This is a genomic window from Chitinophaga sp. 01L420 (assembly GCF_056399985.1).
Genome location: NZ_JBFTSK010000051.1, coordinates 1 through 57,671 on the forward strand (window position 1 = coordinate 1; position 57,671 = coordinate 57,671).

Sequence of the window (57,671 nt, forward strand, 5' to 3'; positions counted from 1 at the left end):
CTGGTATCTCATATAATTTTTCAAAAAAAATATATTCAGAAATGTATTTTTACTTTTTCGCAACCGAATAATAACAATGCAGCGTATTCACTATCTTATTACCACCACGTTATCTCTTGCTTTATTTGCCTGTGGACAAGGGGATCAGCAAAAGAAGGGAAACAAACACGAAACGGATTCTCTGGCAATGCGGGAGCAGTTTGCCACATCACCGGTACTTGATGGAAAAACAGCCATCAGTCATATGCAGCTTGATAAAGGACTGGAAGTACAGCTGGTAGCAGCCGAACCTATGGTGGTAGCACCTGTGGCGATGACCTTTGATGAACGCGGCAGAATGTGGGTGGTGGAAATGACCGGCTTCATGCCCGATACCGTTGGTACCGGAGAAGATAAACCCGATGGCAAAATTGTCATTCTGGAAGATACCACCGGCGACGGGGTGATGGACAAAAGAACCGTATTCCTGGATTCCCTGGTATTGCCCAGGGCAGTATGTTTAGTAGAGAACGGCGTATTGGTGGCCACCCCACCACAACTCTGGTTCATCGAAAACAATAAAGATAAACCCGGTAAAAGAACCCTGGTCGATGATCAATATGCAGCCGGCGGCAACGTAGAGCACCAGCCCAATGGACTGCTCCGCGCGATGGACAACTGGATCTATAATGCAAAATCGGATAGGCGTTACCGTAAGGTGGGCAATAAATGGTTGAAAGAAACCACGCATTTCCGAGGTCAATGGGGTATTACCCAGGACAACCAGGGACGTCTTTATTATAATAACAACTCAGAGAACGTGCTGGGCGACTATTTCCCGCCAGGCTTAGGTGGCACCAATCCGGCACAACAAAATGCTGCCGGCTTCGATCAGAAAATAGTGCCGGACAACCGTACTTATCCTATTCATCCAACGCCGGGCGTAAACAGAGGATACCAGAAAGGTACGCTGGACGACAGTCTGCGCCTGGTGAGCATGACCGCCGCCTGTGCCCCAATGATCTATCGCGCAGACTTGCTGCCAGCGGAGTATCGTGGCAACGCCTTTGTGGCGGAGCCTTCCGCTAATCTGATCAAAAGAAATATTTTATCAGATAGCAGTTATGTGGTGAAAGGTGTACAAGCCTATCAGCACAAAGAGTTCCTCGCCAGTACCGATGAGCGTTTCCGGCCGGTAGACTTGAAAACAGGACCTGATGGCGCTATCTATATTGCGGATATGTACCGGGGCATTCTGCAACATAAAACATACATCACAGAGTACTTAAAAAACGAGGTGAAAATGCGGAGCCTGACGCAGCCGCTGAATGGTGGGCGTATTTACCGTATTGTGCCTGCAGGTACGCATGAGCCAATGCCTCCTAAAATGTATGGAGCGCAGGGGTTAGTCAGCCAGTTACAGTCACCCAATGGCATGCTACGGGATAAAGCGCAGCAACTTATCATTGACCAGCAGTTGGTCGCAGCGGCGCCTGATTTACGGAACCTGCTGAAAGATCCGTTGAGCCAGATACATGCGCTGTGGACCCTGGAAGGGTTACATCAGCTGACAGCCGATGATCTCGGTGGTATATGGAAGGAGAACAATGCAGCACTGAAAATGCAGGCATTGGCCGCATTGCCAGCCGTATTAAGCGGCAGCAATGTAAAAGTGATGGTGGCGGCACTGGATAGCTTGTCTGATAATCCTTACCTGGCGCCGGCAGTAGCCTACCTGTTGCCAACAGTTGCGAAGTTTGATAAAGTGAATTCCGGCAAGCTGGAAGATAAAATGATAAAAGCGTATGCCCCTAACCGTTATATTGCAGCCGCCCTGGTGAATAATGCAGTGAACAGAGAAGCGGCATTACTGAAGCAGGTGACTGCCTGGAATCCTGATACCACCTTGGTATTGCGGCGGCAGCTGGAGGCCGTGTTGAAAAACATGGATAGCAAAGCCAATGCTAAAAAGATGGAGGAATTGAGAAAATCGTTACCCCGTGGCTATAAAATATTCAACACAGTTTGCCAGACCTGTCATGGTAAAAGCGGGGAGGGGATTGCTGCTATGGCGCCACCTCTCAATGAAAGCAACTGGGTAAATGGCAACAAGAAAGCATTTATTTCTATTGTACTATACGGCCTGACGGGGCCGGTAGAAGTACATGGAAAAATGTATAAAGCGCCTGAAATAAATGGTGACATGCCGGGAATTGGTGGCAGCGATGAAATCAGCGATGCGGACATTGCACAGTTACTGACTTTCCTGCGCAGTGCCTGGAAAAACAAAGCAGACAAAGTAACGGCTGCTGATATACAGCAGGTGCGTAAGTTGAATGGGGGTCGTCAGAAGCCTTTCACGGCTGGTGAATTAGCGAATTGATAGTTTGTTGTAAATAAAAGCCTTATATTTGCCGGATTACAATTAATTATTAATTGAATCCGGCAACTACCATATTACTCTTTCAAAACACACCCCGTGCGATCAAACGTACCTGCGGGTTCCTGTTGCCGTTCTTATCCTGTCCTAAAGACTTCAACACTTAATCCCGGGCAACTTTTAGTTTATAAAGCGTTGTACCCGGGGGGATGACTACCTATGTAGTTTTATTCCGCTAGCATTTTTCCAAAACAATCTTATAAAATCAGTTTTATGAATCATCGGATAGCACGATGGGCAGTTTACTTTTTATGCCTGTTGCTGGATGTGAGTGTCGCTGCGAGCCTTTATCGTGGATATTTAACCGGATGGTTCCTGTTGCCGGTGGCAGTAGGTATCAGCCTGTTGACTATATATGACCGGCTGCAGGGAAAACATGCTTTGTTGCGCAACTACCCGTTACTGGGCCGTTTGCGTTACCTGCTGGAGCAGATCAGGCCGGAAATGCGTCAGTACTTTTTTGAATCGGATACAGACGGAAGGCCGTTCAGTCGTCGTCAGCGTGCGGTGGTGTATCAGCGTGCCAAAGATGTAAAACAAACTGTTGCCTTCGGTGCACTGGATGACATGTATGAGCCGGGCTATGAATGGGCTGCCCATACAGCGTTTCCAACGAAAGTAAAACCGGAAGATTTAAGGGTGAACATCGGCAATGCACAATGTGACCAGCCATATAACGCCAGTTTACTGAATGTAAGTGCCATGAGTTATGGTGCATTAAGTAAAACGGCCATTGCTTCCCTGAACGGCGGAGCGCAACTGGGAGGCTTTGCCCATAACACCGGAGAGGGAGGAATTAGTCCTTACCACCTGCAACATGGTGGCCACCTGATCTGGCAGATTGGTACCGGCTATTTTGGTTGTCGTGATGAAAAAGGCAATTTCTCTCCGGAGATATTTGCGATTGCAGCAGCGGAACCTGCGGTGAAAATGATTGAGCTGAAACTGAGCCAGGGCGCCAAACCCGGCAAAGGTGGGGTGTTGCCTGCCGCTAAAAATACACCTGAAATTGCAGCCATCCGTAAAGTAAAAGCAGGCATCAGTGTATTGTCTCCCGCCGCGCATACTGCCTTCTCCAATGAATATGAGATGCTGGCTTTTATACAGCAGTTACGTAAACTTTCAGAAGGCAAGCCGGTAGGGTTTAAGCTGTGTGTGGGCCGTGCTGATGAGTTTGAGCGTATTTGCACCGCTATGGTGAATACCGGTATTTACCCTGACTTTATTACGGTAGATGGTGCAGAAGGTGGTACCGGTGCGGCTCCGCTGGAGTTTACCGACTCTATCGGGATGCCGTTGTATGATGCGCTGGCACTGGTGATCAACCTGCTGCGTCACTATAACCTGAAGCAACATATACGTATTATGGCCAGTGGTAAAATTATTACCGGCTTCGACATCATGAAAGTACTGGCAATGGGTGCAGACGCTTGTTACAGTGYCCGCGGCATGATGCTGGCTTTAGGTTGTATCCAAGCATTGCAATGTGATAGTGGCAGTTGCCCGGTAGGGGTGGCTACGCAGGATCCTACGCTTTATCAGGGAGTGAATGTAGCCGACAAACGGGTACGTGTGGCCAATTATCACCGTAATACCATTGCGGCACTGGCAGAGCTGATGGGCGCGTGTGGCTTTGCTTCGGCAGAGAAGGTGAGTCCTGCGGCCTTATACAGGAGAGTAACTAGAACGGATATACGATCTTATGAAGAAATATATGCACCGAAACAGCTTTTAGCACTTAGTCATCAGTTGTTAGCAGCTAAAAGCTAAAAGCTATTTATAATTGATTTAAAACCCGGTTATCATGAAAAAGAAACAGATTATTGTGTCCCTACATGATTACGAAATCCTTAAAACCCTCTGCTACGAGGCACCTGCCACGGATAAGCTGAAAGAAGAGCTGGAGCGGGCTGTGGTTAAAAAAGGGAAGGTCCCTGATCATGTAGTACAGGTAAATTCAACGCTGCAGTTCAGAGATGAACGTAGTGGGACCGTACGGAGCGTACAGCTGGTATTGCCGGCGATGAGCAACTTACAGGAAGGTAAATTATCGATCCTGTCGCCCATAGGCACGGCTTTACTGGGCTACAGCACTGGTGATGTGATTGAATGGGAAGTACCGGCAGGAAAAACACAGTTGCATATACTCGAAGTCGTGAATGCAGCAGTATAAAGAGGCTATTAGTGTTAGCGATCAAGTATGTATCATAGCGCAAAAAAAGCCCCGGCATCTGCCAGGGCYTCTCTTTTCCAGGATCAATCCTGATAAATATTATTGGTATGCTATCTTATCTCCGTATGCAATGTGATATTTATCGCAGAAACCTCCATTTACTTCCAGCACATATTTCGCTTTCTTGTAAGACGGCAAGCTTTCTTCTGATAAAGGAGTGGCATATTTCTGAACGGATACAATCTCCATGTTATCTGCTATATAAATAATATCCAGGGAGATGTAGGTGTTTTTCATCCAGAAGGCACGTTCTTCCATATCCGGAAAAATAAAGAGCATGCCTTGATCATCTGTCATCGTTTTACGGTACATCAGTCCATCGGCGCGCTGTTCATCGGTTTGCGCCAGCTGTATATCAATTTTACGCAGGGTATCTGCACCGGATTTTGACAGAAAAGCCAGGGTAGCCTGCTTTTTAAAAGCGCTGCCATTGGAGGTTTCCGTAACTGCTGCTGTTGTTGGTGCCGCCGTAGTGGTATCAACTCCATTGTTGTTACTGTTGCCTGTATTCTGGTGACAGCCGGCGATGTATAAACTGGCGATTAATATACACTTCAGATGTAATTGCATAAGACAGAAGTACTATTTGGTCAGTAGTTCTTCATCAGAAAAAACTACTTCAGTATAATCTTTTATTTCGTTGTAAACGGTGTCTCTTTCTACTGGTCTTCTGCCGGCTTTCTTAATCAGCATGGCCAGCTGGGCAGTGTTCATAGACGGATTTTGTTCTTCTGATCCGGCCATAGAGTATATTTTGGTGGTATCATCTATGGTGCCATCGAGGTCATTCACACCGAAGGAAAGTGTCAGTTGTGCGGTATTTCTTCCAAGCATGGGCCAGTAGGCTTTCAGGTGAGGGAAGTTATCCATGTATAAACGGGCAATCGCGTATAGTCTGAGATCTTCCACGATAGAGCTTTCTGCAATATGGGACATATCATTGCCTTTATTGCGGAATTTCAGTGGAATGAACGTGTTAAAACCACCGGTTTCGTCCTGCAGGGAGCGTAAGCGTTCCATGTGATCGATGCGATCTGCAAAAGATTCTACATGGCCGTACAGCATGGTAGCGTTGGTGTGCATACCACGGAGGTGGGCTGCTTTGTGAATGGCGAGCCATCCATCAGCATCTACTTTATCATGGCATATTTTAGCACGTACTTCCGGTGCGAAGATTTCTGCACCGCCGCCAGGCATAGATTGCAGGCCGGCTTCATTGAGAATGCGCATACCTTCATCTACACTTACTTTGGCTTTGCGGAACATATAGTCCAGTTCCACGGCAGTAAAGCCTTTGATGTGCAGGTCCGGACGATGGGCTTTGATTTGTTTAATCAGTTCCACGAAAAAGTCCAACTGCATTTTAGGATGTACGCCGCCAACGATATGCACTTCCGTAACGGGTTGGTTATCGTATTTTTTAACGATGTCCATCATCTGATCTATACTCAGTTCCCATCCGTCTTCCCTGTTTTTATACAAGCGGGAATAGGAGCAGAAGTGACAGGTAAATATGCAGACGTTGGTAGGTTCTATATGAAAATTGCGGTTGAAGTAAGTCTTGTCACCGTGCATGCGCTCTCGTACATGATTGGCTAAAGCACCCAGAAGGCCGATATCGCCTTTCTCAAATAAGATCAGCCCTTCATCGGGCGTAATTCTTTCCTGTTGAAGGATCTTTTCTGCAATGCGCTTCAATTCTGCGTCCAGGTTGGCTTGCTGAAGAAGCGTTTGAACAGCCGGATTATCTTTTCTCGTCGTCATCTTACTTTCATTAATTTGATGGTGTTGGCCCTGTTCCTGTAAATTAATTTTACAAAATAAACACCATTTGGCTCATTTACCAAATTAAAGGTCAGTCGGTTGCCAGCGCTGATATCTGCTGCAGGTTTACTCATCATAAACTGCCCTGCCGCGTTGTAAATGGATACCTGTACCAGGTCTTCCGGTACCTGGTAAAACGTTACCCAAAAGATACCGGTGGTGGGGTTAGGATTGACTAAAACGCCCTTTTCCCGGAGTAATGGGTTGACATCTTTCGTTACAATATTTATATTATCAATATAGATATTATTCTCTGAATTTGAAATGTTTCTGAATGCTACTTGAAACTTTCCTTTATGTGAAATGGCGGTCAAATCCACTGAATCCCGGCGCCATTCGCTGGCAAGCGGAACGAACTCTGTTTGTATGGGTTTGGCGCGTGTAATCAGGTTAGCTCCCCATTTGGAGTACAACATCGTACCGGTTTGGCGACAGTCGGAAGTAACGATTACCTGCAAGGTATCCCAGGAGATGCCGGGCGTAGCCGGGTCGGAAAACACGGCGGCGGCCACATCAAAAAACAGGAATACGGAATCGTGTCCCTGGGGATCGATCACCGGTGTAATGAGGTCATCTGTCTGGTCGTTGGTATTATAGCCGAGGTTGCGGATGAGGGCGGAGGCCTGGCTGCCTTTGCCTACATCACGGGAGCGCTCCCAGGTAAAGCTGTGGTCAGGATTATAGAGGTCCCAGCCCGGAGGAGGGAAGCTATCATCTTCAAAGCCCTGCGTAAAAGGCAGTGTTACTTCTGCATCATAACGGAAACGGATATTCGCAGTATCGTTGGATAGGTTGRCATCCGGTTGTCCGTTCGGTGATTGCGTATAGGCTTTCAGGTTATAACTGTTAATAGTCACATCGGCGCCCGGCAGGGTAACGGTTGTTTGTTGCAGACTGCCCAGGTTACCGGTCCATTTATAGGACGTGAGTGGTCCGCCGTTTAGCTGATACCAGATGGTGACGCTGGTCAGCGCATTGGCGCCACGGTTGCGCAGGGTCACTACCGGTGCAATATGGTTGTTGCATATTTTGCCGTCGGGAGTGGTGATGCTCACCAGGGACGCATCGTTGTTGACCAGCAAGGGCGGTACGCAGCCATTGGAGGTCATCAGACTGGGAATGATGTTCTCCAGTACAAAACGCATACGATCTACCTGTCCGGCGGTAAAGAGGTGCATACAGGCATCATCGGTATAATCCATGTAGTTCATGAACATAATACCCGGTGCGGTGCTGGTACAGTTATCCAGTTTAGGAAAAGTAGGGCAACCGTAGGTATTATCACCCTGAAGCGGTGTATCGGCGATTCCATCATCGATATTACAGCTGCCGTTATCATCTCCCCAAACATGTTTTAAACCAAAATAATGACCAATTTCATGAGTAGCTGTTCTACCCAGGTTATACACCCCGGTTACGCTGCCGGTAGTACCAAAGGCGGTGTATTGTACCGCTACGCCTTCCTGTTCTACCGGGTAGCCGGTACCGGGAGGAGCAGCAACTCCCAGGTAATTACCAGACAGGCGGGTTACCCATATGTTCAGGTATTTGGAATGATCCCAGGCATCGGAACCACCGGTTGATTGATATTTTACATCGGCTGCGCCGTTGTTGATTGAAAAACTTTGCCCAGGTGCGATCTTTACTTTCACCACTCCATTCGTTGGTTCATCGCCTGGTGTTCGTTGCGCCAGACAGAAATTGATTTTTGTGTTACCGATCAGCGGCTTCCAGACAGCAGGCACCAGGGAAATATCGGTATTGCCGGCGTTATAGTCGCGGTTCAACACATCCAGTTGAGATTGAATCTGTGCATACGTAACAGCGGCGGTATCATCCAGTACCACATGTACCACCACAGGAATAGATACCGTTTGCGGAATGTCTTCTGTGCGTGCGTTGAGCCGCTGAAGGATTTGTCCCTGCAGCATGAGGGCTTCATTTTTCTGCAAGAGTTCCTGTAGGCGGGGGATTTCTTTTACCCGTTGTTGCAAGGCTTCCGCTGTACCGCATTTACGCTGTGCCATAGCAGTAGCGCAAGAGAAAAAGGTAAGAAGGATAATAAAGTAATGGCGCAAAAAAGTAGAATTTGAAAATGAAGATACGGGAAAGCTTCGGATTTTTTCCGGCTCAGAATAAGACAAAAAAAAGCGCTCCGGAATAAACCGGAACGCTCCTAAACTCAGTTTTTATAAAAATTACATATTGGCCTGTATTTTTTTATCCAGCACGGATTTAGGCACAGCGCCTACTTGTTTGTCAACTACCTGACCACCTTTAACGAAAAGGATAGCTGGAATGCTGGTGATACCGTAATTTACAGACAGCTGCGGATTCTGATCCACGTTAACTTTTCCGATATTTACTTTACCTGCGTAATCTTTAGACAGTTCTTCAATTACCGGACCGATAGCGCGACAAGGGCCACACCATTCTGCCCAGAAGTCAATAACAGTTAATTTATCGGAATTCAGAACTTCCGTTTCAAAGTTCGCATCAGTGATTTCTAAAGCCATATTCTGTGATTTAAAAAGTTTTATTTAACGATTGTTTTGATTTTCTGATTCGTGTTATATTATGATCAAATCTTGATCCGAGTGCAAATTACTGCATTTTTGGCATCCTACTTATTGATAATCTCTATGTACACATCAATATCCGGCTGTTTATGCAGGAAACCCGCCAACTCGTCATTCATCTCAATATTCCGGTTAAAAGTATGCAGTTTTGCCTGTGTCTGATTATCCCGGTCGGTCAGGTGTACGTGCAGTATACTGTTGCCAGGGAAGCGGTTTACATTGTCTACCAGGAAATCAACGGTTTGTTTGTTGATGTACTTGGGCATGGTATTCAGATATACCTGTTTGGTATGTGTTTTCTTTACTTCCTGCAGCAGTTGTATACCACTTACCTTAAACTCATATTCATTATCATTGAAACGCTTGGATTTGAAGCCACCATTGATAAAGAGGCATAACCCCGGTTTCAGGTAAGGGGCGAAGCGGATAAAATCTTCACTCCAGAGGGCGAATTCAAATTTGCCGGTATAATCTTCAATAGTCATTACTCCAAACTGCCGGTTGTTGCGGGAAATCCTTTCCTGGGCGTTGGTGATATACACTGCCAGCCTGAAATTGCGTTCCCTGGAGCGGCCTCCGCTGCCTCCGGGCTGGGCTATTTCGGTTTGGTATTCTACCAGCTCCTGTACGGAGTTCATATGGTAGTGTTTCATTTCAAAGCGATAGTCATCGAGAGGATGTCCGGAGATGTAGATACCGGTGATATCCTTTTCATTGTTCAGCTTCATGATCAGTGGCCACGCATCGCAGGTAGGTATTTTAGGCGGTTCCACATCCGGCATATCGTCGGCACCGAAGAGGCTGCCCATATTGGAGGAGCCTGCTGTTACCTGCTGACCGAATTTCACGATTTTATCCAGGCCGGTGAGGGCTTCTCCTTCCGGCTTGTGGAAGTATTGTGCACGATGCAGTTCCGGGAAGCTGTCGAAAGCGCCGGACATCACCATGGCTTCGAGAGATTTTTTATTGACGGCGCGTTGATTTACGCGTTTGATAAAGTCGAATATGTTTTTGAAAGGACCTTCTTTTTTCCGTTCTTCCAGCAGGTTTTCAATAGCGGCCTCACCCACACCTTTCAGTCCGCCGAGTCCGAAGCGAACCTGGCCTTGTTTGTTAACAGCAAAACCTTTGAAAGATTCATTCACATCGGGCGGCAATACATCGATGCCCATGCGTTTGGATTCTTCCATGAAGAAGGTGATCTTTTCAATATTGCTGGCACAGTTCAGTACGGCAGCCATATATTCAGAAGGGTAGTGGGCTTTCAGGTAAGCAGTCTGGTAGGCTACGAAAGCATAACAGGTGGAGTGCGACTTATTGAAGGCGTAAGAGGCGAAGGCTTCCCAGTCGGTCCATACTTTTTCGCATACTTTAGGATCGTGGCCATTTTTGGCGCAGCCTTCCATGAATTGCGCCTTCATCTTGTTCAGTACCGCGATCTGCTTTTTACCCATGGCTTTACGGAGTACATCCGCATCACCTTTGGAGAAGCCTGCCAGTTTCTGGCTCAGCAACATCACCTGTTCCTGGTATACCGTGATACCGTAGGTATCATTGAGGTATTCCTCCATTTCGGCAATATCGTATTGTACCGGCTCCAGGCCGTGTTTACGGCGGATAAAGGAAGGAATGTACTCCAGTGGTCCCGGACGGTACAAGGCGTTCATCGCGATAAGGTCATCGAACCTATCCGGTTTCAGCTCACGCAGGTACTTCTGCATACCGGGCGACTCGAACTGGAACGTAGCGTTGGTTTCGCCCTTCTGGTAAAGGTCATATGTTTTGGCATCGTCCAGCGGAATATTATCTATTTCGATGGTGATGCCATGGTTCTGGCGGATCAGTTCCAGCGCACCTTTGATGATGGTAAGGGTTTTCAGCCCCAAAAAGTCCATCTTGATAACGCCGGCAGACTCAATAATGCTTCCTTCAAACTGGGTTACCAGCAGGTCGGAGTCTTTTGCAGTAGATACGGGAATGAGGTCGTACAGGTCCTGCGGGGCAATGATGATACCTGCCGCGTGGATACCGGTGTTACGAACCGACCCTTCCAGTACGCAGGCTTCGCGGAGTACTTCTCCCTGCAGGTCATCACCTTTGATGAGTTCCCGCAGCTTTTTCACATTTTCAATGTCTTCACCAGCGAGACCTTCTTTATCGGCCAGGCTTTTTTCTCCTTCCAAGGGCGCGTTGAAGATACGATCCAGCTGGATACCCGGCTTGTCCGGTACCATTTTAGCGAGGATGTTTGATTCCACGAGCGGGAGGTCCATTACACGGGCCACATCCTTGATACTCATTTTGGCTGCCATGGTACCATAGGTGATAATTTGTGCCACCTGGTTACGGCCGTATTTCTGTACTACATAGTCAATTACTTTCTGACGGCCTTCATCATCGAAGTCCGTATCAATATCGGGCATGCTCTTACGTTCCGGATTCAGGAAACGCTCAAACAGCAAATTATACTTAATGGGATCTATATTGGTGATGCCTATACAGTAGGCCACTGCAGATCCTGCAGCGGAACCACGTCCCGGGCCGATGAATACGCCCAGTTCACGGCCGGCCTTGATGAAGTCGGCCACAATGAGGAAGTAACCGGCAAAACCCATGTTTTCGATTACCTGTAACTCAAAGTTGATACGTTCTTCAATATCGGCGTTCATTTCCATGTACCGGTTGCGGGCGCCTTCATAGGTGATGTGCCGCAGGTACTGGTCCTGGGTGATAAATTCTTTTGGAATAGGGAAGTTGGGCAGCAGGATATCTCTTTTGAGATCCAGCAGCTGTACTTTATCTACAATTTCGTTGGTATTATCAATGGCCTGTGGAAGATCATGAAACAGTTTGGTCATTTCTTCCGTAGTCTTGAAATAGAACTGGTCGTTATAAAAAGCGAAGCGCCTGTTCTTCGGGCCGGCAGAATCATCGTCCGAAAAATCTTTATTGGTAGGGGTGCTTTTCTTTTCGCCGGTGTTGATACAAAGCAGGATGTCGTGGGCGTTGGCATCTGCCTGATCCACGTAGTGGGAATCATTGGAGGCAATTACCTTTACATTGTATTTTTCTGCAAAGCGCAGTAATACAGCGTTTACCTGTTCCTGTTCCGGAATACCGTGACGTTGTAGTTCTACATAAAAATCTTCTCCGAAAATATCCAGCCACCAACGGAATTCTTTTTCTCCTTCCTCTTCTCCTTTGCGAAGAATGATGCGGGGAACAGAAGCACCGAGGCAGCAGGTAGTAGCAATCAGTCCTTTGTGATATTGCAGTACTAATTCCTTATCGATACGTGGATATTTACCATAGAGGCCTTCCATATATCCCAGGGAACAGAGCTTGATGAGATTGCGATAACCTTCATCATCTTTGGCCAGCAATACCTGGTGATAACGCACATCTTTTTCTTCCCTTGTAAACGCACGTTTATGGCGGTTTTCCACGACATAAAATTCGCAGCCTACAATAGGTTTTACTTTCAGTCTTTTATCTTTCGGATCACCCGGATTTAATTTATTATTATATGCTTCTGCCACAAACTGAAATGCGCCAAACATATTACCATGGTCTGTAATCGCCAGTGCAGGCTGATTAGAAGACATCGCCTTTTTATACAGCGATTTGATGTCGGCGGCGCCATCCAGTAATGAGTATTGCGTATGTACGTGAAGGTGGGAGAAATTCATCTGCTAATCTGTTTCGTCAAAGGGCAAAAGTACGGGAAAAAGCAGAAAGCAGAAAGCAAAAAGCAAAAAGCAATAGGAGCGGGTGTTTGAAGCGAATAACAAAATTGATTATTTGCTTCAATAGCTTTTTGCTTTCTGCTTTCTGCTTGTACTTTTGTATTTTAGCGAAAATTTAGCCAGACGCTTATGATCAGAGTAAAGGGACATCTATTTGTGAAGTTATCGATTTGTGCATTGTCACTTAGTTCCTGCGCTTCACTTAAAAAAAGTACTACCAGTAAGAAACCCTCCACCACACCTGCTACAGCCAACAACAGACCTGTTGAATTTATAGATGGCATAGCCACCAACCGTCATCCCCGTAACAACAGTAATTATAACAGCAAAGACGTCAGTATCAGCAAAAATATTTCCAGGGGCAGCGCCAATCTGGAAAATGCGCAGAGCTGGCAGTTTAAATATGCACAGTTACTGGATGTTCCTGTAGAAGATGTATTAAATCAGAAGTTGTATAGCTTTATTGAAGAATGGTGGGGCACTCCTTATCGCTTAGGAGGAAAAACAAGAGCCGGTATTGATTGTTCCGGATTTGTGAATACACTGATGAATGCAGTGTTTCAGCTGGGACTCTCCGGAAATTCTACGGATCTTTTTACACAGGTAAAAAGATTACCCGTACGTGATTTGCATGAAGGTGACCTGGTATTTTTCAGGATTCACAAGAAGCGAATTTCTCATGTAGGCATCTACCTTGAGAATGATAAATTTGTACATGCATCTACCAGTGCAGGGGTGATGATCAGTGATCTCAAAGAGCCTTACTGGAAGAGGTATTTCGCCGGCGGAGGACGACTTTAACCCGCTCTACACATTTGTTTTATTGTTAATTTTATACGATTTTTACCCTTTTAACTTAATCACCTGCCTTGCGCAGGACCTTTTCATATCATGGAATTTGCTCCCATCGTATTATTTGTATACAACCGGCCAGATCTGACGCTCAACACCTTAGAGTATCTGAGCAGGAATGAGGAAGCGAAAGAAAGTACCTTATATGTATATTGTGACGGTCCTAAAGCCGGTGCTTCTCCGGAACAGCTGCAGCTGATAAAACAGGTGCGGGAAATAGTACACAGCCGGCAATGGTGTGGCAAGGTGGTGATCCTGGAAGCGGAAAAGAACAAAGGCCTGGCCACTGCAGTGATTGATGGGGTAACGGAAGTCATCGGTAAGCATGGTAAAATAATTGTATTGGAAGATGACCTCACCGTATCGCCCTTCTTCCTGAAATTTATGAATGATGCGCTTACTAAATATGCGCAGGAAGAAAAGTTATTGGCGGTGCATGGTTATCTGTATCCATTTAAGGTGCCGGCAGATAATACGGCTTCTACTTTCCTGGTGCATGATCCGGGGAGCCTCGGATGGGGCACCTGGAGCAGGGCCTGGAAGAAATTTGAGCCGGATACCCATAAAGTAATTGAGCTGATAAAATTGAAAGGACTGAAGCGGGCATTTGATTTCTGGGGAGCTTATCCTTTTTTCAGAATGCTGCATCAGCATAAGAATGGTAAAGTAAGCTCCTGGGCTATTCGCTGGAGAGCTACCGCCTATCTGCATGATATGCTCACACTGTACCCGGTGAAATCACTCGTAAGGCACGATGGGAACGTAGCTGCTGCTACTCATCATTATAAAGAAGAAGATTGGTTATATACAGAGATATACCAGGCACCTGTGCCGGTAGGAGATATTCCGGTGGAGAATAACCTGCCCATGGAAAAAGTGTTTGCAAAATTCCTGCGTGCAAATGCAGGCATGACCATTCAAGCGAAGATTAAAAACAGGCTTAAACAATACTGGAAAAAAATAACCGGCCATGCTTAAGGTAATGCGTAACATATTCAGAAAAATAAAGCGGGATGTGATTTCGCCGGTTTCCTGGGATAATTTAAGAAAGCTGCAACCTGTATCTCCGGCTTTTGGATGGAGCAGGGGGACACCGGTAGATCGTCATTATATCAGCACCTTCCTGGATGCGCACCGCGCCGATATTCATGGTCATGTACTGGAAATAGCGGAAAGCAGTTATTCAAAACAATTTGGTTCGCAGGTCAGCAGTTTTGAAGTACTGCATGTGCAGGCAGGCGCAAATGTTACCATTATCGGAGACCTGACAGACAAGGCGTCTTTACCTGCCGATAAAATTGATTGCTTTATCTGTACACAGACCTTTAACTTCATTTACGATTTTAAAACGGCTATAGAAGGGGCGCATCACCTGTTAAAACCAGGCGGTGTACTGCTGGCTACACTGGCCGGCGCCACCCAGATATCGGCTTACGATCAGCAGCGCTGGGGCGACTATTGGCGCTTTACCGCACAATCTGCCGCTAAAGTATTTGGTGAAATTTTTGGAGAAGAAAATATAGAGATCATTTCTTACGGTAATGTACTCACCTGTACGGCTATCCTACAGGGAATTTCCGCCGAAGAATTATTACCGGAAGAATTGAATTATCAGGATCCGGTGTATCCGATTATCATTGCAGTGAGGGCCAAAAAGGCATAACACGATAAAATGTAGCACTATCTGATGGGAAACGTGAGTCAAAAAGTATTTTCAGCTATGCACTATGTGGCCAACAAAGTGCAGCGTCCGGCAGTTATTTTATTGTATCACCGGGTAACCACCCTGCAGCAGGACCCACAGGAACTGTCTGTTACACCCGCCAACTTCAATGCACAGCTCACCCATCTGGCGTCTGATTACCATGTATTGGATGCAGATCGTTTTTTATACCATGTAAAAAATAAAAAGGCTTTCCCCGAAAGATCAGTATTTGTTACGTTTGACGATGGTTATGCAGATAACTATCATGAAGCATTGCCCATACTGACCCAACGACAGGTACCCGCCTTGTTTTATATTACTACTTCAAAAATTAATACGGAATACGAGTTATGGTGGGATGACCTGGAACGCATACTGCTGACCAACGGAAATCTGCCACCGGAACTGCGCATTAATATCAACGGCCAATCGTGGCAATATGCTACCGGCACGCTCATGGCTATACGGGAAACCTATTATGCTCTGCAACAGGTGCTGCGTTTCTGCAAGCCGGCCGTGATAGAATCAGCCCTGGAACAACTGTATGAGTGGTCCGGCAAAAATGCTATCGGGCGGCCTTCTCACCGGCTCATGAGCTGGGAGGAATTGAAGGCAATGGGTAACGCTGCTTATGCTACTATTGGCTGCCATACGCACCGGCATCCTGCTGTAGGCATGCTCAGCTATGAAGAGCAGTATACCGAAATAGGCATGTCCAAAGAAATACTGGAAGGTGTGCTGGGTACTCCACAGGTGCATTTTTCCTATCCTTTTGGTGGCAGGAAATTCCTGGGGACCAAACGCTACTATAACGCAGACAGTATAAAAGCCTGTAAGGCACTGGGTTTACAGCTGGTAACGGCCAATTACTACGGACAGGTGCATACCTGGAGTAATCCTTATGCATTGCCCCGCATCCTGGTGCGTGACTGGCCCATTGACTTGTTTCGGAGGCATATGCAACAGTTCTTTAAATACTAGCGGGTGAAAATACTTTTTATCAATAAATATGAGAACAGCGGTGGTGCGGCAATAGCAGCACAACGGATTGCGGAAGGACTCTCGCAGTATTACCATACCGAGAATCATTTTGTAGTAGGCACCCATCAGGCATCTCCGGATGTAACGGTAACCCGTCCGGGTATGATACGCAATGTGATAGAAAGAGGCCTCAATGTACTCAGCAATAAGGTTGGATTACAATACCTATATTTCCCTTTTTCATCTCCGGCCATCATGCGTGCAGCACATGCATTTAAGCCGGATGTAATCAGTTTACATAATATACACGGCGGCTATTTTGATGCCACGTTATTGCCGCGTTTATCCGTGGTAGCGCCTATTGTATGGACCCTGCATGATATGTGGGCATTGACCGGTAATGCGGCCCATACCTTTGGTGATACGGCCTGGAAATCAGGCAGAGCTGGCAAATCGGAGCATAAGCATTCACCATCTATGGGATTGCCCAATGGCAACTACCTGATGCGCAGAAAGCAGCGCCTGTACGCCGCCAGCGATCTTCATATTGTATCTCCCTCAGAATGGTTATATGATATGACGATGGAAAGTCCACTGACAAGAGAAGAACCGCTGTATCATATTCCGAATCCAATAGACACGGATTATTTCCGGCCTCAGGACAAGGCAGCTTCCAGGCAGGCACTGGGATTGCCCGCCGACGCGCAGGTAATTACCTTTGTGTCTGAACGCCTGTTTAACAGTGAGTTTAAAGGAGGAGCAGAACTATTGAACATTTTACACCTGCTGGATGAGCAGCTGGATCGCAAGGTATATCTGCTCATGATAGGCAAGGATCGTTTGCCTGGCACATTTAAACACCTGGAATGTGTGTATACCGGTTATGTGAAGGACACGCAGAAAATGATGCAGTGCTATAGTGCCAGCGATATTTTCTTTTATCCTACCAAAGCAGATAACCTGCCGAACGTACTGATAGAAGCTGGTAGTTGTGAAACGGCCTGTATTACCTTTGATGTAGGCGGTTGCAGAGAGATCGTAAAGGATGGGGAAACAGGATATGTGATTGCACCGGGCAACCAGCAGCAGTTTGCTGCGCATACCTTGTCTTTGCTGAATGATCCGGCCACCTGCCGGCAATTTGGTAAATCGGCCAGAACCTATGTGGAACAGCGTTTCGGCATGAAGGTAGTAGCTGCACAATATTATGAGTTGTTTCAATCCGTGGTAAAGGAACCACTATAATTATTTACATGAGCAAAGCAGCTAACCCGGTATTGAGCATTATCACCGTATGTTTTAATGCAGAGAAATTTATAGAAAGCACCATACAAAGTGTGCTGTCACAAACGTATCCGCATATCGAATACATTATTGTGGATGGAGCCTCCAGAGATAATACCATGGGCGTGGTGGAGAAATACCGTTCCCGTATTGCTACTGTTGTTTCTGAAAAAGACAAAGGCTTGTATGATGCCATGAATAAGGGTATGCAGCTGGCTACCGGGGATTACCTGTTGTTTCTGAATGCAGACGATGTACTGGCAAATGAAGAGGTGATCCATAAAATGTTTGCTACCTGTGCCGATGCAGATGTGTATTACGGTGAGGCCATGTTTATGGATGAAAACGGCGCAGATATCGGTTTGCGATCTGAGCAAACACCTCATAAAGTGCCGGATCAGCTTACGTGGAAAAGTTTAAAACATGGCATGGTAGTGTCGCATCAGGCCTATGTGATTCGGCGTAGTTTAAGCCCGTTATATGATTTGCAGTATAAGGTTTGTGCAGATATAGACTGGATGATCCGTACATTGAAAGCATCCCGCAACATATGCAATACACATGAGGTAGTGGCGCGGTTCAGGGTGGGAGGCACTTCCAAGCAGCATCAGCAGCTGGCCTGGAAGGAACGGTATAAAATACTGAGCCGGTATTATGGACATATTCCCAATTTTGCCCATCATCTGTTTATAGGCTTGCGTTATATTTTTTCGAAGAGATATTGATTTAGCTGTTAGCTTTTAGCTATTAGCTTTTAGGAAATGCAGCGAACGTTTGCTATAAAATGGAAGGCCTGAGCAGATTTGCTCAGGCCTTCCATTTTATAGTTTCCTGTTTTATGCTGTTTTTTGTTTGTCACTTTTGATGTACTGATAGAATTCCCATCCAAAGATGGCAATCACCAGTAACAGTAACGAAATAGAAAAAATGCCGGAAAGCTTCAGACCGGTGAATACTACAGTTGGTTCAAACCGCATTTCAATTTTATGATCACCAGCGGGTATTTTCAAGCCGCGCAGTGCATAGTCGGTGCGGATGATGTCAGTAGGATTGCCATCGATGAACGCTTTCCAGCCTGCAGGGTAGTATATTTCAGAGAACACCCCAAAACCTTCCTGTGGGTTATGTGACACATATTGCAGTTTATTCAGACCATATTTGGTGAGCATGATGGTAGCACTGCTATCTGCGCTTGGTTTGAAGTTGCCCAGCTGTGCGGCAAATCGTTTATCAATAACAGCAGAGTCGCGGGAGTTCAGGTAATCCAGCGTTTTCATTTCTGTATTGGCATCCGGTGCCCAGATGATATCTTTTACAAACCATGCGTTTCCATAAGCGCCCGGATTGCGTTGTGCTACCGGTTGCCCGCTTTTCTGATCAGGTACAATAAAATACTTCGTGTTGAGCATGTTCAGCACGTGCATATTTTGTTTGGAGATCTGATGGGTGATGAGATCCTGGTAGACCCACAATTTCGCAGGGCTGTAGCCGCCGATGTTTTTGTGGAAATAGGAAGGAGATGCATCATCGAACGGTGAGGTAGTGAGATTGAATACACGGTAGTACGGATCCGGATCCTGTTTGATCTGCTGATCAGCAGCGGAAGGTTGCATTACCTGCATATAGCTCATATCATCTACAAAGCTGTCGTTGTTCAGATAATTTTTATCTACCTGTAACAGGTCAATGGCAACAGCAGCGGTGATAATCAGTGCAGCTGTCTGCCATTTTATTTTTGTTTTCAGGAAAGCCCAGATGGCGGCTGCTGCGATGAGGATGAATATCACGGAGCGGAAAGCATCTTTCAACAGCAGGCTGCTGCGATCTTTTTCCAGGGCGCGGATCAGGAGTTTACCATTTTCCTCGCCTCCCATCATTTGAGCGAAGTAGTTGAGCATGCTGGCATCGCTGGCGCTGCTGAATCCTGTAAAGAAATTGCTGATCAGCACAAAGCCTACCAGTATACCACCGGTGATCAGTAATGCTTCTTTCAGTTTTTTCAGTAAGGCCTCTTTGGTCAGTTGGCTGGCTGCCACTTCCTGCAGACCCCAGCATCCCAGGATCACAAAGGTGAGTGAAGGCAGCACCAATGCCTGCGCAGGTGCACGGAACTTATTGTAGAGGGGGAGATGATAGAACAGGAAATCGTTGATGAACGCCATGTTTTTACCCCATGCCAGTATAAAGCCGATGACAGTGACAGCAAGAAGCCACCATTTATGCCAGCTCTTTACTAACAGTAAAGACAATACGAAAAGGAAGCAGATGATAGCGCCTACATAAACAGGGCCGGAAGTACCTTTGGATTGTGCGCCATAGTAAACCGGTAATTTCTGTTGTTCCAGGAACTGATCTACCTGGGCAGCAGGTACTCCGAGACTGATCATTTGCTGGCCGAAATTGGAGCTGCTGCTTAATTTCTGGGCAGAGGAGTTACCAACATAACCAGGAATGAGGAAGGTGCCTGATTCCGCTTTACCGTAGCTCCAGTCATATGCGTAGTCGATATCCAGGCCGGTAGATTTTTTTTGAGCCACATCGCCCTGGTCCAGGGTGAGTTCTGATTTGCTGCCACGCATTGTATAGTCGGTATACTCGCGGAGCATCAACAGGCTATCCATGGAAGTAAGGATAGCCAGTGCGCCGGCAATGGCCAGCAGACCGGATGCTTTAAAGAACTGTGGCAGTTGCTTCTCCCTAAAGGCATGAATAAAGGCACCTATAGCAAGACAGACCACCATGATCAGTGTATAGTAGATGATCTGCAGGTGATTATTGTAGATGAGCATGCCCGTAGCCAATGCGGTTAATGCCGCGCCGGTGAGCAGTTTGCCCCGGTAGGTGAGGATGATACCAGCCAGTACAGCAGGCATCAGGGCAATGTCGAACATTTTGGTGATGTGACCTACGTCTATGATGATGACATTGTAGGAGCAAAATGCAAAGGCAATGGCGCCCATGACGCGGATCCAGTATTTAAAGTCCAGTATGCATAAGAGCAGATACATGCTCATCATGGCCAGGAACAACATATTAACAGGGAAGGGTGTCTTCAACGTGATCACCCAGTTCATGGCTCCTATTTTGTTGGTACCCGGACCGGTGTAAATCACATAGGAAGGCATACCAGAGAACATGCTGTTGGTCCATAAAGGGCGCTCACCGGTTGCTTCATAGTAGTCCTTTGCCTCTTTCGCCATTCCCTCCACATTCTTCATGTCGGCCTGGTTTACAACTTTGCCTTCCAGGACGGGAGAACAATACACAAATGCCAGCAGGAGGAAGATACCTATTGCTGCAAGGTGTGGAAGAATGGCTTTTAGCCAGTTTTGCTTCATCGGATATTTTGGATTTAGTTTTAAAGAAACAAAAATAACTGTAATTTATCCGAAATTTCAATATGCGCTGGATCCGGTTCCTCTTAAAATTTACATTTATATGCAATCTGTGCTTTCTGATCAGTGAAATTCTGCGTATTACCTTATATGATCATGCGTTAGATTCGATCGTGAATCACGTGCTGGTATTGGGTGTGGGGATAGCTTTCCCGTTGAATGGGCTGGTATGTGTGCTGACAGGCTTGCTGTTGTTGTTAAAAAAAATACAATGGAAGACATTGCCTCCCTGGTTATATTTGCTCAACATTGCCATTTTTATATTTCAACTTATAGTTAATTATTAAATGATCAGGAATCTGTTAAACGACAAGCCCACTAAACTGTTCGTCATATTTACCAGTTTTTTTGTGGCCAACGCGCTCATCGCGGAATGTATTGGCGGTAAACTGTTTTCGCTGGAGCAATTATTTGGATTAACGCCACATAAGTTCTCTTTGTTTGGAGAAAGTGGGTTGTCCTACACCTTAACCGCAGGGGTATTATTATGGCCGTTAGAATTTGTGATGACAGATATTGTGAATGAATATTTTGGGCCTAAAGCGGTGCGACGTATTTCTTATATCGCAGTAGCGTTGATTTCCTATGCTTTCATTATGTTCCTGGTGGCCATGAGTGTGCCGGCAGACAGTTGGTGGCTGGGGAGTAAGGCTGCTGATGGTGTTCCGAATATGCAAACGGCATTCACCAGTATTTTCGGACAAGGTATGTGGATCATTCTGGGTAGCTTAACGGCTTTCCTGGTGAGCCAGATTGTGGATGTAACGGTATTTCACCGCATTAAAAAACGTACGGGAGACAAGCATGTATGGCTGAGAGCTACCGGATCTACGATTGTATCACAGCTGGTAGACAGTTTCATTGTGTTATTCATTGCGTTTAAGCTGGGTAATAACTGGAGCTGGCAGCGGGTACTGGCTATTTGTATGGTGAACTACAGCTATAAATTTGTATTGGCCGTGGCACTTACACCGTTGATCTATTTACTGGAACATCAGATAGAACGGTACCTGGGACATGATGTAGCGAAGAAAATGAAGGCAGCCGCCATGGGGAAAGAACATCCTTATGAGGATCCGATGACGAATGATTAGAGCGAAAAGCTGAAAGCTTTTCGCTCTAATCAATATCTTTCTTTAACAATATCCGCTACTACTTTATCAATAGGTAAAGTAACGGCTGCTGCAGAAAACTCATTCCAGTCTATCCAGCGGGCGCGCTCTACTTCTTCGACACCTTCCGGTATGGTAAAATCGAATGGAACGGTACTTACATTTGCGGTAAAAGGTGAGGTGGGCGTTACCAGGTAATAGATAGAGATGATCTGTGTTTCATTATCAAAAGCAGAAATCTGGAAGAAGTCTGTTGTATAGATGTGYTCTACTACTTTTACATCCTGTCCCAGTTCTTCCTGCCACTCTCTTACAATACATTCGAGAGTACCTTCTCCAAATTCCAATCCGCCGCCGGGGAATTTGGTATAGTAACCGCCACGGATATACTCATCACTCACCAGCACCTGTTGCTGATCGTTGATCATGATGCCRTATACTCTTACGTTAAATCCTGTTTGCATATTCAAGTATAGATGAGGGTTAGAACCATTTTTTCTTCATAAAATACCAGCTGATCACTACGGAAATAGCGATAGAAAGAATGACCGGTATATAAAAAGCGTGCATGGTATGCTGATAGGGAATATCTACGTTCATGCCATAGATACTGGCCACCAGCATGGGAAATGTAAGGATAATGGTAATGGAGGTCAAACGCTTCATCACCACATTCAGGTTATTGGAAATGATGCTGGCAAAGGCATCCATGGTACTACTCAGAATGTTGGTATATACGTTGGCCATTTCCAGTGCCTGTGAAGTATCTACAATCAGATCCTGCAGGAATTCCTTTTCATCTTCGTTGAGGCCGAGGAAATTGGTACGTTCCAGTTTCATGAGCAGGAGTTCATTACTGCGGAGGGCAGTAACGAAGTATACGAGGCTTTTCTGGATACGCATAATACCCAGCAGCTCTTCGTTCCGGTTGGAATCGTAGAGTTTAGCTTCCAGCATGTTTCTGCGCTGGTTAATTTCTTTCAGATAATCCAGGAAGTTGATAACTACCTTTTCAAATATTTTCAGTACCATCATATTCCTTTTCTCCGGAGAGCGGTTATGAAAGGTGTTCAGGAATTTTTTGATAGCGGTATTATCGAAAGAATTGACTGTGATGATCTGGTGATGGGTCAGGATAATCACAATCGGAATGGTGATATAGAAGGCTTCACTTTCGTTGATCGAATTGTTTTCGGTGGGGGTTTTCAGTACAATGAGCTTTACATTGTCTTCCAGCTCAAACCTTGATTTTTCGTCAATATCCAGGGAATCCGTGAGGAAGTCGAGGGGAATATCCAACTCCTCCGATAACTGTTCAAATTCGGCCTGTTTAAGGGGAGGGGTAATATTTACCCATACACCGTTTTCCGGCTGTTTTATTTCTACAGTTTTGGAATCTATATTTGTGAAATACTGGATCATCGGGCGCAAAGGTACTTAAAATGTTGAATCATGTTCCCATTTGGTGTAATATTGCAGATTAGGGAATAGTTAATTTTATTTATATATAAATGGGAGTCATAAAACAACAGAGTATAAATTCGACATTGCTGATTTACATTGGGTTTGCGGTGGGCGGTATTAATATTGTTTTCTTATTTCCCCATTTATTCAGTGAGGAACAGTTTGCGCTGACCCGCCTGTTACCTGAAATTGCCATGATCCTGGTACCTGTCTGTACCCTGAGTTCTGTGCCTACTATCAGCCGTTTTTTTCCTTATTATTCCAGTCACCTGAAGGATAAAGATAATGATATGTTAACCTGGGCGCTGCTGGCGACCCTGATAGGGTTTACATTATTTGTGGCGGGTACTGTTTTTTTTAAAGACATGATCATCAACGCTTATATAGAGAAGTCGCCGTTGTTTATCACTTATTTCTACCTGTTATATCCCAACGTTTTTTTATTTGCGGTGTTTGCCATTTTTGAGAGCTATAGCGGTTCCAGGCACCTGTCAGTATTTCCTAACTTCCTGAAGGAGCTGGCAATGCGTTTACTTACCACTGTATTGATTGTAGCTTATTATTTTAAATGGATTGGCATTGATGCTTTTCTGTGGTTATTTTCCCTTTTATATGGTGTATTACTGCTGGCATTACTGGTATACCTGCACCGGCATCATTTTCTGCACTTCACCTTTAAGGTGAGTAAGGTTACGCGTAGATTATCAGGGCGGATGGTTACCTATTCGTTTTCGTTGCTGGGAGCGATCTTATTTTCGTTGCTGGCGAAGAATATAGCGTCGCTGATTCTGGCCAGTACCAAGGGGTTGGGAGATGTGGCCTACCTCACCATTGTCAATTATGTGTCGATGCTGATACTGATTCCGCAACGTAGCATTTCCGCCATTGGCCTGCCGGTATTGGCGCAGGCCTGGAAAGAGCGGGATATGAGGAAGATCGACGAAGTGTATACCAAGTCTTCCCTGCTGCAGTTAATTTATGGATTGTTTATTTTTTTCATTATCTGGCTCAACATCGATAGTTTTTTCAAGTTGTTACCGGAGGCGTACAGTCAGGGTAAATATGTGGTGTTATGCCTGGGCATGGCCAGGGTAATTGATATGGGAACGGGGCTGAATAGCCAGGTGTTGGCTACATCCCGTTTCTGGCGTTATGATTTGTATAGCTCGATAGTTTTGCTGGCGTTGTCTTTCCCGTTAAATTATTTCCTGATTCGTGATTTTGGGATGACGGGTTCCGGTTATGCCGAGTTGATTTCCATATTGGTGTTTAATCTTATCAGGTATGTGTTTATCTGGATGAAATTTGGCTTACAACCTTTTACTGCGAATACTTTGAAAGCAATAGGCGTGGCGCTGATAGCTTATTTTGGTACCATGTGGATCCCGTTTATAATACATCCGTTTATTGATATCGCGATCAGGGGAGCGTTGTTTGCCGTGATATTTGTTTCGCTGATATTGGTGCTTCGGGTGTCTGATGATATTAACAGTACTGTTTATTCAACGATTGATAAGTTGAGAGGCAAGCAATAATGAAGGTGATAAAATAAAACAGCCGCCGTAGAAATGATCTGCGGCGGCTGTTTTATTTTTACAGGAGGCTTGCTTAATTGAGCACCTGCTTCAGCGACTCCAACTTCTCCTCTTCATTAAATAGCCTATCCACAATCGCAATGTTTTTATCAATTGCGGCCTGATCCAACGGCGCAATAAACTGTTTGAAATCTACCTGACCGATTTCTTTGGCGTCAAAAAAAGCGATATCATTTGTTTTTAGGAACTGGTACGTTGTACTATTACTATGAATGAAAATCTTTTTGCCTCGGTACAGCAATGCCCGCATATTTCCAGCCGCCTGGGTACGATAATGGAACATCACTGCTACATCTACCTGTGCCAGTAGTTTATAGTAATCGGCACGCTGGAGGAAGCTGCGTAAGGCTATCACTTTATCGGCTCCGAAGATGCGGATAGCTTCCCTTTCCACGAGGTCGCCATATTTATGGTTGCCATAGTTGAGGGGGATGACCAGCTTAATGGGCATGTCCTTATAGGCAGATAAGGCTTGTAACGCCTCGAGGTGGTTATTGGTGATGGTGTCTGAATTGCCCAACAGGATGGTGGTAATGCTATTATCTTTAGGCGCATTCATTAATGCCTGATCAGCTGCACCAGGCTTTGGATCAACACCGTAATAGAAGTATTTATATGCTGCCGGAGTGGTATAATGATTTAATACCCATTCATAGTCAATATGGCTCCAGTTGAGAAAGAGATTTAATCTTTTAAAAAAGAGTTCCCGGGTGCGGGCTACTTCACGTTCTGGTCCTTTGTAGTTGAAAAAACGTTGGGCGAAAGACGTTAGCACCCTTTTAGGGCGCAAGGGATTGAACTTCAGCGGAGGTCGTTCCTCATTTTTTTCAAAGTATTCCAGACTTAAAGGCCCGTATATCGTTTTTTTGAAGCGAGAGGCAGGAATTTCCACCACATCGCCGCCCCAGAAGAACATGCCCGTTGTAACGTTGGGGGGGAGTTTCAGTACGGCGTTTACGGCCAGATCGGATGCCCAGTGTACAAATACTTTGTCTTTATCCGTCACCTTTTTTAAAATAGCCGTAAAAGCAGGGGTATAAAAGGGAGCAAAGGTTACCAGGCCGGAGTTTACAAATTGCGCTTTATTTTTCCAGTTATCAATGATATATGCATTTTTCCCCGGCGCTACTTTTTCTGCATCCTGAATAAAGCCGTTGATGAACTTGTCGTCGACCATTAAATGATAATTCATGCAATTCTGTTTATACTGCTGCTATGATTGGATAGGATGCCGGATAGTAGCCGTTTTTGCCGGAAGCTCCGGCAAAAACGATCTAAAGCGGGTCTGATTATTTTACGGTAATATCGCCTTCAAATACCAGTGTAGCGGGGCCACAGAGCCAGATTTCGCTGAAGGTGCGTTCTCCGGTTTTAGAGAAACGTACTTCCAGTTGTCCGCCTAAAGTTTGTACGGGAACTGTGTATTCTTTTTCTTCTTTGCCGGCAAAAGTGAGTGCGGCTGCAGTTACGCCGGTACCGCAGGAATAGGTTTCATCTTCCACGCCTCTTTCGTAGGTGCGGACAAAGATGCCACTTTCGAATGGTTGCACGAAGTTGACATTGGTACCTTCTTCGGCAAAGCGTTCGTTGTAGCGGATGCCACGGCCTTCGTTGAAAACATCTACTGCCTGTACATCTTCCACAAATTTTACAAAATGCGGGGAGCCGGTATTCAGGTAATAGTAGAGGGGGCCATGTTCCACATCATGTACATCCGACATTTTCAGGTTTACCCAGCTATCACCATCCATGGTGGCTTCATGTTCACCATCTACTGCAATAAAGTACAGGTTACCGTCGCCTACGCCCATTTTATGCGCAAAGGCAACGAGGCATCTGCCGCCATTGCCGCACATCGTACCTTCGCGGCCATCCGCATTGTAGTATTTCATGGCGAAGTCGTAGTCTTCGCTTTTATTCAGCAACATTAATCCGTCTGCACCGATGCCAAAGCGGCGATCGCACAATTCATTCACCTGTTCGTCTGTAAGCCAGTCGTATTTTCCGTCCCGGTTATCCATGATCACAAAATCATTTCCGGTACCTTGATATTTATAAAAGTGGATATTGTTCATGATGACAAAGATAAAAAAATAAGCAATGCCGCAGCGGGATCTTGTCCGCTATATACCTGCGATAATGCTCAGTCCTTTTTCAATGAGTGCTGCTACTGCTGCGCCGCCATCTTTACTGAATTCCCTGCGGATGCGGTTGGCCACGATGGCGCTGATAGAGAGGCATTCGTGACCCAGTACACGGCCCATACCATAGATGCCGGATGTTTCCATTTCAAAGTTGGTAATGCGGTGTGATTCGTAGGAGAAGCCGGTCAGATTGTCGATCAGGTTGGGATTAGATAAGGTGCCGCGCAGTACCCGGCCCTGTGGTGCATAAAAACCGGGGCAGGTAACGGTGATGCCTGTATGAAAACCATCTCTGAAATGGTCATGCAATTTTCCGGATGCTTCAAAGAGGCATGGGTTGGCGCCGCCGGGTTGCAGGAATACCTGTCCACGGAAGGCTTCCAGCAGTTGTTTTTCGGCGGTGGTATTTTCAAAAGCATAGTAGGGCATCAGGTTGTCGAGGCCCAGGCCATGAGAAGATACCACGAAGCTATCTACAGGAATAGCTTCCTGTAAAGCACCGGAAGTACCCAGGCGTATAATCTGTAATGAAGTGAGTTCGGATTTAACGAGACGGGTGTTGAAATCAATATTTACCAGTGCATCGAGCTCATTGAGCACAATATCGATATTGTCGGTACCGATGCCGGTAGAAACTACAGACAGGCGTTTATTACCGATATAACCGGTATGAGTAACGAACTCCCGGTGTTGAAATTTACCTTCTATTTTATCGAAGTGTTGACTTACTGCACTTACACGGTCGGGGTCACCTACGGTGATGATAGTGTGAGCCAGTTCATCCGGTCTTACGTCCAGGTGATACACCGCTCCGCGGCTGTTGATGATCAGTTCTGATTCTGCAATACGATTATCCATTGTACTAATTTTTATTTTTCACGAATCAACTTTTCCTGTTTTCCAGACTCAATATTCCTTTGTTCTGCCTTATTATCAAAATATTTTTTCAGATATTTTTTAAATAATATTTGGTGGTAATCAGAAATTTACTACTTTTGCAATCCCACAAAACGAATGAGATGTACGCCAGTGGGGGAGTTAAGGCGGACGTTTTGAAATAGATGGTTTCGTGGCCGAGTGGCTAGGCAGAGGTCTGCAAAACCTCGTACAGCGGTTCGAATCCGCTCGAAACCTCTGAAAAGATAAAAGCCGCGTATATCGCGGCTTTTATCTTTTTATACCCATCCTGTAGCAGATTTCAGTCGTTTGGATTAAAAGCGGTAACATGCGTAAGTAATGTTTTATCGGCCAAACGTTTTACCATAGTTTTACCAAGTTACTTTCCTATCATATCTGAGGCTTTATCGCCTTCCGGCTGAAAATAGCAATCCAGGTACTGTAAATGTTCAGGATCTCCGGATCTGCTGCCAGACAAATGCGTAGAAGCTTACTGCTGGCAGGTTTCAGTCGTTAAAAATATTTATTAAAATAGCGGTGATAATGTCAATGTAAAAGGTTATATTGCATCCCCCCGCATCAGGCAGGACGARTAAGCAGGAGGCATGAAATTTATCAATGATATACCAGAGCTATATTACACAGCGTATGTAATTTGATAATGAAGATATCCGGCAGCATTTCTACTAAAAAGAAGTGTTGTCTAAATTTATCCAAGCAAAAAGCCTTCTGCATGCAGAAGGCTTTTTGCGTTTTATATACAATTAAAAGAAGTGGTTATGACAGAGATTATTAAAGTAACCGCCGAAGATTCCAAGCACCTGGACCAGGTGAAGCTGCTTTTCCGCGAATATGCCAATTGGTTAAATGTTGACCTTAGTTTTCAGCAATTTGAAGAAGAGCTGGCACACTTGCCGGGTGTGTATGTACCTCCTGCCGGAGCATTGTTTCTGGCGCAGGTAGATGGAAAGTTGGCCGGCTGTGTGGCGGTTCGGTCATTCGACAACAGTACTGCAGAAATGAAACGCCTTTTTGTAAAGGATGTATTTAAGGGACATGGTGTAGGGAAGGCCCTTGCCAGCGCAGCTATCGAAGAGAGTAAGCGGCTGGGTTATAAACGTATTTTGCTGGATACCCTGGCGCATATGCGACCAGCTATTGATTTATATACTTCATTAGGATTTCAGCCGATAGCGGCGTATTATGATAATCCTATCAGTGATGCGGTGTATTTATCGCTGAATATAGAAGAAGCGACGGTTTAGCTGTTAGCCATTAGCTTTTAGCTTTTAGGAAATGCAGCGAAGACCATGTTATGTTAATCATCCGCTGCATTTCCTAAAAGCTAAAAGCTAAAAGCTAAGGGCTTTACAGCTGCCTGATCCAGATATTTCTATAGCTTACCGGGTTGCCATGATCCTGTAAGGCGATAGACTTAGGGCCATGCTTTACGTAAAAAGGCTTGCCTATGTACTGTGTTTGCCCTTCCAACTCCACATTATTTTGTACCAGCACACCATTTTGTAGTACAGTAGCACGTGCAGGCGATTTCAGAGACCCGTCATCGTTAAAGCGGGGAGCAGTCCAGATCACATCATATGTTTGCCATTCGCCTGGTTTTTTGCAGGCATTTACCAGCGGAATTTTTTGTTTATAGAAGCTGCCGGCTTGGCCATTGGAGTAGGTGCGGTTATTGTAATTATCCAATACCTGCAGTTCATAGTACTCCTGCATAAAAATACCGCTGTTGCCGCGTCCCTGGCTTTCTCCTTTTACTTCAGCAGGTGTGCGCCATTCGATATGCAGTTGAAAATCTTCGAACTGTTGTTTGGTTTTAATAACTCCACCACCTTTTACTACCGTCATCACATCATTTTTCACTTCCCACTTAGCGGGACCTCCTTTTTCTGCTTCCCAGTTATCCAGGTTTTTACCATCGAACAGGATGATGGCATCGGAGGGAGCAGTTAATGTTTCTGTTCCGGCATTAATTACTTTGGGAACCGGCTCCCAAACCTCTGTGGCTTCAGGTTTCATCTGCTCATTGTTTTGCGCCGTTGCGGCAAGGGATAGCAGCGTGCAGGCAGAAAGAAATAACGTACGCATGTGTCTTTTTATTTTTTTAGGTAGATGAAAATGTCGTTGTCGTTTTCGTTTATACGGTCAGGTTAGGAAGCTTATAGCCGTTATGGTATTGCGCTGCTAACAGTTTGTTGGCAGCACGATTGGTAAATTTGCCTTTGGCGTCGTCCCAGTAAACTTTCTGGCCGGTGCGATATGCGATGTTACCCATTTGCGCAGTAGTGGCCACCAGGGCGCCTACCTGTACCGGGGCATGTAGATCATCCAGCTTACGTGATTTCACTACTTCCACAAAATTGGTGGTATGCAGATCGAGGCCGTTGTCCACTGATTTTTGTCTGGGTACGGCTTCCATTTTACCTTTTTCAGGAATCACGTCCCAGCCGCCACGGTCCAGCACCAGGGTACCATTGTTGCCGATAAATGCAATACCGTGATCACGGCCATACGGACCGCCATCGATACCGGTTGCCTGTTCCCACTGAATATTATAGTCTTCAAATTCATATACGGTAGTGAGGGTATCCGGTGTTTCTGCTGCATCATCGGGATAAGCGAACTTACCACCTGCAGCCATAACAGATTTAGGTGCACCTGATTTCATTCCCAGCAGGGCATAATCCAGCAGATGTACACCCCAGTCTGTCATCAGTCCACCGGCATAGTCCCAGTACCAGCGAAAGTTAAAATGGAAGCGGTTTTCGTTGAATGGTCTGGTGGTAGCGGGCCCCAGCCATGATTGGTAGTCTACTCCCGGTGGCGGGGTGCCGTCTGGTTTTACAGGAATGGATTTCATCCAGCCCATATAAGCCCAGGCCTTTACGAGGCGTACTTTGCCCAGTTTACCGGAATGTACAAATTCGATGGCATCTCTGAAATGCTTCTGGCTGCGCTGCCATTGTCCTACCTGTACGGCGCGACTGTGTTGTTGCTGTGCGGCTACCATAGCACGACATTCAATGATGGAGTTGCCCATGGGCTTTTCCACGTATACGTCTTTGCCGGCAGAACAGGCATCTGTCATTTGCAGGCAATGCCAATGATCGGGGGTGCCAATGATCACGGCATCGATGTTTTTATCTTCCAGCAGCTTGCGATAGTCGCTGTAAGCTTTTACTTTGATGCCTTTCTGGGCAAGCTCAGCTACGCGTTTGTCGAGTACATTATTGTCGACATCGCAGAGGGCTACGCATTGTGCTGCCGGGTTTTTCAGCATGGCTGTTAAATCGGCCCAGCCCATTCCATTAATACCAATGGCAGCGATGTTCAGGCGGTCGCTGGCAGCCACGGATCTCAGCGGCAATGCCTGCAGAGAGGCTGGCAGGGCGGATACCAATCCGGCTCCAGCCATCAGCGTAGAAGCAGATTTGATGAAGTTTCTACGGGAATTGTTCATGTAATAAAACGGTTTTGTGGAATTGTGGAATTGACACTTAAATATACAAAATAGGGAAAATTAGCAATGATTTCAGCGAGTTTTTGTCTTACTCAGGATGATGCTGATTTTGTTAAAAAAGCTGAGCGAAGATGAATGTGGATATCCGCATTCATCTTCGCTCAGCTTTTTTAATCCTGTATAATAACATCCGGGAAATCATCAAAATCAGCATCATTCTGAGTAAGACAATCTCCGCGTCTTTATTCTTCTTCCGGTTCTTCGCTATCGCCACCCAGGCTGAAGTTCATCATGGTGCCCAGCAGGTCACTGAAGCGGGTTTCATTTTCCACTACTTTTTTGCTGATGAGTGAATAGGATGATAAGCCATGAAGTACAAATTCCATGAGGAGCAGGGCTTCTTTGTTATTGGCTTTAGGGAATCTGGCTTTAATCAGTTCCTTAAGGCCTTCTACTTTGCTGAGGGTAGCCTCGTATTGTTTATCGCTGACATCCTGTAGTAATTGTACGGCATTGCCTTTGTCGAACCACTGAATAACGCTGCGGTAGGGGTTTTCAGCGGGAGCACCCTGCTTCTTTTTCTTGAAAGAATCGGGGTTAGGGAAATAAAGGGCGAAGAGGGTACGAATGGCTTTGTCGAGCAGGTTATGCGCTACCTGCAGGGGACCTTCCTGTTCGCCTTCGTAAACCAGTTCTATTTTGCCGGTAATAGCAGGAATGATGGCCTGCAAATCGGCTATCCGCACCTGTGTTTCTTTTTCCTTGTTGATGATGGCACGGCGTTCTCCGGCGCTGACAGCGTTTTCGTAGGCAGCGATGGTGAGACGGGCAGACACCCCACTTTTTTTATCTACATATTCACTGGTGCGTGCTTCGAAAGACACCTGTTCAATGAGGCGCTTTACCATGTCGGCGATCTGCACTTTTGTGAGCTGATCCGCGTGTATATCGGCTTCCTGTTCGGTGATGAGCAGGGCGTTTTCGATTGTTTTCGGGTAGTGGGTGATGATCTGGCTTTCGATCCTGTCTTTCAGCGGTGTAACGATAGAGCCACGGTTCGTATAGTCTTCCGGGTTAGCGGTGAAGATAAACAGGATATCCAGTGGCATCCTTACTTTGAAGCCTCTGATCTGTATATCGCCTTCCTGAAGGATATTAAACAGGGATACCTGTATACGTGCCTGCAGATCGGGTAATTCGTTGATCACGAAGATGCCGCGGTTAGAGCGGGGAATGATACCGAAGTGGATCACTCTTTCATCGGCGTAGCTGAGTTTAAGGTTAGCGGCCTTGATAGGGTCAATATCACCCACGAGGTCAGCTACAGAAACATCGGGTGTAGCCAGCTTTTCGCCGTATCGTGCGCTGCTGTGCAGCCATGTGATTGGTGTTTGATCGCCTTTTTCTGCTATGAGGTCGCGCGCGTAGCGTGACAGCGGATTAAAGGGATCGTCATTTACTTCGGAGCCTTCGATGATGGGAATATATTCATCAAGGAGGTCGGTCATTTGCCTGGCCATACGTGTTTTTGCCTGTCCGCGTAAGCCAAGGAAAAGGATGTTATGCCTGGAGAGCAGGGCTCTTTCTGTATCGGGTATTACGGTGTCTTCATAACCGATGATACCTGGGAAGGTACTTTCTTTATCTTTTAATTTTTTAATCAGGTTACGTCTGATCTCTTCTTTTACTGATACTGATTTATAGCCACTTTTTTTAAGTTCGCCTAATGTTTTTATGCTTGTATTCATCTTCTATAATTACGAATTACAAATTACGGATTACGGTTTGTGAATGAGATGTTACGGATCTCTTAATAGAATTTTCTTTTACCGCTTTCAAAATCGCGGAAGAGAAATTGTCCCAGTTTGTCTGTGCCGGAAAAGAAGGCTTTACCGTTGTTGGTTTCGGTAAATTCCTGAACGAACTTTTGCAGCCATGGATCGGTGGCTACCATGAAGGTAGTAATGGGTATTTTCAATTTTTTGCATTGTGCGGCCAGGTTGAGGGTACGGTTCAGTATTTTCCTGTCGAGGCCGAAGCTGTTTTTATAATATTGAGATCCTATTTTCAGGCAGGTGGGTTTGCCGTCGGTGATCATAAATATTTGTTTGTTAGGGTTTCGCCGGCGGCGGAGCAGGTCCATAGCCAGTTCCAGGCCAGCAACGGTATTGGTATGGAAAGGCCCTACCTGCAGATAGGGGAGATCCTTGATTTCGATCTGCCACGCATCATTTCCGAATACGATGATGTCGAGGGTATCTTTGGGATACCGGGTGGTGATCAGTTCTGCCAGGGCCATGGCCACCTTTTTGGCGGGTGTGATCCTGTCTTCTCCATAAAGGATCATGGAGTGGGAGATATCGATCATCAGGGCGGTAGACGTTTGTGTTTTGAAATCCGTTTCTTTCACCTCCAGGTCGTCCTGGCTGATGGAGAAACTGTCTATGCCGTGATTGATCTGGGCGTTGCGGATGGAGGCGGTAATGTCCAACTGGTCCACGCCATCGCCGAATTCGAATGGGCGTGTTTCGGCATTGAGCTCATCGCCCATACCGGATTTGCGGACATTATGATTGCCGGTGGCCGACTTCTTCAGTTTGCCGAAGATTTCTTCCAATGCGTTTTTACGGATGGTTTGTTCCGCTTTGGAAGTAAGTTCCACGGTACCGCTTTCCTCGTTTTCGCGAAGATATCCTTTGTCTTTCAGCTCCTGTATAAAGTCGCCGATCCCATAATCCTGGTTAGTAAGATTATATTCCTTATCCAGCTCAGTGAGCCACTGTAGCGCTTCTGAAACATCTCCACTGGTGTAGGTGAGGAGTTGGGTAAAAAGGTCCAGTAGTTTCTGGAAAGGTGGTTTTTTATTTTCGTCCGGGTTGAACCTGGTAAATTGTATTCCTCTCATAGCACGTCTTCTGAATTAAATTTACCACTTTTCGGTTAGAAAGTACACCCTGTTGCGGAGAGCTTGATGGGAGCGCCTTCGGCGCTTGTCTTTAACAGGATTATACTGATCCTGCTAAAGACAAGCGCCGAAGGCGACCTCCTCCGCTGCAATTTCTTGCGTGAAAACTTGCATTTTATCCTGAAAGCAACTACTTTCAATCATCAAAAAAATATTCATATGAAAAAACTGAGAAATGCATTGATGCTGGCAGGCGGATTAGCAGTTGCATTATTTGCAAAATCTGCGGCTGGGCAAGCCAGGGCAGATGCATTGGGCTGGAAGCTGGGAGCGCAGGCATGGACATTCAATCATTTTACGTTAGCAGAAGCGCTGGATAAAATGGATAGCTGCGGCATCCAGTATGTGGAAGCTTTTCCAGGCCAGGTGATTGGTGGTGGTATTGAAGGTAAATTTGATTACCACATGTCACCGGAACAGCAGGAAAAGGTGAAATCTTTATTTAAAAAGAAACACAAAGTGCTGATGGCATTTGGTGTAGTAGTACCAGGATCTGCAGCAGAATGGCGCATGTTGTTTGATTTCGCCAACAGAATGGGTATTCAGAGCATCACTTCCGAACCTAAGGAAGAAGACCTGGATCTGATTTCTTCCCTGTGTGACCAGTACAATATTAAACTGGCGATCCACGATCATCCTAAACCAAGTCATTACTGGAATCCTGAAATTGTGCTGGCAGCTATCAAAGGCAGAAGCAAATTAATGGGCGCCTGCGCGGATATTGGCCACTGGGTGCGCTCAGGTCTGGATCCGGTAGAATGTATTAAAAAACTGGAAGGTCATATTGTAAGCCTGCACTTTAAAGATCTGAACGATAAATCTGCAGACTCACATGATGTTATCTGGGGTAACGGTGTTAGCCAGATGCCTAAAGTACTGGAAACACTGAAGAATCAGAAGTTCAAAGGATTGTTTTCTGCTGAATATGAGTATAACTGGGATAACAATGTGCCAGAAGTGAAAGCCAGTGCTGCTTTCTGGAGAACAATGGTGTCTAACCTGTAATTAACTTTTCATCCCCGGGATGATGTGGTCCGGAGATAACGGTGATGATTCACCGGGATCTCCGGATTTTTTATTGTTGCCGGAAGAGGAGGGGTTTGCCTTTGGCAGGATTAGACTGATGTAGATGATTGGTATTGTTGTTAGCGTATTGTTGAACGCGCCCGGCGAAGGTTAACTTCTCCCGAAGGGAAATTAAAAACAGGGGAGATGGTAGTCAGCAGGACTTCTCCCGAAGGGAAACTATAACAGGTAGTATATAAAAAAGGAAAGCCCATACCGTTACTGGTATGGGCTTTCCTTTTTTCGGCAGATGATTACTTCGAAGTATCTTCTGCAGCTGGTACAGCGTTAGAATCTTCTGTATTCATTTGTATTACGCCTTCTTTATTTCTTTTAGTGCCGTTTACACCATAGTCAGATTTCATCTGGTGTAACCAGGTAATGAACTGTTGTGCATTCTGGCCATCGCGTTGTAAGTCGTTGGTCATTTTGCTGGCAGGCAGTTGTGCATAGTAGCGCAGCTGTTGCTCGCAATCTCTGATCACTTTGTCTGCCAGTTCATCTGCCCTCTTCGCATCACCCGCTATGTAATAAGCGTAGATGGTTTGGATGGAGGTATAGTTGTGCATGTTGCCCGGAGTAGTCATTGCATACGGGAAGTTAGTTTCCAGTATACCTTTATCCATATAATGAAGCACATTCAGGGCGCTGTCTTTCGACATACCATTCTGTGTCATGGCTACAGACAATTTAGTAAATGCCTGACGGAGGTACATGATCATTTTCCTGTTGGGCTCATCGAAGTAGGTACCGCGGGTTTGTGCGCCACCGAACTCAAATTTGTGCATCAGGTTATCATACATCACGCCTACGTTCGCATTGATATCCATGCCTAGCGGATCAGCAGCTGTTTGCTTAGCCAATGGCACGAGGTGATAAGTCAGACCATCTGTTTGCATATATTCATTCAGGCCAAGATCTGTAGGGCTGGTAAAGTAGATAGGTCTTTTCCAGTTGTTGGCAGAAATGATGTCATATACGGCGAGGTCATTTTTCAGCAGGTAGTTTTTAGTGATTTTGAAAGGCATGGAAGGTAAAATCTTCGCACTGTCTTTCGCTGCCACCACACCATTTGCGAGAATAGCCTGTTTGTCTACCGGAATATACAACTGACGGGTAGGCAGGAAGTTTTCTGCACCACCATCCTGTGTAGTCACTTTACTGTTAGGATCATCGCTTCCCATGAAGTTCATGATCTCGATCAGGTTAAAGGACTTGTTGGCAGGAATATTACCCGGATCGAAGAAGCGGATGTAGTTGCGGTTTTCGCCCTGGTATTTATCAGCAGACCAGGTCATTGGAATAGCCGGACTTTCATTTACGGCTCTGCGCATCTGATCAATGTACCAGTCAACGCCGAGGAGACTCAGGTTGATCACGCGGATATCCGGACGGATGCCTTCTACTTCCTGTGCGTACCAGAGCGGATAAGTATCGTTATCACCTACGGTAAACAGGATCGCATTTTTCTGGCAGGATTCCAGGTAGTCTTTCGCCACGTCTCTTGCCACGTACTTGGTAGAACGATCGTGGTCATCCCATTCCTGGAATGCCATGAGTACCGGTACTGCCAGTAAACAGATGGCGGTAGCCAGAACAGGACTAGCGGCGCCTTTAATTTTCTTTCTCAGGAAACTGTAGGCCGACAATACTCCTAAGCCAATCCAGATCGCATATGCGTAGAAAGAGCCTACAAAAGCGTAGTCACGTTCACGCGGCTGGTTACCGGGTTGGTTCAGGTAAATAATGATCGCAAAACCCGTAAAGAAGAACAGCAGGGATACAATGAGGGTATCTTTCCTGTGGTTATTATATTGATAGAAGAAGCCCAGCAGACCGAGAATGAACGGCAGGAAGAACAGGGTGTTGTGTGCCTTGTTATCTTTCAGACTGTCCGGCAACATGCCCTGGTCGCCATAAATCAGGTTATCTATAAAAGGAATACCGGAAATCCAGTTACCATCGCGTACGTTACCGTAGCCTTGTGTATCATTTTGTTTACCGGCAAAGTTCCACATGAAGTAGCGGAAGTACATAAAGTTTACCTGGTATTGGAGGAAGAACTTCACGTTATCCACCAAGCCTGGTTTTTCGCCCTGTTGTAATCCCAGCCAGGATTTATAGAAGTCAGCATGACCCTGATCATTGCTGGCATCCCATACACGTGGGAACAGCATCATGTCTTCGGGTGCATATACCGGATCCATTTTTTTACCAGCTACCACATAATTCTTAGGACCACGTGCGTAGATGTTGCCACCTTCTTTGTATTCAACCGGACGAGCCGTAAATACCTGACCATAGATCAGCGGGAAATCACCGTATTGTTCACGACCCAGGTAACCTACCAGGGAAATGGGGTTGTCTACATTATACATATCTACTGAAGGATTGGCAGTAGAACGTACCATGGTAGTAATATAAGTAGAGTAGCCCAGCAGCATGAACAGCACGAAAGTGATCGTGAGGCGGCTGAAATGGGTGGCTTTGGCGAAATCTGTTTTTATACCCACCACTTTCATGAGGTAAGGGATAGCCACAAAGAACGCTGCCAGTACAAATTTGAAGAAGATAACCCCGCCGCTGGCATCATTAAATGCAGGTACCAGGATAACGGTGGCGATTACGATGAAAGGCGCGTACAGGCCGAATTTCGGTTTTCTGTAACCAATCGCCAGTATTGCTATAATCAACAGGAAATAGAAGATAAATCCGGAGAAATATCCCATTCCGAGGGTGTTTACGAAGAATACGTCCATGTATCCGGAGGCCTTAACAGTATCCTGGATCAGGTATTTCTGTACCAGACCAGTGATACCACAACCAGCTACAAACGCCCAGAAAGTACCCCATCCGGTTACTTTGAAGCGTCTGAAGTAGTACACCATTACCATGGCGGGGATGGTGAGGAGGTTAAGGAGATGGACACCGATAGAGAGTCCCAGCAGGTAGCCGATCAATACGATCCAGCGGTCTGCATAAGGTTCATCGGCTTCATGTTCCCATTTCAGGATCGCCCAGAAAACGATGGCGGTAAAGAAAGAGGACATGCCATATACTTCACCTTCAACGGCGGAAAACCAGAATGAATCGGAAAAGGTATAAGCCAGTGCACCTACGGCACCAGCACCCATGATGGCAATCATTTTTTCCTGTGAAATTTCTTCACCGGCTTTCACCATCAGTCGGCGTGCGAAGTGGGTGATGGTCCAGAACAGGAACAAAATAGTGAAACCACTGGCCAGGGCAGTCATGGTATTAACGCCCAATGCAGCCTGAGAAGGTTTCAGGAACATACTAAACAATCTTCCAAGCAACACGAACAACGGTGCTCCGGGCGGATGTGGAACCTGTACTTTGTAGGCACTTGAAATAAACTCGCCGCAGTCCCACAAGCTGCCTGTAGCTTCCATCGTTTTAATGTAAACAAAGCAGGCAATGATGCAGATGACCCAGCCGACCATGTTGTTGGTCCTTTTAAAATTCATAAGGTTGTTTTAAGGTCCGACAAAAATATAAAAAACAGCAAATTATGCTAATCTGACGAACAGTTTTAACTTTTTGTAAATATCTTTTTAGCTGTTAGCCTTTAGGTATTAGCTTTTAGGCTCCCGTTTTGTGTTAGCGGGGAGATTAAAAAAGCATTAAACTTCAATAAGTTAGAGGCTAACGGCGGTTTGTACAGTCCAGGCGGCAGGTTTTGCGTTGAACAGGACTTTGGTAGCGGCCCAGGTTTCGCGGAAGAGGTCTGACGCACGATACTTCTCTAGCGCGGCTTCAGATTCCCATTGGCTGRAGGTAAACCAGGTATTTCCGGAAGCGGGATGTTCCCATAGTTCCAGGTGCGTGCATCCGGGGAAATGGCGGATCAGCTGTTGTTGTTGCGAAAAGAGGGCCCGGAAGCTGTTTACTTTTTCCGGGTCAAATTCCATTTTAACGATACGGTTAATCATTGAAAAATTATTCTTACAGTTTGGTAGTACGACAGTTGCTGGTATCCGGAGGGTTGGGTAAGCTGATCTCTTCTAAAGCCCTGAAGGCCGAAAAGGCCGGCAGCATTTCCTTTGTTAATGGCGATTTCCAGGTACCCGGCCGCATTGAAGAGGGCTAGTTTGGTTCCTTCCGGTACATCGGCATATGTTTCGCTGACCTGGTTGATGACTTCATCGCGGCGGAAGAAGATACGGAAGCGGCGATTCTTGCATTGCATATCGAACTGTTGCCGGGTGATGTTCACCACCACGTTCTCGAAGCTGTCGATATGAATGATTTGCCCTTCTATGAAATCATCGCCTACCAGCGGTTGCAGGTTGTTCTTTACATTGATCTGTTGGGTTAATGGTCCCAGTTCACCCAGCGCCTTGCCGCGGCTCAATTCCCTGGCAGCTGATGCCAGGAGTTGTATGATAGTAAAGGTATTTTTGGGTGCATCAGCAGGCAACGGTATTTTGATTACCTTCTCCGGCATACCTCCAACAATCATTGTTAGCAGTCCGTTGTCGGCACAGCCCATGTATTGCCCGTTGTGCTCCGCCACCAGTACATGATCCGGTCGTTTGTCAAATAAATTGATCAATACAAAATGGAAGGTACCCAGTGGGAAGTAAGCGAAGGCGCTTTTGCAGATGTAAGCAGCCTGTGGTAAGTTAAAAGGGCTTATATGGTGTGTGATGTCCGTAACATGACATTCCGGGCAGTATTGCCAGAGCTGCCCTTTAATGGCACCTACCAGGTAATCCTGCATTCCTATGTCTGATGTTAATGTTATGATGGACATGCCAGAAAATCTAAATCCAAATCCCTATGTTCAAAACCCACAATTCAAATCCCGTCCTCACTATGCTATCTGTTTTCTCACAATCAGAATGACAAATTAAATGTGCGCTTTCCTTCCAAAAAAGATGCCATGGGGGTTATGTGAGCTAAACTTAGTGCAAATAAAGACAAAAAACCCGATGCGATCGTTATTTAGGTGGAATTTTTTCACACTAACGTTAACGGCTAAAGTGAAATAATTGTTTATTACTGCAGGGGAGAACCTGGTTCTTTTTTAAAGTGATTGTATACCATACCATCCAAAAAGCCCGGCAACAGTTTGCTCAGCAGCACCGTTAACTTGCCCTGACCGGTGAGTACCAGGGTACGTTTACGTTTGGCGATTGCCTTCGCTATTGCAGCTGCCACCGCCTCAGCACTCATCAGCTTTCCTTCTTCCAGCGGCGTTTCACTCTGTGCCTGCCCCTTAGGATTCAGTGCCGTATTACGGATATTCGATGCCGTGAAGCCCGGGCATACCCACATCACGTTAACGCCTGTATGTAAATTTTCTGTCCGCAGCGCTTCCAGGAAGCCCTGCATCGCAAACTTAGAAGCCGAGTAACCTGTACGCGCCGGCAAGCCCCTGTACCCTGCAATAGATGATACCCCTACAATTGTTCCCTTATTTGCCAGAATAGATTCAAACGCAAATTTGGTACAATACACAGTACCCCAGAAATTGATATCCATCAGTGACTTCAACACACCCACTTCCAGATCACGGAACATGGCACGCATAGAAATACCCGCATTGTTAATGAGTATATCTATCTTCCCGAACTTCGCAATCGTACTTTCAATAAACGCTTTGCAGTCTGCCTCTATACTAACATCCGCTACAAAAGTATATAGCGCCTTGTTATTGATTTCCTGTTGTAAGGCATCGAGGGCATTTTGCTTTCTGCCACAAACGGCTACCGTAGCTCCATGCGCCAATAATTCCGATACCAGTGCTTTTCCAATTCCTGACGATCCACCGGTGATGACAACCGTCTTGTTTTGAAAGTATGTTTTCATGGGTATAATTTAAGCCCCACAAAAATAGGCGAGAAGATGATAGTAACAGCATTTTATTACTTCTTATTTACATTACTGTAACTGCTGCTTTGTATGTTTAGTTGCTTGTAATGCTTTTCTACGTTGAGTTTGAAGGTTTTTAGAAGAAAAATTTGGCAGGAAAAAAAATATTGTTATTTTTGCAGCCGCTTAACAGCAAACGATTCCCTAGCTCAGTTGGTAGAGCAATACACTTTTAATGTATGGGTCTTGGGTTCGAGTCCCAAGGGGATCACAACAAAGAATACAAACAGTATCAAAGCCGCATAAATCGCACGATTTACGCGGCTTTTCTGTTTTTAGGCTACAAAGGTTTATCATTCAAAACGAAGGTGAATGGTAACATAAAAGGTTACACCTGCAATACCTAAATTTAGTGTAACCTTTCTCTCTGTAATGCTTCACTGATCAGGGTTTTAGGACTTCAAACCAAAACAATTAATACCAAACAACACCAAAGGCGTTAACCTAAAACCCACAAAGAACATGAAAGTAAGTCAGGAATTATCAATTTCATGCTGGTTAAGGAAGGACAACAAGAACCCCGCCGGCAAGGCAACTATTATGTTGCGTATTATCATCGATGGGCAGCGGGATGGTTTCTCTCTGGGGTACCAGGTGGAACCGGCAAGATTTAATAATAAAGCCGCCGAAGTTGCCGGCAAATCGATGGAGGCCATCGAGATCAACAAACATATTCTTCATGTAAGGGGAGAGCTGATCCGGCACTACAATCTTCTGAAGGCGCAAGGCCCTACCGTTACCCCTACCATGTTGAAGAATGCATACCAGGGGATAGGCATAGAGAAAAAGACCTTAATACAGGTCATCGACTACCACAACGAAAAATTCAAAGAGAAAGTAGAAAAAGAAAAACGTTCCGAAGGCACACTGAAGAAATGGTATACCACAAAGGAAAAGGTGGTTACTTTTCTGAAAACAGTATTTAAACTCCCCGATATCCCGACAGAAAGAATTGAATATGCTTTTGCGGAAGACTTCTTCGATCACATGACCCTTACGGAGGGGATCCAGGATAATACCGCCATGAAGTACCTGAAAAATGTAAAACAGGTTTTAAAGCTGGCCGTTCAAAGGAAATGGCTTAGTACAAATCCTTTGGAGGATTACGTATGTACCTATGTAAATCCGGAACGTGATATACTGAGCATTGAAGAGCTCAGCACCTTATATCACAAAGAGTTCAAAATTCCACGCCTGCAGGAAACCAAAGATGCCTATCTTTTTATGGCGCTTACCGGCTATGCCTATAAAGATGCGCTAATGCTGAGCCCTGATAATATCTCCAAATTCTTTGATGGCGAAGACTGGATTGTAAAGAATCGGGAAAAGACCTGGTGCCGTGAAAACGTACCTTTGTTACCTATCGCAAAGGAGATTCTTGCTAAATACAAAAATCATCCCTATTGCGTGGCAAATAATGTTCTCCTGCCAATCAACAGCAATCAACGTTTCAACGGTTACCTCAAAGAGGTGGCAGACCTCTGTGGTATCAATAAGAACCTTACTACGCATACCGCCCGGCATACATTTGCTACAACCGTCACATTGGCCAATGGGGTACCGTTGGAAACAGTAAGTGCCATGCTGGGGCATAAATCTATCCGGACAACGCAGATTTATGCGAAGATTGTTGCCAGTAAAGTCAGCGGAGATATGAAAACATTGAAGAGCATATTTAATCTTTCCTTGCCGGTTTCTCTCACATCGCATGCCGCTGCCTAATGTAAACTTATCAAGGTGGGCATATGGCTGTAATCATTGCCTACCTTGATTTTCATAAGCATATTATAACTATTGAATATTGATAAATGTCAAGTAATTTATTGGCTAGTATGCTTATATTCAAAAATGATTTAAAATGCAGTTATATAGCTATTGTTGTGTTGCTGTCCAGAATGTTAATTCCAATCGTGTGAAGAGCTGATCACTAGCATTTTTATGTAGATAACCCAAACTTGACAAATCACCTCAAAATCATCCATTATTATGCAGCACCAGCATTATCAACTTTCCTATTTCGAAAAACTGATTCATGTTGACCTGAAACAAGCTACCTCCAAACAGAAAGAACCAGACAGTAATTTTTTCACTTTCGCAGTTTCAGATATCATCAGTCATAAGAATAGCATGCTGCAAAGATTTAATCAATACCTATGTGATCTTGGAAAAAGAAAACAGGTAGATTGGTACGTCAGTATGCATCAGCACCAACTGGTATTACTAATAGAGGAAATGGCGTCCTTCCTGCCGGAGGCTGATCTTACCTGTCATCAGGTATCATTAACGGAAGTTACCTGGCTAAATCTTTATAAGATTATTTACTGCAACCTAAGTGAGCTCCTTTTATTTCTGGAACGTAAGTTTGAGCGTTATTTGGACATTGACTGCCGGCTTCCATCTTCGTATCTGATAACGGCCAAGGCTACCCTGTTCCAGGATATTAACTTGCTAAGAGAGCGGTTTGAAGCAACGGCCGTTGATAAGCATTTACTGTCAATAGTATTTCAGCCATTCACTTATTGTATAAAAGCTGATCGGACAGATGTTTCAATCAGTTATCGGCAGCTTTATTTCTTAAAGGAAATGAAGAAGCAGCTGTTTGAATTGCTGGATGACAGGGTAGAGGATTTAACGGAGAGATTAAAGAAGATCTTGCATTATCTCAATTTTAACAGTGTACAATATTTCGATTACTGGACGGAAGCTATTAATACCGAAATTGAAAATTTACCTACCATCCGTGAAAAACTGGACAGGCTTATTTATCTTCAAAAGAAGGTTAACCAGGCTACCGTTAAACCAGGGTTTGCCTATAGTAAACTACGCGCTTCCCTTCAAACTCAGTTACAGTCCTGGCTGGCAGAAGAAGTCATTTACCAGAAAGATAAAGAGTCATTGGAGGCCTGCAGTCATACCTCTGAAGAGCTGGGCCGTTGGAAAGACTTTAAAGTATTGACGAACTTCTCAGTGCCGCAGCTTGGCAATTTTCTCAGATTGCTGATGGAGAGTGGTTTTTATCTCAATAAGAACAGAACGGAGGTATTGGATTTCTTTTCCCATTTCTTTACCACTGTTAAACAGGACAGTGTTTCTCCGGGCAGTCTGCGAAGCAATTTCTATAAGGACAACGCAGCTGTATCCAAAACGGTACGCGATATTCTAACTGATCTGGTTAAGTTCTCTCATAAGGGATTGAGTGTTGCCGCTTTCTTTACGCTGGGTATTTCTATGATAATATAGACTTCTCATATATTAGATGTCATATGATGAAAATAATTATGCCAAATTCTTCCTATTAATAATCAAATAGTTACAGGGGGTACCAGTACCCCTGTGACTGTTCTTGCGTAGGAAATATTTTTTTCTTTGCTGCCATACCAAACAACCTCAAAACTTATGGCAGTAGAAATTCTAACCCGTGAAGATTTCGCGGTCTTCAAAACAGAATTATTCAGAGAGCTACGCGAATTACATAACGCTCCAGCCATTCAACCCCGCAAATGGCTAAAATCCCATGAGGTCCGTGACCTCCTTAGTATTTCACCTGGTACCCTCCAAAACATGCGTATAAACGGTACGCTTGCTTATACCAAAATTGGAGGTCTGATCTTTTACGATCATGATGATATCCTCAAACTACTAGGTGGCAAAAAGAAAGACTTAAAACATTCCTGATGAAAACAGCTACACAGCCTAATTACATCAGGCATGTAAATGCCTTCTTCGCGCAGGTGCGGAGAGATGATCGCTTACATACCAATCATGTCAGCCTTTATATGGCTTTGTTCCAAATCTGGAATCAGTGCCATTTTAAAAAGTCTTTTCCCATCCTGCGCGACGAAGTCATTTCACTAAGCCGTATCGGATCCATGAATACATATAGCCGTTGTATAAAAGAGCTCCATTCCTATGGCTATATTCTGTATCAGCAGGGCCGATTAACCATGCCTGGTATTGTTACCATTCTTCCGCTTCCAGGATCATCTGAGGATGACACTACGCAACTTCAGCTATTTGATGAATTAAATGGGGGTGAATTAGATCCCCCAAATAATCACTCCAATCGCAAAAGTGATACCGGCGATAGTCTCAAAAATGCGACTACGCCGTGTCGCAAAAATGATACTGGTTCGTGTCGCAAAAATGCGACTATGCCTTGTCGCAAAAGTGATACTATACCAGTCGCAATTTTGCGACACTTTAATAAACAAATAAACAAGTATAAACGAGAGAGAGAAAACATGCTCTCGCTCTCAAAAAAAAATTATAAAAATGAAATTAAAAATCCCCAACGCGATCAGTATACACCCCGCGCGGAAAATGCAGATGCTACCGGGCGTGTTCTCCCCACGTTGCCCCAGGTGCAGGACTTTTTTAATACCCACGTCTACCCGGCGATGGAAGCAGGAAAGTTTTTCCACCACTACCAGGCCAATGGCTGGCGACAATCGGGCAAGACGCTGATCACCGACTGGCAGGCTGCTGCCCACAAATGGATACTAAATATTCCCTCTCTTAAAACTTTAACCCATGACAGATACACCAAACAATCAACTGGGCCAGGAAGGCTCCACGTCAATGAAAACAAAAGCTATTCAGAGCCCTTATGATTACTACCTGCTGATGCAGCAACTGGAGGAACATGGAAAGAATGTGTATGGCCCGCGATTCCGGATTGATGACATAGACCGGCCGGTAGTGGTGAAACTGCTGGCGTACTTCCTGCAGGACGAGGCGATTTCTGCTGCCGAGGGTATAGATCTGCACAAGGGTATTTTGCTTACTGGCCGGATCGGCTGTGGTAAGACCTCTCTTATGACACTTATGAGGCCCTTGGCGCCGGAGTCGTATCGGCCGCATATGGTTTCCTGCCGGGAGATCAGCTTTGAGTTTAGTCGGATAGGGTATGATGTTATAAGCCGGTATAGCAAGAATGCATTCTTTCCGTACACAAATGTACCAAGGGTATATTGCTTTGATGACCTGGGGCTCGAACAGACGGTGAATTATTGGGGAAATAATTGTAATGTGATGGGGGAGATATTGCTTTCACGGTATGATTTGCAAATTTCAAATAAGATGATAACTCATGTGACAACAAATTTGAATAGCCAGGAGCTCGAGGATCTATATGGGAATAGGCTAAGGAGTAGAATGAGAGCGATGTTTAACTTACTATCATTTGAAATTGATTCGTGTGATAAAAGATAATGGGACTTATTCTAAAATCGAGCTGAGTAAATGAAAATATCTGTTCATAAATTATGATTTCGTTATATTTACTTTCTTGATTTGAGCATTGGCTGTAAAAACTCTTAACTCCATATGATTAGACTGTATTTGGACTGGAACATAATATCAAAAATACGTACTCAACAAGATAAAGGTGAAGATTTTAAATTATTGTCTGATGCGCTTGAGAAACATCCCGATATCTTTTTGATACCTTTTACTTCTGCTCATTTAAATGACTTAATTACTAGTTATAGGAAATCGGATCACGGGAGAATGGAAACATTGAAAGATCTAGATTTCTTGGAGAAAATAACTCATAGCCATTGCTTAGCATTTAATTATCATAAGAATGCGACCTATCCAGAGATATATAATATTAAGGAATATTTTTTTCAACTACTGAATGATGAGCCTTTTACAATTGATAATGTTTTTAAACCTATAGAAGATCCTTTATTCGATTCGCTTAAAGCACTTTACTTACAATTGCTGAAGGTGACCCCTGCTTCAGATGTTGCAGATGCTATTTCTAAGTATCCCAAGGGATTCGATTCATTTAAAGAAGTATTTAGTGATACTATTTCCAATGGTAGCCAATACGACCTACTTTCGGATACAATAAAAATGATGAACAGGTATCAAGATGATCCAGATTTTTATAGAAAACTGCGGAATAAGTCTTTAGAGACCCTTAAAATGAATCATGACTACTCGCAAAAGGGGAACCCTATTGAGTTAATAAGTAAAAATCTCCAGAAAAGTTCTTTAAAGAAAACTTTTGATGAGTTTGTTGAAGATACGGTCAAAAGCATAAATAATGGGAAGGAACTGTCGAATTATGAGCGGCTAGTGAATTCATTCTTAACGTTAGATTTCTGTGGGTACTACAAAGATTCACGTTTTAAAAACCTATTGCAAGATGCTTGTCATGTTTACTACGGTGCTTACTGCGATTATTTTATTACCGATGATAATAATACATATCAAAAGGCAAAAGTATTGTACGAGTATTTCAATATCAAAACTAGGGTCTGTAGTAGCATTGAAGCATTGGAGGTGGTCAATAATCATCTATCTGATATTAGTAGCGCCGGAGATGATTTATTGAGTCAGCTACCTGAGATGATCTTGAATTTCCCAATTGTCTATACTCAAACTGAAGATGACGGAAAGATAATTAATTTGCATGTCTTGGATCTATATGCCTTAGATTTTTTCAATAGGTTGCAAGTAAATTATAATCCGGATCAATCAAGGTCAATAGTTCTCTTTAAAAAGAATGAAAATTTATCAAATTTTGAATTTTATTCTGAGATAGAATCTTTAACAAATAAGGTAGTAGAAATATTTGGACCTGATATTAGAGGCCGTGCAATGTATGATTCTCAAAAGGAGAATATAGAGCTATCCGAGAATAGATGGTATGGCAGAAAATGGTTTGTTGGAAAAGTGGAGATATCCTACTGTTGTATTGAGCAGTTTCGGATAACTCTTCTTCTCAAATTTTGGAAAATCTGATGTTGCATTTTAAAAATCTAGAGAATGAGCGAAATACAACCAGAAAGAATACCTTCCTTAGCCAAGAATGGACTAATTGAAATCATAGATTCGACGTTGCCATTTAATACTGATATTCTTGAAAAGGGTTATTCAATAGCCAAATATTGCGTTGGACTATCTCAAAATAGCAATTTGGGAACTGATCTTTTGGAGGAGATATCCAATTTACATAAATTATCAAATTTGCTGGCATTATTGACCATTTCCAGTATGGATTTAATGGTTGTTAGCAAAAACCTATACGTTTCTAGGCACACTTGGGAACTTGTTCACTTTATTAAGAATGGATATCTCGTAATTTATGAAACTATCAATACCTATCATAAATATCGCCAGAGCCTATATGAGATGATTTTGCAAAAGGTCCCAAAGATGGCAATATCTTACGACGAAGTATCCAAGGAAATTAAATCTTTCAAGAAAGAGTTTGGTTATCAAAAAGAAATGTCGGAAATCAGGAATATTATATGCGGGCACATTTCGGATGATTTTGTACTCTATTATGATACTGTACTCAAATTGAATACTGAAGTGTTTTGCGGTATGGTTATTAAATTTGTAGGAACTCTTAGGCAATTACAGAATTTGATCTATGAGTTGAATTTGTTTGTTCTCAATTCTATTGAAATACAGAATAGATCTAAATAATTAAACTGTATATTATGCAAGAAAGATTGATTAGATGTATATGGATTATTCCTGGATATTGGATACTAAAAGCGCAGCAAATAACGGTGATTACTGCTCCCGATAATATTTATTAATAATACTGAAATTTACCGCATCAGGCATGGCCACCTAGAAATTCCCATTATTCAAATTTTCTTCAAAATGAAACCATTCGTAGGCAAGTTGTCTTACTTGATAAATAATAGAAAAATTCACCTTTATTATTTAATAATAATAGCTATAATTCTATTTCATATTCCTATAGAATCAATTATTACAAAAACTTTGGTAATCCCTCTTTTTAGCAACATTAAGACGAGTTTGATAAATGATTTTTGCTTTCTTTTAATAATTGTATATGCCATCCTTTATGTGTCACCAAGGGTGAAAAAACACATACTATCATATCAATTAGTGAGTTTCTACTTGTTAGGCTCCATATTTTATTGCTACTATCGATTTTTTTCGGATGTTTGGCAGTTTCAAGGTTTTGAGTTAATTCCTAATATTAAATATGGGGATACATTTCTTGTTGTGTCTGCAATAAATCTTTTCTTATTTAAGTATTCAAAACCGGAGTTGCCGGAGAATAGCAAGAATTCACTGCATTTAGATATTCCTTTAGGAACAGAACATATTGACAGTTTAGGGTATTCCACATATGCGAAGATATTGTCTAAGAAAATAGTAAGTAGTCATTTTGAGGTGTCATACGCAATTGGTATAAACGGAAAATGGGGACTGGGTAAAACTTCGTTTATTAATCTATTAAAGAGAGAACTAAAGGATGACGTAATTGGGATAGATTTTAATCCCTGGAATAGTCAAACACCACAGGCTATAATTATTGATTTTTTTGAGAGCATTCAAGAGGCGTTAAGTCCATATCATTCTTCTATTGCAAGAATATTAAATAAGTATTCAGGGAAATTAATAAAAATAAATGATAATACTTTTACTCAATCTGCTCAAGTATTAATCCAGGAATTTGTAGGCAATACTTCACTAAATAGCCTATTTAAGGAGATTAATGAATCATTAAAAGTTATTAACAAAAAAATTATTGTCTACATAGATGATTTGGATAGATTAGATAAGGATGAAATTCTAGAGATCATAAGGATAATTCGAAATACAGCGAATTTTTATAACACATTCTTTATTGTTGCATATGACAGGAATTATATTTTAAATGCATTAAAAGGGCATAATCCATATAATAATGAGCAATTCCTGGAAAAGATTTTTCAGTTGGAATTAACCCTTCCTTACTTTGAGAACAGCGTATTACGTTATAAGCTGGTAGAAAGGCTGTGTAAATCTTTACCGAGTAATTATCATAATGCTATTTCTGAGTGTATTATTGGTACTGAAATGGTCCGCCCATCTAATTTTAGCCATTGGTTAGAAACGATGCGAGATGTAACGAGGTTGACAAATACGATAACCTTAAATTCAGATCTCCTTCTTGGAAATATTGACATAAGAGATTTTATTGTAATAGAGCTTTTGAGGCTTAAATTCCCGGCGGTTCACAATTTATTATTTACTAAAACGGATAAAGTCTTAGAGTCAAAGAATGATGGTTTTGGCGGATTTGTATATCAATTGTCAAAAGTAGCCGATGCTAGTGCACCAAAAGGTGATTCGCGAATTGGCCAATTCAAACTTAGTATTTACTTAGAGGAGAACCACAAGGCACTTTCTGTTCCGAAGAATGATATAGAAAGGATAACTACTTTCGTTGAAAGTATCTTTCCTAATAGAATTGGCCGGTATAGTTATCAAAGTAATAATATTCAATCCATTATTTATCCAAGTAAGTTCTATAGATACTTCGCCTATAATCTTTTAAAAGGAGATCTGTCAGAAATTGAGTTTAGTGTTGCTCGATCAAAAGAATTTGAAGAGTTTGTAGAGAAAATATCTGAATGGGTAACAAAGGGACTAGAAGTAGATCTGAGGAATCGGTTTGTTGAGATTAGAACTTATGATGACAAACAGGATTTCGAAAATATAATAAAGGGTATATTTTATTTGGCAAATCAAACATCTATTAAAGATACGGCTTCAAATCTAATTGGCTATGAGGGCAGAGATTTGCTTAATAAGTTAAGTGATTATAATGATAAAACATCTGAAACGCTATATGCCAATCATGGAGGGAAAGAAGCTCTTAAGAAGTTTATTACAACGGTTCTCTATAATGAGCCTTCACCCTATCTTTTTGCAGCGGAACTTCTTTTTATGGTAAACGATCAATACGAAAAATATTCATTTCCATTGAGCCAAGATGAAGTGAAGGAAATAAGTTTATCATACTTTGAGAAATATTGTGTTGAGCATACTCATGTGGATCAAATGTTCTTTCGGTTGTATTGGCTAACAGAACAAACAACAAATACTACCGGTTATGGTGGAGATATGGAATCTAGAAAGTCAATTCCAGTCGAAGCGACAGAAATATTCAAAAGATTTATTTTAACCAAAGATTTCGACGGATATCTTTTAATGATTATTGAGCCTGAACAGTTCGGGAAAAAGCTATTCGCGATAAGTAAATCTGTGCCTGTAATTTTTGAAGATTGGACAAAATTCAAGGATGTTCTCTTCGAGCAGGATGAGATGAAATGGCAATATCTAAAGGAGTTTAAGGACTTCTTCACTGAATTTGAAAAAGAAGGTTTCTCTAAGTATATTCCGTTTAGTTTTGCAAAAATTCCGGCTAAAAAAAGAGGTTAATTAATCAATAAAATTTCAGTCATTTGCATAAATGTGTATGATCTATTGTAGGATCCTATGTTTAATTCAATTATTAAGTAAATGGATTCCCCCCCGACTTTTCAATAACTAAGATACCGCAGCAATAGCTGGGAAAGCAGAACTCTTGCAATGTTCAATCTAATTGAATCTTAAAGTCAATACTACTGATAAACACAAGATATACCCCGACTATATTATTTCCTTTATTTCGTGCGGTTTATAAAATAAATTTATGTGCTTTATAAGATTTTGCTAGTTAGCAAACATTATATTTGTGGCATTCCAGTTAATTGAATGTACTTATGGCGCGAAAAAAACAACGTGTTTTCCAGCACATTATGGAAGACCGATCCTACGAAATTATAAGAAAACAAATTCCGCAGGAATGGGTAATCCGTGAGTTCAACCGACCGGATTACGGAATTGACCTTGTCATTGAACTCTTTGAACCTATCAACGATGAAGTGGCTGAAACGTTAGGGGAATTTATTTATGTGCAGGTAAAAGCAGTTAAAGAGCTAGAGATTAAGCAAGATAAAATATACGCTGTGGGGAATGTAGCAAAGGGTGTTTGGAAGGAAGATAAAAATGACTCTGCTATTTTAGACGTTGTAAAGTACTCATTCGATACCAATTCATTATTGACTATACAATCTTTGGGAGGTGGCGTATCTGTACTGTTGTTTTTGGTTGATTTAAACTCAGATAATGTGTATTTCATTTGTCTGAATGATTATATAGATAAGATTATTCTGCCACAGAATCCGCAATATACCAAGCAAGAAACCGTGACAGTCAAAATTCCTGTTCTTAATATATTATCAAATAATGATATATCTAATACTGCATTGAAATTTTATGGCAAAAGGTCCAAACTGCTTGCGGCATTCTCTAAATTCGCTTATCAAAAAAATGAAATCGGATATCTTTTTAAGTACAAAGATTTTCCGATAATTACATATCGCGACAAGATTGAGAAGAATATAAAAGTCGAGCACGACGATGCGAAAAAACAGTTACTCTATTTTATCTCACAGATTGAAGACCTGGATATATGGAAGTATGTTGAATGGATGCCTTTGACTGAAGCAAAAACACAGTTGCTTCTTATGAAAGCGCTGCTGCAAAATCCTGACAATGATTTGGGGCAATCGATTTCGAGTATTCTTATACTTTGGCACCAACTTACAAACCTTGGAACAATGTATGAAGATATTTGTCGGGAATGGTTTCTGCCAAAAATGATCAGTCTATTGACTTCCTATCCAGATGTGGTGATAAATACCGATAATAAAGGACTATCGCAAGGAGAATAGCTAAACTATTCTGTTTGTAGTAGCCGCCTTTCGAACTGCATATTTTTATGAATTTAGATGCCTCCTTTTCATTTTTGAGCTGAATATTTTCTCCAACTGGTCATAAGATTGATGAGCACGTGCAGTGTCAATCATCTTATGCTCAAATCAGAATTCTAGCGTTTCTTGAAGATAGGAGCGGTTAAGAGGTCTCACTGCGGCTTTAGTCGGCAAAAAGGTCGCCAGGCTTCCGCTGGTCCCTTCCGCTGCGCTTCAGGGCCTGCGCTCCACCCTGTCACCCTTTTCGCACTCCCTCAGCCTCCGTTCGGGTAGCTCCCGGTCTGGCTAAGGGCAGTTTCTAACATTGGTGGCCTTTACGCCCGCCATTCCTTCGCTACCCATTTTGTCCGCCCCCGCCCGCCACCCCCGGCCTTCCATTTTTGATTTGCCGTCCGCTGGCGCTCCCGGCGAGACAGAGGTCGAAGGCGCGGCCTGCTGCGGCTCGCCTTCGCTGGGCCCTTCCGCTGCGCTACAGGGCCTGCGCTCTGGCTGCCGCCGCAGCGGCCGGGGGTGGATGGGCGGCGGGGCGGAGCGACAGTAACGCTATTTAGCGGGAGATTATAGCACTGAACGACAGAACACTGATTTAGCGACGGGAGAATAAGCTGCGCGAACACCAGCGTCAGTACCTTGATCGACATTGTGCTATCGCGCGGCGTCCGGGAGAACAGATGATGGGGGCATCGATAGAATATAGGTTCAGCTGTATCACTTTGACCATCGGAGGATCATAAGCCCAGCTGTAGTAGCCCATCATCTATTCTCCCGGACGTTAGCGCGTTTGATCCAGCTGTATTTTTTATCGTTTTGTCTGATATCCCAATAAATGGCTGTCTCCAGATAACTGGTAGTCTCTTGGCGGCGGTCCCACCAAATAACGGCCAGGTTGATAATATCCCACACTTACCATCACAACCTACGAAGTATAAGCACGGTATTGCATTTGGTACATCATCAACGATGGCCGTTATCAACTTAATCCCGAAAGAGGTTTTATTATGGCTGTAGAATTACAGCAATGTAAATAGCAGATTAGTGCTTTCTTAGCGCCTTTTGTTCCTGGTGGAACTTTTCTCTGGCTGTTTTCAAGTCTTTAAGTAACAAGTCAGGATGGCCCCAATATTTCAGGCTTAATTCTTCCCTGATCTTTCGAACCTCCGCCACAGCATCATATTTTTTACTTTTTTTCATGGTCGTTTGGCTTTAAGATTTCCCGCGGGGTCCTGATTTCAATTAATCGGTAACCCATCCGCAAATTAATGGAATTATACAACTTTATACGATCGAGGTTAACAATATGCTTAAAATTCCAACTTGCAAGGATATTGGCTCCATGCAAAGTAGCTAGGGCAATATGCAGCGCATCATTATAGCATTTGTTGGTCAACGCACCCTCCGCTATATATGTTTCTGCGAGTTTAAAAGCTTTTATGTGGCCTTTGACCTCTACCTTGTAACGGTCTGGGATTTCCGTTAATTTGGCTTTTACTTCATCTTTTGCAGGTGCGAGCTCCATCATAACCAAATCAGACAAAACTAGTTTCTTTAGCCCCGTTCTGAATTCATTAAAAAGCGCGTTACTATGTTCTTTAAATTCTTTGTCAAAACAACCTCCTATTACTGAGGTGTCAGTATAAACATGAAGCATAAATGTTGTTGGAGAGGTTAAAAACAATGTTGCATTCTCGGTCTGTATTCGTATTCTACTGTGGGAGTAATTGAATATAAGAATACGTTTTTCAATACCAGACTAAACTGGCGATTTACAGTATTTCATAAAATATGGTTTTGGGTTAACAGTTAATTGCCAGGTGTCCTGCGGGCGGCGGTTCATGATACTTCCGCCCTCAGGTACCTGGTGCTTAGGTGGAAGTCTGGTTTTACTTTTCCCAATATGGTTTTTCAATTGGTGCCTTACTGGTCACTTCTATTACCAGTTTTTCTTTGTCTACTGAAATAGATATAGTATCTCCGATACCAAAGCCCGCTTTTTCCAGCCACAAGCCAGATAAGTTTAACCACGGTACTTGTATATATTCGTAGAGCCGTGGTATACTTTTGCAATGCAGTTTAGCCTTTCGCTCTTTTGATTGGTCTTCCATAATGTTGATTATTTTAAACAAATATACTTAAAAAGTGTATAATAATCTACATAAAATGTAGTGTTTTGTCTTGTTTTGTGTCATTTAAAAGTCATTTCATGTGGATTATTATCGACACTTTACGCTGTTGATCTGCGTATCCACCCCGCCACTTAACATTAAATTTAAAATCGGTAGTTTGCGCAAAAATCATCCATTATGACGTTTGGTGAAAAAGTTATCATAGCGAGAAAACAAAAAAAGTTAACACAGACAGAACTGGCAGATGCAACTGGTACCTCACGAGATATTATCGGTAAATATGAACGTGATGAATCGAAGCCGTCAATCGAAATAGCAGCTAGGATTGCAGAAGTCCTGGACAGTTCATTAGACTATTTGATAAGAGACATTACCCCCGAAGATGCACTGGCTATAAAGATCAAACAACTTTCTCCTATTAATAAAGATTATGTAATGGCTGTAATTGAAGCGTTTGAAGCTAAAGAAAAATTACAGGGAAAAAGATAAAAGGCACCCGTTAGAAACGAGTGCCTTTACACCAAACAATCCGTAAGGTAACCACACCTTTAAACCGGAGAACTATTTGAGGCAATACTAACCGCCTTCTTCACTTACGGCAGCCTGACTTACTCCTGTCATCACCGTACCCGCAACAGCAAGGTATCCTGCTACCTTAGCGACGATCAACGGTAATGCGGGAATCCCCATCAAGGCTCCACTAATTGCGGTCAGAATCAATCCTATGTTACGCACCTTGCTAAAAAAAGGTGGTGTTGATGCTGTAAGACGTTTCATTAACTCCATAAAACGCTTTTTAAAGATTAAGAATTACCTGGACATTCTTGTCCAGGCTAACGTTTCATTACGGACCAGGGGGAGGAGCCGGCATGCCGGAAACCTCTACTACAGCCAGGGCATTGAAAGCGCCGTTCTTTAAACTATACAGCGCGCCGTTTACCTGTTGGTAGAACTCTACGCCTAATGTAAGGAACAGCGGTTTCGTGCTATTGTCCGTTACTCTGACGGTCAGGTTCATGGCAGCTGTTGCGGTGGCGTCTATGGGAAGTTCTGCACTGCTTGCATTCCCATTGACGAATGTTTCAGCCTCGAAGTCTATTTCCGCAGCGGCTGCCTGTACTTTGAAATGCGTGGCGCCTGTAGGCCCAGCCAACATATTGACCGGAGTAAACGACGGTATATCGACTATTAACGTCCCAGCCGCGCGATCAATCGCCGTAGTAAAAGGTGCATACAATGTACCACCTAAACGACCGTTGATATTGAACTCAAAGCCTTTCAGCAGTTCAGCCTCGCCATCAATGACGTTGCGCTGTCCTCTGATATTGGTTGCATCCGCCTGTATCACCTTCACCATGTCACGGGTTAGACGGGAAGACATGTAGCTATCACCAATATTCAAAAGTATTGCGCGAAACGCCGTCCGAAGAAGCTTACTCGCTTTACCTGCCCTGCCAAATTCCGCTCCGTTTTCACGGGTACGAACAAATGCAGGATCTGTAGCAATGCGGTCGGCATTAAGTCCGCCTTTTCCGCGTGCCAGGTGTCCGGCCTTTGATTGGTAAAAGGTGATATTACCTATCGTACCTTTCAAAGGAATTATTCCCATTTGTTTTGCCATTGGAAACAATTTAAGATTAAGAAAAAGGGCTGTTTACATAGCCAAGCCCGTTAGGCTCACATCTGCGCAGAATGCAGTAAATTTGTGATTAACCACATCAAACATAAACCGGCATTTTAACCCAAAAAAGTTTCCATTCCGATTATGCCGAATTTGCAGACATTAATACCTCACCGCATGGTGATTTATGCCCGGGATATAGAAAATATCACCGGCCGCAGTGAGCGGACCTCCCGACTTTTGTTGCAGCGTATCCGTGAAGCCTTCGGAAAGAACCCGGGGCAGTTCATAAGTGTTTCTGAGTTTTGTCAATATACAGGACTGAAAGTAGAGGAAGTAAACCTGTATTTAAGGCATTAACTGCGTGTTAAAGCCAGGTCAAAGGACTGTGTAAAGTAAGGCAGTTCAGGGTTATAGGGCTATTGCCTAATTCATTTTGTAGCATTTTAGCTTTTCTTTCGTATCTTTGTACGGATAAAAAGTTCTTTCAAACCTGATCAAATGAAGCTATTCCGGGTGGTAACAAAAAAGGTTACACTAACTTTTAAAACCCTGAAAAGCCGCGATATATAAGGCATTGATGTAGTCCCAAGGGGATCACTGGAAGAATACCAAAGGATATTAAAGTCGCTTAAATCGCAGTATTTAAGCGGCTTTTTTGTTTTTACCATTAAAAGCTAAATCACACAAAACGAATCTGGAAGGATAC

At 43.9% G+C, this 57,671-nt stretch carries 48 protein-coding genes and 2 tRNA genes; 26 read left to right on the top strand and 24 right to left on the bottom strand.

What is annotated here, in order from left to right; translation table 11 throughout:
* Positions 1-76 precede the first annotated feature (76 nt).
* The 3 genes from AC1DP6_RS31315 (at position 77) to AC1DP6_RS31325 (ending at position 4,592) form a co-directional block, all read left to right on the top strand.
* Entirely contained in the window at positions 77-2,362 is a 2,286-nt protein-coding gene (locus tag AC1DP6_RS31315) for a DUF7133 domain-containing protein (RefSeq protein ID WP_477058405.1), read from the top strand.
* A gap of 270 nt (positions 2,363-2,632) precedes the next feature.
* Positions 2,633-4,189, top strand: a complete 1,557-nt coding sequence (locus tag AC1DP6_RS31320; RefSeq protein WP_477058406.1) for an FMN-binding glutamate synthase family protein — start codon at positions 2,633-2,635, stop codon at positions 4,187-4,189.
* 34 nt (positions 4,190-4,223) lie between these two features.
* Positions 4,224-4,592, top strand: a complete 369-nt coding sequence (locus AC1DP6_RS31325) for a GreA/GreB family elongation factor (protein WP_477058407.1) — start codon at positions 4,224-4,226, stop codon at positions 4,590-4,592.
* 99 nt (positions 4,593-4,691) lie between these two features.
* On the opposite strand, the gene AC1DP6_RS31330 is transcribed toward AC1DP6_RS31325, so the two are convergent.
* The 5 genes from AC1DP6_RS31330 to dnaE all read right to left on the bottom strand — a co-directional run bounded on the left by AC1DP6_RS31330 (position 4,692) and on the right by dnaE (position 12,744).
* Positions 4,692-5,222 (bottom strand): DUF192 domain-containing protein, encoded by a 531-nt coding sequence (locus AC1DP6_RS31330; RefSeq protein ID WP_477058408.1) that lies wholly within the window; start codon positions 5,220-5,222, stop codon positions 4,692-4,694.
* A gap of 12 nt (positions 5,223-5,234) precedes the next feature.
* Entirely contained in the window at positions 5,235-6,416 is a 1,182-nt protein-coding gene (mqnE, locus tag AC1DP6_RS31335; RefSeq protein WP_477058409.1) for an aminofutalosine synthase MqnE, read from the bottom strand.
* The gene (locus tag AC1DP6_RS31340; protein WP_477058410.1) at positions 6,413-8,554 is read right to left on the bottom strand and encodes a M43 family zinc metalloprotease; all 2,142 of its coding nucleotides are present in this window, start codon (positions 8,552-8,554) and stop codon (positions 6,413-6,415) included. The genes mqnE and AC1DP6_RS31340 overlap by 4 nt, the downstream gene beginning before the upstream one ends.
* A 120-nt stretch (positions 8,555-8,674) precedes the next feature.
* Positions 8,675-8,992 (bottom strand): thioredoxin, encoded by a 318-nt coding sequence (gene trxA, locus AC1DP6_RS31345; RefSeq protein WP_079472839.1) that lies wholly within the window; start codon positions 8,990-8,992, stop codon positions 8,675-8,677.
* A gap of 107 nt (positions 8,993-9,099) precedes the next feature.
* Entirely contained in the window at positions 9,100-12,744 is a 3,645-nt protein-coding gene (gene dnaE / locus AC1DP6_RS31350; RefSeq protein WP_477058411.1) for a DNA polymerase III subunit alpha, read from the bottom strand.
* 186 nt (positions 12,745-12,930) lie between these two features.
* On the opposite strand from dnaE, the gene AC1DP6_RS31355 reads away from it, so the two are divergent.
* From AC1DP6_RS31355 to AC1DP6_RS31380, 6 genes are all read left to right on the top strand, one after another.
* Positions 12,931-13,602: a C40 family peptidase gene (locus AC1DP6_RS31355; RefSeq protein WP_477024089.1), complete on the top strand. Its 672-nt coding sequence runs from the start codon at positions 12,931-12,933 to the stop codon at positions 13,600-13,602.
* A gap of 90 nt (positions 13,603-13,692) precedes the next feature.
* Positions 13,693-14,631, top strand: a complete 939-nt coding sequence (locus AC1DP6_RS31360; protein WP_477058412.1) for a glycosyltransferase family protein — start codon at positions 13,693-13,695, stop codon at positions 14,629-14,631.
* On the top strand, positions 14,624-15,316 hold the full coding sequence (locus AC1DP6_RS31365; RefSeq protein ID WP_477024087.1) for a methyltransferase domain-containing protein: 693 nt from the start codon (positions 14,624-14,626) through the stop codon (positions 15,314-15,316). The genes AC1DP6_RS31360 and AC1DP6_RS31365 overlap by 8 nt, the downstream gene beginning before the upstream one ends.
* Before the next feature lie 24 nt (positions 15,317-15,340).
* A complete protein-coding gene (locus AC1DP6_RS31370; RefSeq protein ID WP_477058413.1) occupies positions 15,341-16,339 on the top strand; it encodes a polysaccharide deacetylase family protein in 999 nt (332 codons plus the stop codon).
* Positions 16,340-16,342: 3 nt separating this feature from the next.
* Positions 16,343-17,584, top strand: a complete 1,242-nt coding sequence (locus AC1DP6_RS31375; RefSeq protein WP_477024085.1) for a glycosyltransferase — start codon at positions 16,343-16,345, stop codon at positions 17,582-17,584.
* Between the two features lie 8 nt (positions 17,585-17,592).
* The gene (locus tag AC1DP6_RS31380) at positions 17,593-18,348 is read left to right on the top strand and encodes a glycosyltransferase family 2 protein (RefSeq protein ID WP_477058414.1); all 756 of its coding nucleotides are present in this window, start codon (positions 17,593-17,595) and stop codon (positions 18,346-18,348) included.
* A 111-nt stretch (positions 18,349-18,459) separates the two neighbouring features.
* Here the strand turns inward: AC1DP6_RS31380 and AC1DP6_RS31385 are convergent, their stop codons facing one another.
* Complete coding sequence (locus AC1DP6_RS31385; protein ID WP_477024083.1) at positions 18,460-20,961, bottom strand: YfhO family protein; 2,502 nt, start codon at positions 20,959-20,961, stop codon at positions 18,460-18,462.
* A 344-nt stretch (positions 20,962-21,305) separates the two neighbouring features.
* Between AC1DP6_RS31385 and AC1DP6_RS31390 the strand changes: the two genes are divergently transcribed.
* Positions 21,306-22,112, top strand: a complete 807-nt coding sequence (locus AC1DP6_RS31390) for a queuosine precursor transporter (protein ID WP_477024081.1) — start codon at positions 21,306-21,308, stop codon at positions 22,110-22,112.
* Positions 22,113-22,141: 29 nt separating this feature from the next.
* On the opposite strand, the gene AC1DP6_RS31395 is transcribed toward AC1DP6_RS31390, so the two are convergent.
* Both AC1DP6_RS31395 and AC1DP6_RS31400 read right to left on the bottom strand, forming a co-directional pair.
* A complete protein-coding gene (locus AC1DP6_RS31395; protein ID WP_477024080.1) occupies positions 22,142-22,594 on the bottom strand; it encodes an NUDIX domain-containing protein in 453 nt (150 codons plus the stop codon).
* 19 nt (positions 22,595-22,613) lie between these two features.
* Complete coding sequence (locus AC1DP6_RS31400) at positions 22,614-23,552, bottom strand: magnesium transporter CorA family protein (RefSeq protein WP_441576281.1); 939 nt, start codon at positions 23,550-23,552, stop codon at positions 22,614-22,616.
* A 125-nt stretch (positions 23,553-23,677) separates the two neighbouring features.
* Between AC1DP6_RS31400 and AC1DP6_RS31405 the strand changes: the two genes are divergently transcribed.
* A complete protein-coding gene (locus tag AC1DP6_RS31405; RefSeq protein WP_477058415.1) occupies positions 23,678-25,129 on the top strand; it encodes a hypothetical protein in 1,452 nt (483 codons plus the stop codon).
* 73 nt (positions 25,130-25,202) lie between these two features.
* Here the strand turns inward: AC1DP6_RS31405 and AC1DP6_RS31410 are convergent, their stop codons facing one another.
* The 3 genes from AC1DP6_RS31410 to AC1DP6_RS31420 form a co-directional block, all read right to left on the bottom strand.
* Positions 25,203-26,381, bottom strand: coding sequence for a TDP-N-acetylfucosamine:lipid II N-acetylfucosaminyltransferase family protein (locus AC1DP6_RS31410; RefSeq protein WP_477058416.1), 1,179 nt, complete (start codon positions 26,379-26,381; stop codon positions 25,203-25,205).
* 97 nt (positions 26,382-26,478) lie between these two features.
* A complete protein-coding gene (gene dapF / locus AC1DP6_RS31415; RefSeq protein WP_477024077.1) occupies positions 26,479-27,264 on the bottom strand; it encodes a diaminopimelate epimerase in 786 nt (261 codons plus the stop codon).
* 48 nt (positions 27,265-27,312) lie between these two features.
* Entirely contained in the window at positions 27,313-28,191 is an 879-nt protein-coding gene (locus AC1DP6_RS31420; protein ID WP_477024076.1) for a nucleoside phosphorylase, read from the bottom strand.
* Between the two features lie 205 nt (positions 28,192-28,396).
* Between AC1DP6_RS31420 and AC1DP6_RS31425 the strand changes: the two genes are divergently transcribed.
* Positions 28,397-28,467: transfer RNA gene (locus AC1DP6_RS31425), tRNA-Cys, on the top strand.
* 542 nt (positions 28,468-29,009) lie between these two features.
* Positions 29,010-29,495 (top strand): GNAT family N-acetyltransferase, encoded by a 486-nt coding sequence (locus AC1DP6_RS31430; protein ID WP_477024075.1) that lies wholly within the window; start codon positions 29,010-29,012, stop codon positions 29,493-29,495.
* 103 nt (positions 29,496-29,598) lie between these two features.
* On the opposite strand, the gene AC1DP6_RS31435 is transcribed toward AC1DP6_RS31430, so the two are convergent.
* The 4 genes from AC1DP6_RS31435 to AC1DP6_RS31450 all read right to left on the bottom strand — a co-directional run bounded on the left by AC1DP6_RS31435 (position 29,599) and on the right by AC1DP6_RS31450 (position 34,613).
* Positions 29,599-30,336 (bottom strand): 3-keto-disaccharide hydrolase, encoded by a 738-nt coding sequence (locus AC1DP6_RS31435; RefSeq protein ID WP_477058417.1) that lies wholly within the window; start codon positions 30,334-30,336, stop codon positions 29,599-29,601.
* A gap of 49 nt (positions 30,337-30,385) precedes the next feature.
* Positions 30,386-31,708: a Gfo/Idh/MocA family protein gene (locus AC1DP6_RS31440; protein ID WP_477058418.1), complete on the bottom strand. Its 1,323-nt coding sequence runs from the start codon at positions 31,706-31,708 to the stop codon at positions 30,386-30,388.
* Positions 31,709-31,950: 242 nt separating this feature from the next.
* Entirely contained in the window at positions 31,951-33,456 is a 1,506-nt protein-coding gene (locus AC1DP6_RS31445; RefSeq protein WP_441576289.1) for a sigma 54-interacting transcriptional regulator, read from the bottom strand.
* Between the two features lie 62 nt (positions 33,457-33,518).
* The gene (locus AC1DP6_RS31450; protein ID WP_477058419.1) at positions 33,519-34,613 is read right to left on the bottom strand and encodes a vWA domain-containing protein; all 1,095 of its coding nucleotides are present in this window, start codon (positions 34,611-34,613) and stop codon (positions 33,519-33,521) included.
* 219 nt (positions 34,614-34,832) lie between these two features.
* Here AC1DP6_RS31450 and AC1DP6_RS31455 point away from each other — a divergent pair, with 219 nt between their 5' ends.
* Positions 34,833-35,678, top strand: a complete 846-nt coding sequence (locus AC1DP6_RS31455; protein ID WP_441576291.1) for a sugar phosphate isomerase/epimerase family protein — start codon at positions 34,833-34,835, stop codon at positions 35,676-35,678.
* A 314-nt stretch (positions 35,679-35,992) separates the two neighbouring features.
* On the opposite strand, the gene AC1DP6_RS31460 is transcribed toward AC1DP6_RS31455, so the two are convergent.
* From AC1DP6_RS31460 to AC1DP6_RS31475, 4 genes are all read right to left on the bottom strand, one after another.
* Entirely contained in the window at positions 35,993-39,226 is a 3,234-nt protein-coding gene (locus AC1DP6_RS31460) for a glycosyltransferase family 117 protein (protein WP_477024072.1), read from the bottom strand.
* Between the two features lie 171 nt (positions 39,227-39,397).
* Positions 39,398-39,691, bottom strand: a complete 294-nt coding sequence (locus AC1DP6_RS31465; protein WP_477058420.1) for a putative quinol monooxygenase — start codon at positions 39,689-39,691, stop codon at positions 39,398-39,400.
* The gene (locus tag AC1DP6_RS31470) at positions 39,688-40,515 is read right to left on the bottom strand and encodes an SAM hydrolase/SAM-dependent halogenase family protein (RefSeq protein WP_441576295.1); all 828 of its coding nucleotides are present in this window, start codon (positions 40,513-40,515) and stop codon (positions 39,688-39,690) included. Before AC1DP6_RS31470 ends, AC1DP6_RS31465 begins: the two co-directional genes overlap by 4 nt.
* A gap of 245 nt (positions 40,516-40,760) precedes the next feature.
* Entirely contained in the window at positions 40,761-41,573 is an 813-nt protein-coding gene (locus AC1DP6_RS31475) for an SDR family oxidoreductase (RefSeq protein ID WP_477024069.1), read from the bottom strand.
* 201 nt (positions 41,574-41,774) lie between these two features.
* Between AC1DP6_RS31475 and AC1DP6_RS31480 the strand changes: the two genes are divergently transcribed.
* From AC1DP6_RS31480 to AC1DP6_RS31525, 10 genes are all read left to right on the top strand, one after another.
* Positions 41,775-41,847, top strand: a tRNA-Lys gene (locus AC1DP6_RS31480).
* A 251-nt stretch (positions 41,848-42,098) separates the two neighbouring features.
* A complete protein-coding gene (locus tag AC1DP6_RS31485) occupies positions 42,099-43,358 on the top strand; it encodes a site-specific integrase (protein ID WP_477058421.1) in 1,260 nt (419 codons plus the stop codon).
* Positions 43,359-43,622: 264 nt separating this feature from the next.
* Complete coding sequence (locus AC1DP6_RS31490) at positions 43,623-44,876, top strand: hypothetical protein (protein ID WP_477058422.1); 1,254 nt, start codon at positions 43,623-43,625, stop codon at positions 44,874-44,876.
* A 156-nt stretch (positions 44,877-45,032) separates the two neighbouring features.
* Positions 45,033-45,311, top strand: a complete 279-nt coding sequence (locus tag AC1DP6_RS31495) for a helix-turn-helix domain-containing protein (RefSeq protein WP_477058423.1) — start codon at positions 45,033-45,035, stop codon at positions 45,309-45,311.
* Entirely contained in the window at positions 45,311-46,246 is a 936-nt protein-coding gene (locus tag AC1DP6_RS31500; protein WP_477058424.1) for a hypothetical protein, read from the top strand. Before AC1DP6_RS31495 ends, AC1DP6_RS31500 begins: the two co-directional genes overlap by 1 nt.
* Positions 46,167-46,847 carry a hypothetical protein gene (locus AC1DP6_RS31505; RefSeq protein WP_477058425.1) on the top strand — a complete coding sequence of 227 codons (681 nt, stop codon included), beginning with the start codon at positions 46,167-46,169 and terminating at the stop codon, positions 46,845-46,847. The genes AC1DP6_RS31500 and AC1DP6_RS31505 overlap by 80 nt, the downstream gene beginning before the upstream one ends.
* A gap of 114 nt (positions 46,848-46,961) precedes the next feature.
* On the top strand, positions 46,962-48,389 hold the full coding sequence (locus AC1DP6_RS31510) for a hypothetical protein (protein WP_477058426.1): 1,428 nt from the start codon (positions 46,962-46,964) through the stop codon (positions 48,387-48,389).
* A gap of 24 nt (positions 48,390-48,413) precedes the next feature.
* Complete coding sequence (locus AC1DP6_RS31515; protein WP_477058427.1) at positions 48,414-49,079, top strand: hypothetical protein; 666 nt, start codon at positions 48,414-48,416, stop codon at positions 49,077-49,079.
* Between the two features lie 183 nt (positions 49,080-49,262).
* Positions 49,263-51,842: a P-loop NTPase fold protein gene (locus AC1DP6_RS31520; RefSeq protein ID WP_477058428.1), complete on the top strand. Its 2,580-nt coding sequence runs from the start codon at positions 49,263-49,265 to the stop codon at positions 51,840-51,842.
* A gap of 323 nt (positions 51,843-52,165) precedes the next feature.
* A complete protein-coding gene (locus AC1DP6_RS31525) occupies positions 52,166-53,179 on the top strand; it encodes a DUF4365 domain-containing protein (RefSeq protein ID WP_477058429.1) in 1,014 nt (337 codons plus the stop codon).
* A gap of 1,071 nt (positions 53,180-54,250) precedes the next feature.
* On the opposite strand, the gene AC1DP6_RS31530 is transcribed toward AC1DP6_RS31525, so the two are convergent.
* The 3 genes from AC1DP6_RS31530 to AC1DP6_RS31540 all read right to left on the bottom strand — a co-directional run bounded on the left by AC1DP6_RS31530 (position 54,251) and on the right by AC1DP6_RS31540 (position 55,320).
* A complete protein-coding gene (locus tag AC1DP6_RS31530) occupies positions 54,251-54,409 on the bottom strand; it encodes a hypothetical protein (RefSeq protein ID WP_477058430.1) in 159 nt (52 codons plus the stop codon).
* Positions 54,396-54,866: a PIN domain-containing protein gene (locus tag AC1DP6_RS31535; RefSeq protein WP_477058431.1), complete on the bottom strand. Its 471-nt coding sequence runs from the start codon at positions 54,864-54,866 to the stop codon at positions 54,396-54,398. Before AC1DP6_RS31535 ends, AC1DP6_RS31530 begins: the two co-directional genes overlap by 14 nt.
* A 232-nt stretch (positions 54,867-55,098) precedes the next feature.
* A complete protein-coding gene (locus AC1DP6_RS31540) occupies positions 55,099-55,320 on the bottom strand; it encodes a SymE family type I addiction module toxin (RefSeq protein WP_477058432.1) in 222 nt (73 codons plus the stop codon).
* A 198-nt stretch (positions 55,321-55,518) separates the two neighbouring features.
* Between AC1DP6_RS31540 and AC1DP6_RS31545 the strand changes: the two genes are divergently transcribed.
* Complete coding sequence (locus AC1DP6_RS31545; protein ID WP_477058433.1) at positions 55,519-55,830, top strand: helix-turn-helix domain-containing protein; 312 nt, start codon at positions 55,519-55,521, stop codon at positions 55,828-55,830.
* A gap of 87 nt (positions 55,831-55,917) precedes the next feature.
* Here AC1DP6_RS31545 and AC1DP6_RS31550 read toward each other — a convergent pair whose 3' ends face one another.
* Together AC1DP6_RS31550 and AC1DP6_RS31555 are read right to left on the bottom strand one after the other, a co-directional pair.
* Entirely contained in the window at positions 55,918-56,127 is a 210-nt protein-coding gene (locus tag AC1DP6_RS31550; RefSeq protein WP_477058434.1) for a hypothetical protein, read from the bottom strand.
* Positions 56,128-56,185: 58 nt separating this feature from the next.
* The gene (locus AC1DP6_RS31555; protein ID WP_477058435.1) at positions 56,186-56,962 is read right to left on the bottom strand and encodes a hypothetical protein; all 777 of its coding nucleotides are present in this window, start codon (positions 56,960-56,962) and stop codon (positions 56,186-56,188) included.
* A gap of 144 nt (positions 56,963-57,106) precedes the next feature.
* Between AC1DP6_RS31555 and AC1DP6_RS31560 the strand changes: the two genes are divergently transcribed.
* Complete coding sequence (locus AC1DP6_RS31560; protein ID WP_477058436.1) at positions 57,107-57,322, top strand: hypothetical protein; 216 nt, start codon at positions 57,107-57,109, stop codon at positions 57,320-57,322.
* Positions 57,323-57,671: the final 349 nt, after the last annotated feature.

What these genes read in the sequence shown, in the direction of transcription:
- AC1DP6_RS31445 (WP_441576289.1), bottom strand. Translation starts at nt 33,456, where the DNA reads ATGAATACAAGCATAAAAACATTAGGCGAACTTAAAAAAAGTGGCTAT.
- AC1DP6_RS31450 (WP_477058419.1), bottom strand. Translation starts at nt 34,613, where the DNA reads ATGAGAGGAATACAATTTACCAGGTTCAACCCGGACGAAAATAAAAAA.
- dapF (WP_477024077.1), bottom strand. Translation starts at nt 27,264, where the DNA reads ATGAACAATATCCACTTTTATAAATATCAAGGTACCGGAAATGATTTT.
- AC1DP6_RS31510 (WP_477058426.1), top strand. Translation starts at nt 46,962, where the DNA reads ATGATTAGACTGTATTTGGACTGGAACATAATATCAAAAATACGTACT.
- AC1DP6_RS31490 (WP_477058422.1), top strand. Translation starts at nt 43,623, where the DNA reads ATGCAGCACCAGCATTATCAACTTTCCTATTTCGAAAAACTGATTCAT.
- AC1DP6_RS31455 (WP_441576291.1), top strand. Translation starts at nt 34,833, where the DNA reads ATGAAAAAACTGAGAAATGCATTGATGCTGGCAGGCGGATTAGCAGTT.
- mqnE (WP_477058409.1), bottom strand. Translation starts at nt 6,416, where the DNA reads ATGACGACGAGAAAAGATAATCCGGCTGTTCAAACGCTTCTTCAGCAA.
- AC1DP6_RS31435 (WP_477058417.1), bottom strand. Translation starts at nt 30,336, where the DNA reads ATGCGTACGTTATTTCTTTCTGCCTGCACGCTGCTATCCCTTGCCGCA.
- AC1DP6_RS31430 (WP_477024075.1), top strand. Translation starts at nt 29,010, where the DNA reads ATGACAGAGATTATTAAAGTAACCGCCGAAGATTCCAAGCACCTGGAC.
- AC1DP6_RS31550 (WP_477058434.1), bottom strand. Translation starts at nt 56,127, where the DNA reads ATGGAGTTAATGAAACGTCTTACAGCATCAACACCACCTTTTTTTAGC.
- AC1DP6_RS31420 (WP_477024076.1), bottom strand. Translation starts at nt 28,191, where the DNA reads ATGGATAATCGTATTGCAGAATCAGAACTGATCATCAACAGCCGCGGA.
- AC1DP6_RS31500 (WP_477058424.1), top strand. Translation starts at nt 45,311, where the DNA reads ATGAAAACAGCTACACAGCCTAATTACATCAGGCATGTAAATGCCTTC.
- AC1DP6_RS31390 (WP_477024081.1), top strand. Translation starts at nt 21,306, where the DNA reads ATGATCAGGAATCTGTTAAACGACAAGCCCACTAAACTGTTCGTCATA.
- AC1DP6_RS31360 (WP_477058412.1), top strand. Translation starts at nt 13,693, where the DNA reads ATGGAATTTGCTCCCATCGTATTATTTGTATACAACCGGCCAGATCTG.
- AC1DP6_RS31315 (WP_477058405.1), top strand. Translation starts at nt 77, where the DNA reads ATGCAGCGTATTCACTATCTTATTACCACCACGTTATCTCTTGCTTTA.
- AC1DP6_RS31505 (WP_477058425.1), top strand. Translation starts at nt 46,167, where the DNA reads ATGACAGATACACCAAACAATCAACTGGGCCAGGAAGGCTCCACGTCA.
- AC1DP6_RS31410 (WP_477058416.1), bottom strand. Translation starts at nt 26,381, where the DNA reads ATGAATTATCATTTAATGGTCGACGACAAGTTCATCAACGGCTTTATT.
- AC1DP6_RS31555 (WP_477058435.1), bottom strand. Translation starts at nt 56,962, where the DNA reads ATGGCAAAACAAATGGGAATAATTCCTTTGAAAGGTACGATAGGTAAT.
- AC1DP6_RS31485 (WP_477058421.1), top strand. Translation starts at nt 42,099, where the DNA reads ATGAAAGTAAGTCAGGAATTATCAATTTCATGCTGGTTAAGGAAGGAC.
- AC1DP6_RS31475 (WP_477024069.1), bottom strand. Translation starts at nt 41,573, where the DNA reads ATGAAAACATACTTTCAAAACAAGACGGTTGTCATCACCGGTGGATCG.
- AC1DP6_RS31495 (WP_477058423.1), top strand. Translation starts at nt 45,033, where the DNA reads ATGGCAGTAGAAATTCTAACCCGTGAAGATTTCGCGGTCTTCAAAACA.
- AC1DP6_RS31540 (WP_477058432.1), bottom strand. Translation starts at nt 55,320, where the DNA reads ATGGAAGACCAATCAAAAGAGCGAAAGGCTAAACTGCATTGCAAAAGT.
- trxA (WP_079472839.1), bottom strand. Translation starts at nt 8,992, where the DNA reads ATGGCTTTAGAAATCACTGATGCGAACTTTGAAACGGAAGTTCTGAAT.
- AC1DP6_RS31460 (WP_477024072.1), bottom strand. Translation starts at nt 39,226, where the DNA reads ATGAATTTTAAAAGGACCAACAACATGGTCGGCTGGGTCATCTGCATC.
- AC1DP6_RS31330 (WP_477058408.1), bottom strand. Translation starts at nt 5,222, where the DNA reads ATGCAATTACATCTGAAGTGTATATTAATCGCCAGTTTATACATCGCC.
- AC1DP6_RS31365 (WP_477024087.1), top strand. Translation starts at nt 14,624, where the DNA reads ATGCTTAAGGTAATGCGTAACATATTCAGAAAAATAAAGCGGGATGTG.
- AC1DP6_RS31535 (WP_477058431.1), bottom strand. Translation starts at nt 54,866, where the DNA reads ATGCTTCATGTTTATACTGACACCTCAGTAATAGGAGGTTGTTTTGAC.
- AC1DP6_RS31385 (WP_477024083.1), bottom strand. Translation starts at nt 20,961, where the DNA reads ATGAAGCAAAACTGGCTAAAAGCCATTCTTCCACACCTTGCAGCAATA.
- AC1DP6_RS31560 (WP_477058436.1), top strand. Translation starts at nt 57,107, where the DNA reads ATGCCGAATTTGCAGACATTAATACCTCACCGCATGGTGATTTATGCC.
- AC1DP6_RS31380 (WP_477058414.1), top strand. Translation starts at nt 17,593, where the DNA reads ATGAGCAAAGCAGCTAACCCGGTATTGAGCATTATCACCGTATGTTTT.
- AC1DP6_RS31355 (WP_477024089.1), top strand. Translation starts at nt 12,931, where the DNA reads ATGATCAGAGTAAAGGGACATCTATTTGTGAAGTTATCGATTTGTGCA.
- AC1DP6_RS31525 (WP_477058429.1), top strand. Translation starts at nt 52,166, where the DNA reads ATGGCGCGAAAAAAACAACGTGTTTTCCAGCACATTATGGAAGACCGA.
- AC1DP6_RS31545 (WP_477058433.1), top strand. Translation starts at nt 55,519, where the DNA reads ATGACGTTTGGTGAAAAAGTTATCATAGCGAGAAAACAAAAAAAGTTA.
- AC1DP6_RS31370 (WP_477058413.1), top strand. Translation starts at nt 15,341, where the DNA reads ATGGGAAACGTGAGTCAAAAAGTATTTTCAGCTATGCACTATGTGGCC.
- AC1DP6_RS31515 (WP_477058427.1), top strand. Translation starts at nt 48,414, where the DNA reads ATGAGCGAAATACAACCAGAAAGAATACCTTCCTTAGCCAAGAATGGA.
- AC1DP6_RS31530 (WP_477058430.1), bottom strand. Translation starts at nt 54,409, where the DNA reads ATGAAAAAAAGTAAAAAATATGATGCTGTGGCGGAGGTTCGAAAGATC.
- dnaE (WP_477058411.1), bottom strand. Translation starts at nt 12,744, where the DNA reads ATGAATTTCTCCCACCTTCACGTACATACGCAATACTCATTACTGGAT.
- AC1DP6_RS31520 (WP_477058428.1), top strand. Translation starts at nt 49,263, where the DNA reads ATGAAACCATTCGTAGGCAAGTTGTCTTACTTGATAAATAATAGAAAA.
- AC1DP6_RS31325 (WP_477058407.1), top strand. Translation starts at nt 4,224, where the DNA reads ATGAAAAAGAAACAGATTATTGTGTCCCTACATGATTACGAAATCCTT.
- AC1DP6_RS31440 (WP_477058418.1), bottom strand. Translation starts at nt 31,708, where the DNA reads ATGAACAATTCCCGTAGAAACTTCATCAAATCTGCTTCTACGCTGATG.
- AC1DP6_RS31470 (WP_441576295.1), bottom strand. Translation starts at nt 40,515, where the DNA reads ATGTCCATCATAACATTAACATCAGACATAGGAATGCAGGATTACCTG.
- AC1DP6_RS31400 (WP_441576281.1), bottom strand. Translation starts at nt 23,552, where the DNA reads ATGATCCAGTATTTCACAAATATAGATTCCAAAACTGTAGAAATAAAA.